This window comes from uncultured Clostridium sp. (assembly GCF_947072515.1).
GTDB lineage: Bacteria > Bacillota > Clostridia > Clostridiales > Clostridiaceae > Clostridium.
In genome coordinates this window covers 1-57,671 of record NZ_CAMTIG010000012.1, presented here as the reverse complement: position 1 = coordinate 57,671, position 57,671 = coordinate 1, and the positions used below count along the sequence as shown (strand labels likewise).

The window sequence follows — 57,671 nt, the reverse complement described above, 5'->3', positions numbered from 1 at the left end:
GCTAAATAGAGAGTTTAAACAGGGTATTCCCGGTAAAGTATTATTAACAGATATAACGTATTTGCCATATTCAAATTCAAATATGGCTTATTTGTCGACTATCAAAGATGCTTCAACGAATGAGATACTAGCTTATAATATTTCAGATAGCCTAGAAATTAGTTTAGTATTAGATACTGTAAAAAAATTAGTTGCTAATAGAAATATAAATTTACATAAAGATGCATTTATTCATTCAGATCAAGGTTCTCACTATACAAGTCCCAAATTTCAAAAGCTATTAAAGAAATATAAAATCGGACAATCAATGTCTAGACGTGGAAATTGTTGGGACAATGCGCCACAAGAGTCCTTCTTTGGTCATATGAAAGATGAGGTTAATTATAAAGAATGTACATCTTTAGAGGAAATTAAATCATCTATTCGTAAGTACATGCATTATTATAATAATTATAGATATCAATGGAATTTAAAAAAGTTGACTCCGGTTCAATACCGAAATCAACTTCTTGTTGCATAGCTCTTTTTTAAAATGTCCTTGACATAGGGTCCACTTTAATATAGCACGGCTTTTTTTATTTCAAATATACTAATTGCAAAAAAATGGATAATAATATAAAATGGATATAACACAATAAAAGTAAAATAAGTATTTAAAAGGGAATGATGAAAAGATGAGAATTGGAGTGATTGATGGTCAAGGAGGAGGTTTTGGTAAGGTAATAGTTGAAAGACTTAGAAAAGAGTTTGATGAAGAGATACAGATTATAGCATTAGGAACTAATTCAGCAGCAACAACTTTAATGTTAAGAGCAGGTGCTAATGAAGGAGCAACAGGGGAGAATGCAATTATATATAATTCAAATAAAGTAGAAATAATATTAGGACCTATTGGAATAATATGTGCTAATTCATTATTAGGTGAATTAACGCCTAGTATAGCAAAAGCAATATCAGAAAGTGGAGCAAAAAAAATATTGCTACCATTAAATAGAAGTAATATTTTTATAGTGGGAATAGAGACAAAGCCATTACCACATTATATTGATGATTTAGTGAAAATAGTAAGAGAGGAGATTGAGAAAAATGTGTGAAGCAAATTTATATATGTTAAATAAAGATGGAGAAGAGGAGCTTTTATTAGAATCTGTGGACAAGCTTATACCAAGAGAAGATGGAATTTTATTAGAAAATATATTTAGTCAAAGAAAAATTATAAAAGGAAAAATAAAAGAGATGAAGCTAGTTGACCATAAGATAATTATAGAAAAGGAATAGTCTTTAAAAATAAGTAGGCATTATAGTGAATAAATGGAAAAAATAAGTCAATACTCTTAATATACGAAACTAAGGGAGGGCTTAAAATAAGAATATTACATTTATTTAATTATAAAGCTAAAGATATAAATATATTGAAAATTAAAGAGCAAGGGTTTGATGGAATTCAAATAGGACCTATTCAGCCATTAAAAAAAGATGGAGAAGTTCCATGGTTTTTAATGTATCAACCAGTAGATTTAAAGATAGGAAATTTTTATTGTAAAAAAGAAGAATTAATAGATTTATGTAGAACAGCTAAAGAAAATAATATAAAAGTCATAGTTGACGTAGTCTTAAATCATGTTGCAGGGTTAGAAAATGGAATGTTATTACCACATGAGAAAGTAAGAATTAGAAATAGTGATTTTTATAAAGAAGCTGTTACAGTAGAAAATTGGAATGATAGAAATGAAAATATAAATAAATGCATAGGATTACCATGTTTAAAATTAGAAAATTTAGAGCTTCAAGATATGATAATAGATTTTTTAAACAGTTTAATAAAATGTGGTGTAGGTGGATTTAGATTCGATGCAGGTAAGCATATAAAATTACCTAATGAAGGAAGCTTGTTTTGGGAAAGAGTATTAAATTCACTAGATGAAAAAGAGTTATTTAACTATGCAGAAGTGATATTTGAATCAACAGAGATAATATTTGAATATTTGAAATATGTAAAAGTACTTACAGAAAAAAGGGATATAGAATCAAATGATATAGTAGCATTTGTAGAAAGTCATGATAGTTACTTGGAGTTCGGATATACAAAAGAACTATCAGATGAAGATATAATAAATAAATATAAAGAGTTATGTGATGGTCATAAAAACACTCTATTTTATGCAAGACCATTTAATAATACTTGGGAAAGTGAAGAAATAAGAAAAATAAATAAAAAAGAAGATATAAAAACATATCATACTTATAGAGAATATGTAAGTTGAAAAAAGCCCTGTGAATTTATCACAAGGGCTTTTTTATTAAGAGTTAATGCATGGCTAATTTCTTTGCATTCATACGTTTTAATTGGAATATAATCAATGAAGCGGCAATGATAATTATAGTACCTATTAAAACGTTCATAGTAATCATTTCACCCATAATTAGTAACATTAATATTGGAACTAATATTGGTTTAATATAAAATACGCTTGTAGCTGTAATTGCAGAAGTTTCTTTCATTGCTCCTAAGAAGAAGAAGAAACCTAAACCTTTTACAACAATACCAACATATAATAATAATGTGAAACTGTGTAAATCAATACCTTTAATGATTGGCACATGGAAGATTAACATGAATATAAACATTACTAAAACACCAAGATAGAAAGAGAAACTGTTAGTGACAGCTTTTCCATACTGTTTGATTTTTTTAGTAGCTAGAACATTAAATAATGCAATTGAAAGAGCTCCAAGAAGTGCTAAAGTAACACCTATTAAATGTTGATGAGCATCTTTTCCACCTGCACTAGCAAATGGATTAAAGATAACAACGATACCAACAGCTGCTAGAGCAATAGCTATCCATGCACGAGGATCAAAACTTTCTTTACAGAAAATTTTAGCTAAAGGAACAGTCATAATGGCGTTAGAACATACTAAAACTGCAACGATTGCTGGAGTTGTATAAACTAATGCTTCTTGCATTAAAGACATTCCTACGGAAACTTGAATTATACCTAAAAGTAAAAAGTAGGCCCAATCTTTACCTGTAAGATGAATTTGCATCTTCTTGATATCCTTGATGGCAACTGGTAAAAGAATTGTTGCACCTATTAAAAAGGCAATAGCATTAATTTGATAGGCGTTAAGGTTGTCCATCGCAAGATACTTACCACTAATTTCCTGTGTACTAAAACATAAAGCTGTTAAAAGAATAAAAATATAACCTTTATACTTTGACATGATTTTTCGCATCCTTCCTCATTAGTTGCTTTGCATATTGCAAAGTTAACCGAATAAAATGATAATATTAAATTTTCAGAAAACTACAAGTGCGACATATATTTGAGAATGCTTATGTAAGCGATAAATAATCTATTCTCGAAAAATGTTTTATAATTTTCAAGGGAGATAACGTTTGCAAATGTTATATAAAATTTTTTAATCCTTGAATTAAGAATAACAAATAAAAATAGCAAAGTCAAAACAAATGTTATTATTTTAATCAAATGTTTAAATAAATATAAAATATAAAAAATTTAAAGTATTCAGAAAATTAAAAGTGAGAAACCTTTGTAAAATATAGAAATGTAAAGGGTTAAGGCAGTTCTACATGATTGAAAATGTATATTTTTTTTAATATAATATAAAAATAGTTGTAAAAATAAATAGATTAGAGGGATTAATGTATGAAAGAATATGAAAAATTGAATCAAATAGAGAAGGTAAGTTTTTTAGCTGAACTTTCGAGTATGTATTATGATCAAGGACTAACACAATCGGAGATAGCTAATAAATTAGAGACTACTAGATTCAAAGTTTCTAAATACCTACAAGATGCAAGGGATAGTGGTGTTGTAGAAATAAATATTAATTACCCAAGAGAAAGACTAAAAAGTTTAGAAAGAGAATTAATAGAAAAATTTAGCTTGAAAAATGCAATAATTATAGACAATAAAACACTTCCATATGATGAAATAATTTATGCATTAGGTAAATTTGGAGCAGAATATATTCAAGGAATAATCGAAGAAAATGATACGGTAGGAGTGCTTTGGGGAAAGACTATATCTAACGTAATAAAACATATGAAACCAATTAATAAAATTCCGATAACTGTTCTTCAATTGGTTGGAGCTGCAGCAAAAGATAATTTACTTATAGATTCACCAGAACTTATAAGAAGATTTGCTAATGCATATAGTGGGAAATATAAATATTTATATGCACCGTTATACGTAGATAATGATTATGCGAGAAAATCATTTTTACAAGAGCCTGTAATAAATGATTTAATATTTTCAGCAAGTAAATCAAAAATAGCATTAACAGGAATAGGAACTTCAAATGCAGTATTTGCTTCATCTTTATGGAAAAATTATTTGAATGATGAAATAAAAAGTAAGAATGCAGTAGGATGTGTGTATGGGCATGTTTATGATATTCAAGGAGAACTTATAGAAGCTCAAATAAATGAAAAAGTAATAGGAGTAAATATAGATACTATAAAAAATATAGAGTATAGAGTTGGAGTTTCATCGGGAAAACTTAAAGCGGAAGCTATTTTAGGAGCGTTAAGAGGAAACTTTATAAATGTTCTTATAACAGATGGAGAAACTGCAACTAAAATATTAAATATAGATTCAGAAAATTAATTAAAAATAAGATCACTAAATATTTAGTGGTCTTTTTTTATTGAAAAAAAATTTATTTCAAGAAATATATTAAACATTTGTTTGATAAAAAGACAAATGTTTTGACATAAATTTTCAATGGTGCTATTATTTAAATATAAATAAACGACAAAAGAAGAGGAAGTGTGATTATGGACGTAAAAAAAGAATCCCTAAGACTACACAAAGAAAAAATGGGCGAAATAGAAATAGTAGGTAAATTAAAGGTTGAAAATAAAGAAGATTTATCTTTAGTTTACACTCCAGGGGTTGCAGCTCCATGTTTAGAAATAGCAGAAGATAAATCAAAAGCATATGATTACACATTAAAGGGAAGAACTGTAGCAGTTGTTACTAATGGGACAGCAGTTTTAGGTTTAGGTGATATTGGACCAGAAGCTGGACTTCCTGTAGTTGAAGCAAAAGCTTTATTACATAAAGAGTTTGCTGGGATAGATGCTTTTCCAATAGCATTAGATGAAAGAGATCCTGATAAAATTGTTGAAATCGTTAAAGCTATTTCACCAGGATTTGGAGGAATTCATTTAGAAGATATTAAAGCACCTGAATGTTTCTATATAGAAAAAAGATTAATAGAAGAATTAGATATTCCCGTATATCATGATGATCAACATGGAACATCAATTGCTGTTTTAGCAGGTCTTTATAATTCATTAAAAATAACAAAAAAAAATATTGAAGATATAAAGATTCTTATAAATGGAGCAGGAGCATCAGGAATTGCAATTGCAAGATTATTAATAGAAGCAGGAGCTAAAAATATAGTTTTAGCTGATATAAATGGAGCTTTAATTGCTGGCGACAACACATTAAATGAAGTTCAAAAAGAAATTGCACTTATTACTAATAAAGAAAAAGAAACAGGAAAATTAGAAGAAATAATAAAAGGTAAAGACGTATTTATAGGAGTATCAGTTGGAAACTTAGTTACTAAAGAAATGATTACAACTATGAATAAAGATAGCATAATATTTGCATTAGCAAATCCAACACCAGAAATATTACCAAGTGAAGCAAAAGCAGGCGGAGCTAGAATAGTATCAACTGGAAGAGGAGATTTTAAAAACCAAGTAAATAATCTTTTAGTTTTCCCAGGAATATTTAAAGGTGCATTACATGGTAAAGTAAATAGATTAACTGATAAAATGAAACTTAATGCAGCAAAAGGAATTGCAGAATTAATTTCGGAAGAAGATTTAAATGAAGATAATATAATACCAAGTGTATTTAATAGAAAAGTAGTAGATGTAGTAGCAAATTCATTAATAAAATAAACAAGAGATAAAAGGTGGAAAGGAGGTTATCATATGAGTTTTGAAACAGTAATTTTAGATAGACCAACAAGAAAAGAACTTGAACCAGTAGAGGAATTTTTAAAACAGGAAGATTTACTTTTAGATAAAAAAGTAGAATATACCGTAGTTATTTTAGATGATGATAAAATAATAGGGACTGGGTCTTTTGAAAAGAATATATTAAAATGCATTGCAGTAGATGATAAATATAGAGGAGAAGGCATTTCAAATATGATAGCTTCAGAATTAATAAGTGAAGAATATAGAAGAGATACTTCGAAATTATTCCTTTTCACTAAACCTAAAAATGAAAAATTGTTTAATCAGTTAGGATTTTATTTATTAGTAAAATCAGAAAAAGCAATATTATTAGAAAATGATAAACATGGAATTGAAAGATATTGTAAGGAGCTTGTAAAAGAAAGTGAAAACTCAAATATTTGTAATGAGAATTATAAAAAAATTGCTGGAATAGTAATGAATTGTAATCCATTTACATTTGGACACAAATATTTAGTCGAACAAGCTTCTAAAGAAAATGAAATTGTACATTTATTTGTTGTAGATGAAGATGAGTCTATTTTTCCTACAGAGGTTAGATATAAATTAGTATTAGAAGGAATAAAGGAATTTAATAATGTAGTAGTACATAGAGCTGTAGATTACATTATATCAAATTCTACATTTCCAACATACTTTCTAAAATCTGTAAGTGAAATAGTACAATCTCAAGCAACTTTAGATGCAAAGATTTTTGCAAAATATATAGCTAAATCATTAAAGATAAATAAAAGATATGTTGGGAATGAGCCTTTCAGTGAAGTTACTAGAATATATAATGAAATTTTAAAAGAAATTTTACCGGCAGAAAATATAGAAGTAGTAGAGATAGAAAGAAAAGAAATAGATGGAGTAAAAATAAGTGCTTCAAGAGTTAGAGAGCTATTAAAGGAAGAAAATTTTGAAGAAATAAAAAAATTAGTTCCAGTTACCACATATAATTTTTTAATATCAGATAAGGCAAAAGAAATTATTAACAAATTAAAACTTATGTAAAACTAAGGAGGAAAAAGTTATGAAAATAGTAAAAGCTGCTTCAGCAGGGACTGTTGAATCAAGTGATATCCTTATAACAGTAAAACCAAATGATACAGGAGTAGAGTTAGAATTAAATAGTACTGTAGAAAAACAATTTGGAGATCAAATCAGAAAGGTTATATTGGAAACATTAGAAGAGTTAAGTGTTTCAAATGTAATAATTCAAGCAACAGATAAAGGGGCTTTAGATTGCGTAATAAAAGCAAGAGTTCAAGCAGCTGTAGTTAGAGGAACAGATGGAGAAAAGTTTAATTTCGGAGGTGTTAAATAATGGCTTACAAGTTAAGAAGAACCATGATGTATGTACCAGGAAGTAACCCTGGAATGATTAGAGATGCACATATATATGGAGCAGACTCAATAATGTTTGACTTAGAAGATTCAGTTTCAATAAATGAAAAAGATACTGCTAGATTATTAGTGTTTAATGCATTAAGAACATTAGATTATGAAGGAACAGAATTAGTAGTAAGAATAAATGGACTTGAAACTCCATATGGATTAGAAGATTTAGAAGCGATGGTTAGAGCTGGAGTTGATATAATAAGACTTCCAAAAACTGAAACAGCTCAAGATATTATAGATGTAGAAAATGAAATTGAAAGAATTGAAAAAGAAGCTGGAATTCCAGTTGGAACTACAGGAATGATGGCAGCTGTAGAAAGTGCATTAGGAGTTATAAATGCATATGCAATAGCAACTGCAAGTAAAAGATTAATGGGGATAGCTATTGGAGCTGAAGATTTTGTAACAGATATGAAAACTACTAGATCTTTAGAAGGTATAGAACTTTTAACTGCAAGAAGCCAAGTACTTTTAGCAGCTAGAGCAGCTGGAATATATGCATTTGATACAGTATTCTCAGATGTTAATAATGAAGAAGGATTTATCCAAGAAACTTCATTAATAAAACAATTAGGATTTGATGGTAAATCAGTAATTAATCCAAGACAAATTGGACCAGTAAATAAAATATATACTCCATCACAAAAAGAAATAGATAAATCAATAAAAATAATAATAGCTGCAGAAGAAGCTAAAAAACGTGGTTCAGGTGTTGTATCATTAAATGGGAAAATGGTAGACAAACCAATCATTGAAAGAGCTAAAAGAGCAATAATGCTTGCTAAAGCAGCTGGAGTACAAGTTGATTTTGGAGGTGACGTTGATGTTAAATAATATAGGAAGAGAAATACCAGGAAATATTAAAGGTATGGATGGAAAAGACGTTTTTAAAGGAGCTTTTGCAGTAGAACCAACTGGAAGATTAAGAGGAAGAGAAATAAGTAAAATCGAACCAGGAGAAAGCAAATTATTAAATAATATAGAAGAAGCTATTAAAAAAGTTGGATTAAAAGATGGAATGACAATTTCTTTTCACCATCACTTTAGAGAAGGAGATTATGTTTTAAATAATGTTATGAATGTAATCGCTAGTATGGGAATTAAGAATTTAACTTTAGCTCCAAGTTCATTGAACGGAATACACAAAGATTTAATAAAACATATTAAAAATGGTGTAGTTACAAAAATTAGTACAAGTGGGATTAGAGGTGAACTTGCTGAAGAGATTTCAAATGGTTTAATGGATGAACCAATTGTTATAAGATCTCATGGTGGAAGAGCTAGAGCTATTGAAAGTGGAGAAGTTAAAATTGATGTTGCATTTTTAGGAGCACCTTGTTGTGATAATTATGGTAATGCTAATGGATATGAAGGAGAATCTTTCTGTGGTTCATTAGGATATGCTAAAGTTGATGCTAAATTTGCAGATAAAGTAGTTTTAATTACAGATAATTTAGTTCCATATCCAAATGTTCCTGCAAGTATAGAACAAGTTGATGTTGATTATGTTGTTACAGTAGATCAAATCGGAAATCCAGCTGGAATAGTTTCAGGAGCTACAAGATATACTAAAGATCCAAGAGAATTATTAATAGCAAAATATGCTTCAGAAGTAATGTTTGCATCAGGATATTTTAATGATGGATTTTCAATGCAGTGTGGAACTGGAGGAGCATCTCTTGCAGTTGCTAGATTCTTAAAGGAAAGAATGATAGCTGATAATATAAAAGCTAGCTTTGCTCTTGGAGGAATTACAGGACAATTTGTAGAAATGCATGAAGAAGGTTTAGTTGGAAAATTATTTGATACACAAAGTTTTGATTTAACAGCAGCTAAATCAATTGGTAAAAATCCATATCATTATGAAATAGATGCATCATTTTATGCAAATCCACATAATAAAGGATGTGCAGTAAATAACCTAGACTTTGTAATATTAAGTGCATTAGAAGTTGATACTAACTTCAATGTTAATGTTATTACTGGTTCAGATGGTGTTTTAAGAGGAGCATCAGGTGGACATTGTGATACTGCTGCTGGAGCAAAACTTTCAATGATTGTTTGTCCTTTAATAAGAGGAAGAATACCAACAATAGTTGATGATGTTATCACTACAATTACACCAGGTGAAAGTATTGATGTAGTCGTAACTGATAGAGGAGTAGCTGTAAATCCTAAGAGAGCTGATTTAATTGAAAAACTATCAAAAACAGGAATACCAATGTTTACAATAGAAGAATTAAAAGAAAAAGCTTATAAATTAACAGGAACTCCAAAAAAAGTTGAATTTGAAGACAAAGTTATAGCTGTTGTTGAATATAGAGATGGTTCAATAATAGATGTAATAAGAAAAGTTAAATAGTAGATATAGATTAAAATAAGAAAAGTGGTGAAAATATGAATACAGAAGAGCTAATGTTTAAAATTTTAGATGGCAAAGAAAGTAGAGTCCTTAGACAGAAGGAGATACTAACTAAATATAATCAAACTTTAATTTCCTTTACGTTAAATATTCCAGGATTATATAAAATATCAGAGGAATATAAAAAAGTTTTTAATAAAGGAATTAGGGAAATTAAAGAAAATTTAGAGAGAAAAAAACTTCTTATTTCCTATGAAGAAGTAAATGAAAGAGAATCAGGATATGAGTTTTTCTGTATTGTATTAGCACCAGCTAACGATGTGAAAATGCTGATGATAGAACTAGAAAGTAGACTATCTATTGGAAGAATATTTGATATAGATGTTTTTGATAAGGAAGGTAGACTATTAAGTAGATCAGATTTTAGCATAAAAAAACGAGAGTGCTTAGTATGTTCAAATGATGCAGTTGTATGTTCTAGATCAAGAGCCCACAGTATAGAAGAAGTATTAGAAGCTATAGATAAATTAGTGAAGGAATTTATCTTAGAGGAGGAACTTTAAAATGATTGATATTTCATTTAAATTATCAGAGTTTGCTACACAGGCAATGTTATATGAAGTTTCTTGTTTTCCATCACCAGGACTAGTTTCACCGGTATCTAATGGTTCTCATAAAGATATGAATTTTTACACATTTATAGATAGCACAGTTGTGCTAAATAAATATATGGGTAAGTTTTCAGAAGCAGGATTTAACAGTGAAAGCTTAGAAGAATTATTTAAAAGCTTAAGGAAAATTGGAATTCAAGCTGAAGAAGAAATGTTTTTGAAAACTAACAATATTAACACTCATAAGGGAATGATATTTCTTATGGGATTAACAGTAGGTAGTGTTGCTTTTTGTATAGAAAATAATTTGGACTTTATCCAAATAAGAGAAAATATTAAGAAGATGTGTAATGACATAACTAGAGAACTTAAAGAAGCAGAGAATAAAGATGAAAAAGATTTATCTCATGGTGAAAAATTATACTTAAATTATGGAGTAACTGGAGTTAGAGGGGAAGCTGAAAATGGAATACCATTAGCCTTTAATTTTGCTTTAAAAGAATATGAAAAAGCAGAAGATTTAGATGAAAATGATCGATTATTGCATACATTATTTTATATTATGAGTGAATGTGAAGACTCTACAATATTGCATAGACATAATTTTGAAGTTTTAGAGCATGTTCAAGAAATCTCAAAAAAAGTTATAAACAATGGAAGTTTATATAATCCTAATATGAAAAAATATATAAGCGAGTTGAATGAAAACTTTATAAAAAAGAATATTAGTCCAGGAGGAAGTGCTGATATCTTAGCAGTAACTGTATTTTTGAGTCTAGTAAAAAATAATTTTTTTAGTAACTTCTCTAACTAGAGGAGTTACTTTTTTAGAAAAAAGTATAGTTTTAATGCATGAAAAATATAAAAAATATATATTAGACTAATGAAATGTGGAGAGATAAAATAAAAGTATAGAATAAATAAACTTAGGAGATGATTTTATGAAAAAGAGTATATCAAGAAAAATTATAGAAAATCATTTAGAAAGCGGAAGTTTAAATATTGGTGATGAAGTAAGAATAAAAATAGATCAAACATTAACACAAGATGCTACAGGAACAATGGCATACTTAGCATTTGAAGCATTAGGAATAGAGAAAGTTAAAACTGAAAAATCAGTAAGCTATATTGATCATAATACATTACAAGTTGGATTTGAGAATGCAGATGATCATAGATATCTTCAATCAGTTGCTGAAAAGCATGGAATATACTGCTCTAAAGCAGGAAATGGAATTTGTCATCAAGTGCATAGAGAAAGATTTGCAATACCAGGAAAAACCCTTTTAGGATCAGATAGTCATACTCCAAGTTCTGGTGGAATGGGAATGCTTGCAATTGGTGCTGGTGGAATGAGTGTAGCAATGGCAATGGCAGGAGATTCTTTTATCATAGTCATGCCTAAGATTGTAAATATTAATCTTACAGGAAAATTAAGAGCTGGAGTTGGAGCAAAGGATATTATTTTAGAGTTACTTAGAATCTTTTCAGTAAAGGGCGGAGTCGGGAAAGTTTTTGAATATACAGGTGAAGGAGTTAAGACATTAACTATTCCAGAAAGATGTACAATAGCAAATATGGGTGCAGAACTAGGGTTAACTACATCAGTATTTCCTAGTGATGAGAAAACTTATGAGTTTATGAAAGCACAAAAAAGAGAGAAAGATTTTATTGATTTAATGCCAGATGAAGATGCAGAATATGATGAAGTAGTAGAGATTAATCTTACAGAGTTAGAACCATTAATAGCAAAGCCACATATGCCTGATAAAGTTGTTACAGTAAAAGAATTAGAAGGACTAAAGGTAAATCAAATATTTGTAGGAAGTTGTACTAATTCATCATACTTAGATTTAGCAAAACTTGCATATATTTTAGATGGAAAAATCATAAATAAAAACGTAAGCTTAGTAGTAGCACCTGGATCAAGACAGGTATTTGAAATGATAGCTAGAGATGGAATACTTCAAAAGCTTATAAGTTCAGGAGCTAGAATATTAGAATGCGCATGTGGACCATGTGTAGGTGTAGGACAAGCACCTAGTACAGATGGAGTTTCATTAAGAACTTCTAATAGAAACTTTTTTGGAAGAAGTGGAACTAAGAGTGCAGAAGTCTATTTAGTAAGTCCAGAAGTTGCTGGTGCTAGTGCATTAGCAGGAGTTTTAGTAAATCCAATGGATATAGAAAATATAGATGGAATATTAGAAATAAAGGAATCAAATAATGTTATAGTAGATGATAGAATGATAGTTACGCCACCAGAAGATGGAGTAGACATTGAAGTTTTAAGAGGACCAAATATAAAACCTTTACCATTAAGAGGAGAATTAGAAGAAACTTTAATGGGTAAAGCAATAATAAAGGTAGTAGATAATATAACAACAGATGATATTATGCCAGCTGGAACAAAAATCATTGGATTACGTTCAAATGTTCCTGAAATATCAAAATATGTTTTTTCGAGAATAGATGATAAATTTTATGAAAATGCAAAGAGAGAAAAGGGTGGATTTATAGTTGCTGGTGAAAATTATGGGCAGGGTTCAAGTAGAGAACATGCGGCTCTTGCACCAATGTACTTAGGAATAAAAGCAGTTATAGCGAAATCTTTTGCAAGAATTCATAAAGATAATTTAATTAATTATGGTATATTGCCATTAATTTTTAAGAATAAAGAAGATTATGATAAGATTGAAAAAAATCATAATTTAGAAATTATAAATGTAATTGAATCACTAGATACAGGAGAATATAAAGTTATAGATAAAAAGACAAATGAAACTTACATCATGATATTAGAAGTTACACAAAGGCAAAAGGAATTGTTAAAAGCAGGTGGACAGTTAAATTATATAAAAAATAAATAAAAAAATAGACTGTTATTCTAGTGAAATAACAGTCTATTTATATATAACTGAAAATTAAAATTTTAGTTTTCTTCACTTCCAAGAGCATATTTTGCTACTAAAGCTGCTATAATTCCACCAATAATAGGTGCAACTAAGAATATCCATAGTTGTGATATTGCAGCACCACCAGCAAATAATGCAGGTCCGATACTTCTTGCAGGGTTAACTGAAGTTCCAGTTAAAGGAATACCTACAAGGTGAACACATAATAATGAAAAACCTATTGTAATTCCTGCAAATTGAGGGTTTCCTTTTTTCCCTGTAACAGCCATAATAGCTAAAACAAATATAAATGTTAAAACTATTTCAACAAGTAATGCCCCTAAAACAGTTAAATGATTTACACCATTTTGACCAAAATTATTTAAAGGCATTTTATCAGATTTTAAGAATAACATTAAAATAAATGAAGCAAAAATACCACCTAAAACTTGAGCGATAATATATCCTACAAGATTTTTAACATCGATTCTTTTATTTACAAACATAGCAATTGAAACAGCTGGATTAATATGACATCCAGAAATACTTCCAATTACATAAACTAAAATAAGCTGAGAAATACCAAAAGCACAAGCAATCCCCAAAATACCAATGCCTTTAATTCCTCCACCTAAAACAGCAGCACCTGTTCCAATTAGAACAAGTATAAAAGTTCCTATAAATTCCGCAAAAAATTTTCTCATTAATAAAACTCCATTCTAAAATAAATTTACTTAACAAAGTATAAATAAAATTGAAAAAAAATACAAATTTCAAAAAAAAACCATTTATCATAAAAATAAAAGAAGATGTTTTCATATTGCTTATAAATGAATAGAATATATGATTATTTGTGAAAAAAATAAAAAATAAATTATAAAAATAACATTACTAAATTTGAATATATAAATAAAAGAGTACAAGGGTTGAAATAAAATGATAAAATATAAAATAAATAAAAAGTTGAGGTATAGGAATGAGATTAGATAAATTTTTGGCTCAAGCTGGGATAGGAAAAAGAAAAGATACTAGAAAATACATAGAAGATGGTTTAGTAAAAGTAAATGGAAAAATTATACATGTACCTGCTATAGAGATAAATGAAAATATGGATGTTATAGAATTAAATGAGGAAAAAGTAATAAAAAAAGAACAAGTATATTATATGTTAAATAAACCAAAAGGATACATAACAGCAACAAAAGATGAAATACATAAAACCGTATTTGATTTATTTGAAGAAGATATGAAAGGAATTTTTCATATTGGAAGGCTAGATAAAGATACAGAAGGATTATTGTTATTTACAAACGATGGAGAATTTGAACATAAAATCATGTATCCAGATAAACATATAGATAAAACTTATTTTTTTATAGCATTAGGAAATATAGATGAAGACAAGAAGCAATCTTTAGAAAAAGGAGTTTATATAAATAAAGGAGAAGTTTTAACAAAGGAAGCAGAAATAAATAATATTAGAAATTTTCAAAATCTTCTTCAGTTAGAAGAAGGGATAAAAGAGAAAATTGATATTAGTGAAATAAGTTATATAAATCAAAATATTGTATGTGGTGAACTTATTATAAAGGAAGGGAAAAAACATCAAGTAAAAAAAATGCTAAAATCAGTTGGATGCAAGGTTATTTTTTTACAAAGAATAGCAATAGGTAATTTAGAATTAGATAAAAAGTTAAAGCTAGGAGAATATAAGAAATTAAGAGAGAAAGAGAAAGAAAAAATATTTAGAGAAACTATTTAATTGCGTAAAAATTATTATCTAGGATATAATTAAAATAAAAAAGGATTTATGGAGGGGGAGCATGAACATTAATGTGGATGAGATAAAAAGAGAATTAGAATGTTATAATCCTAAAGTAATCTATTTGTTTGGATCAGCAGCAAGAAATGAGCTTAGAGAAGATAGTGATATAGATATAGCTTTTTTAGGAAAGTTAAATTTAAATGAATATGATATTTTTATGAAAGCTCAAGAACTTGCTTTTTTATTGAAAAGAGATGTGGATTTAATTGATTTAAGAAAAGCATCTACAGTGTTTAAAAAAGAAGTTGTAGAAAAAGGTAAAGTTATAAGCTGTAATGATAATAATGAGAGAATGTTGTTTGAAATGAGAACATTAAAAGAGTATGCTATGTTAAATGAAGAAAGAAATGAAATTATTAAAAATATAAGAGAGCGTGGTAGTGTTTATGGGAACGGATATAATTCTAAATAAAATAGAAACAATTGAGAGATGTATATATAGAATAAAAGAAGTCTATGCAAATAATAAAGAAAATCTAGAGGATTATACAAAGCAAGATTCAATAATACTTAATATACAAAGAGCTTGTGAAGCATCTATTGATTTAGCAATGCATATAATATCAGAAAAAAAATTAGGCATTCCACAGACTAGTAGAGATGCATTTGAGGTTTTATGTAAAAATGGAATGATTGATAAAGATTTAAATAAAAATCTAGGAGCAATGGTTGGTTTTAGAAATATTGCAGTGCATGACTATAAAAAAATAAATTTAGAAATAGTTAGAATGATAATAGAAAAACATTTAGAAGATTTTAATGAATATGTTTATTATATAAATAAATTACTTTAAGCTATGCTTATTTAGAAATTTGACTGGACACATTTGTGTCCAGTTTTTTTGTAAGCTTAATCAGGGGGATTTTTAATCCTATCAAATAAATATTCCCATGTACCATTTCCTCCAGCAATTGGAGTGCCTACAGCACCACCGAATGTAGGTGTAAGATAGGCAAAAATAATAGCATTAAGCATAGGTTTATCTATACGTAATTTATTATATGAATCACTTATAGAATTTAATGATTCATTAAACTCTATAAGTGATATATCATGGTCTAAATATTTTTTGGTTACAATTTTTAAACCCTCGATTAAGTAATTTATATCAGATAGTAAAATAGTTTTATTATTAATATCAATATTCTCTACTATGGGATATTTTTCATTTGTTATTGATCTTAATAGTTTAAAATAATCAAAAAGTCCTTCAGCTTTTTTGATTGTTTTTTTATGGGTTAAGCTTTTCTTAAACAAGATAATTCATTCCTTTCTATATTAAAATCAGTATTTAGGTAAAGTAGAGGAATAGTTTAAAATATCAGTTAAAGGAAAAACACTATCACCTGTAACAAATGGAGGATTAACTAAAAAACATGCTAAAACTGGAAAATCTGATTTTAAAAGATCAAAAGTTTCTATATGTTTTTCAAGTTCATACTCTAAGTCTGAAAAAGTAAGAGTATTATCTTTATAAGAACAAATATCTTTTTCAAATTTTTTCATTAAATTAGTTAAGTTTTCTAATATTAAATCCTGCTCAGAGGTGTCATTATCTAGTATTGGATATTTAGTTTCAACACAGGTATAAATATATTCTAAGCGATTATAGAAACCATTAATTCTTTGAAAAATATGTTTTTTATGAATTTTGTTGAACATAAAAATCACTTCCTTTTAATAACCAGGTGATAATATAAATATGAGACCACCTATTATTATTATAAATAATAGTATTATATTTTTTAATCTTGTTGATGATATTTTCATAAAAGCATTTTGTAATTCTCTTATTAGAGAATTTCCTCCTAGTATTTTGATATTAAAATTAAAAATTTAATCTTAATATCATAGTATAATAAAAGCTTTAAGTATATCAAATTAACTAATTTAGAGTAATAGAAATCATTGTTTAAAAACACTAATAAACTAATAGAATAATATTATATGGAAGTGATAATTTTATTATTAAATCCATTCGTATATGAAATAACTATATTTTGGTTGATACACAGTATTAAAAATAAAACCAATGATAAATTTGATTTTAGCATTGGTTTTATCATTTTTAGTAATTAGATTATATTTTGAATTCTTTATTTATATAGGTATATAGATAGGAGATTATCTTGGATAAATAAAAGCTGCAGGTATAATTATTTCTATATTTTCTTTACTAATATTAGTTTCATGACTTATTAATTCTAAAAAATCATCTTTGCTTAACGTACAATCTAATCGATATCCATTGTCGGAATATGCTCTCCATGTTCCTATCTTCATAAGATTTGGATATTCACTTATATTAGGTTTAGGAACTTTAAATGAAACAATATAATCGATTTCATCACCACCATTTAAGGATGTGAAAAATTTGAAAAAATCTTTAACACTCATAAAATATCTCCTTTAAATTTTAATTAGAACTTATTATATTATTATAAAATAAATTACAAATAATGTAAATTATATATATTTAATTAGATAAAACCCTTATAGTGGAGGCTATAAGGGCTTTTTAATATATAAAGTTATTTAAATTAAAAATTATTAGCTCACATTCGTGTTTAAAAGTTTGGCAAAATCACCATTTAAGGATTTTAAAGTTTTGAAATCGCCAACTTCTGAAATCTTACCATTTTTCATAAATAGAATACTGTCATACTTACTAAGCATTTCTTTATCTAATTTATGAGTAATAGTTAAGATTGTAAGATCATCTTGAGTAAGTAAAGTTTGTTCAATATCACTTGCAGTTTTTAAGTCTAGAGCAGAAGTTCCTTCATCTAAAATTAAAAGTGGAGTTTTTCTTATTAAAGCTCTAGCAATAGCAATTCTTTGTTTTTGACCACCAGATAGATTAGATCCATTTTCACCAACTGAAGTATTAATACCTTGAGTTAAATTAGATAAAAATTTATTTACACCACTAACATTTAGTGCATGATTTAATTCTTCGTTTGTAAAATCTTTAGATAGGGTAATATTTTCTCGTATATCTTTATTAAACATATAGACATTCTGATGAATTACAGACATAAATTTACCTATACTGTTAGAGTTTATATCTTTAATTTCAGAATTATCAATTTGCACATTACCAGTATAGTTAGGATAATAGCCAAGTAAAATTTTAATTAAAGTAGTTTTTCCACAGCCACTTTCTCCAACTAAAGCATATTTTTTATTCTTTTCAAATTTGAAGTGTAAATTATCTAATATAATTTTATCGTCACTATAAGAAAAGCTTAAATCATTAATAGAGATTTTATCATTAAAGACTTTTAAAGGTTCTCTATTATCTGGAACTTCCCCTTGTTTAATTATAGTTAAAAGTTTTTCATTCACTTCAGACATTCCTTTTATCATAGTAGCTTTTTGAATAATCCACATTATAGGACCAGAAACACCATTTCCTAAATTTAAAATAGCTATTAATGAACCAACAGTTATACTTCCATTTATTAAAAAGAACCCACCAACAATGGTACCAGATATTTGACAACCAATTGCAAGGATTAAAGAAACAGCATTAGCAATAGCTGTTAAATGGAGAGATTTAAATTTAGATTTCGAAAGCTCTAAATTTTTTTGCTTAAATTCAGACGAGCTTTCTTTTTCAATATCATAAGACTTAATTACTTCATATCCAGCAAAAATATCTTTTATATTTTGAGTGAAAAAATTAAGATTTTCTGAAAGGGTATTTTGTCTATGACTTAAAGGTTTACTAAATAACATAGGAACAATAAGCATTAAAGCTCCAGTTATAAAAAGAACTAATGTTACCCATGGATTTATATATAGAAGAACAAAAACAGTACCAATAAAGATAACAATGTCACCAATCATCATTAGATAGGGAATAATATAATTATTTTCAATTAAATTTATATCATTAGTAAGATTAGAAATATAAGAAGCAGTGTCAGAAGAGGTAAAATCACTATGATTTTTATTCATGACACCTTTAAAAATATCTTCTCTTAAATAGTTTAAAGTTTTTCTTAAATAAACGGCTTGACTAGCTCCTGTAAGGTAATCATTTGCACCCATTAAAATAAAATAAACTAAAGAGAAGATAGAGATTTTATAGAAGGCTGAAAGATTTCCAGAAACAGCAGTATCTACAATATTTCTTATAAGCAAGGCAACAAAAACTTGCATTAAAGCACCAATTGACCGGATAGTGACTGTGGTAAAAAGCAGTCCCTTAAATTTGAAAATATATTTATTCATAAATTCTTTTTGAAGATATATCAAGATAAGTTTAAATTCTGATATATCTCATCCTCCTTTTATATAAAATTAAAAATAATACGTTAGAAATAAAGTAGAACATCTTGACCATATAGATGCTCTACAAATTATTGAATAAATCAATCAAGACGAAGTTTATTATTTAGAAGATCTAGAAAAAGCTTTGTATTTTTTTTGTCTAAATAATAATAGCATTTATTATCTTTTTCTTTAAAGTATGCTATATCAATAGTAACAAAGGTTTGTAAATGATGATTTATTGTAGATGCAGCTAAATTAAGCTTTTTTGCTAGTTCATGAGTATAGTAAGGTCTTTCAGATAATAAGAAAAGAATTTTTTGGCGTGTCTTATCACCTAGAAGTTTTAAGAATCTTTCTAGATTATTTTCAATAGTTGTAAATTCAAATACTTCAATATTTTTATAACCTACATATGCGCATGGATTAGGGGAAGATAAATCATCTATCATAACACCAACCAAACTAAAATAAGACATACATACAGTAAGGTTCATATTAGAATCGAGTTTTAAACCTAGCCTATCTAAAAAATTAGAGCAGAAGAACTTTTCTTTATCAGAGTTATATAAATTTATATATACTTCTTCTTCTTTTTCTAAAATAGATAGAATCTCTGGTTCTAAAGGTTTATAAACTTCTGCAAGTTTATTTATAATATATCTTAATCTCATTTTGGTTTCTTCAGGGGAATCATAAAGATCTAATATAATTTCTTTATCCTCATCAGATAATTCTGTAAGGTTTCTAATATAATTTTTCATTAAAACTAAATCATGTTTAACATCATCCCAGCCTTTATTATCATCAATTAGTTTTTCACCGAGAAAGCATCCACCTATATAGTTAAAAAGAGTTTCTATATCACACTCATCGAATACTTTAAAGTAATCATCAATAGTGTATATATCATAATCATGAATAAAGCCCCAAAATATTACGTGAAAGGCATAGATTTCATCAAAAAAAGTGAATTCTTGCTTTTGATAAGATGTAAGTGAAGAATAAAGTATATCAGCGTATTCAATAAGTTTAGTTGGTTTAGAGAAAGTGAAAAGTGATTCAGCCTCTAAAACTTTATTAAGTGGTTTAAAGAGTACCCAACGAGCAAACTCTACTACAGGTTTTTTTATAAAAGTTACAGTCATCATATAAATATCATCTCCTTATTAGATAATCAGCTAATACCAATATATGGTATATGGGATATATTGTCAATATATTTTTGAAAATAAAAAAAGGATTTTCTTATTTTTAGAAAATCCTTTATAAAAATTCTTATATTTGGTTTCTATATTGAATAGGAGATACCCCAGTAAATTTTTTAAATGTTTTAGAAAAATGGCTTGTATCACAGTAATAAAGCAAGTTTGATATTTCTAATATAGGCTTTGTAGAAGTTTTTAATAATAATTTTGCACGTTCTATCTTCATCTTATGAACATAGTTAGTTATAGAGATATTCATCACATCTTTAAAAAGAGAACTTAAATAAGACGGAGAATTATTAAAATCTTTTGCCATTTGATTAAGAGAAAAATTGTCTTCTATATGTAAATGTATGTATTTTATCATGTTGTTGATCAAGAAATTACTTTTATTTTCTTGACCATTTAGAGATTTATGAATATATGAATCAAATATAGAAAGTTCTAAGGCATGAAGAGATTTAATACTTTTGCAAGATAAAATATTTTTATAAATATTTTGATAAAGAATAACTATAGAATCATTATTTACTGCACTTTGAAGTAATCCTTTAGCAAGAAAAGCATTCCAAATAATTAAATGATGCTTTTTAGTTTCAATATCTATTAGGGAATTTTCTTCAAGTGCTTGTCTAGCTTTTATGTTTTCCATAATGGAATTATAGTTGTTATTTTGAACTAACATATAAAAATCAGTATCTAAAAATGGTAGATATGTATCTAATGAAATATCAGTAATCATAAAAATCCTCCATGAAATTAATTTATAGATATTATACAAAAAATATACAAAAAATACAAATAATATAAAAGGGGAAAAATGCTGAAATGATATAATTTAAAATACATATTTGGGAATAATAGGGGGATGAAATGGATTTAGAATTGAAAAACAAATTAAAGAAGATAACATGGCCGATATTAGTAGAAATGATTTTAATGTCTCTTTTAGGAAGTATGGATATTTTTATGCTTGGAAAATATTCAGATAATGCTGTAGCAGTTGTGGGGATAATTAATCAATTGGTGTGGATGATTAATTTAGCTTTTTGTATAACAACAGCAGGTACATCAGTTTTATTAACTCAATATTTAGGTGCAAAAAAATCTGGGGATGATATAGTTCAAATTTGTGGAATATCTATTGGACTTAATGGAATTTTGGGGATAATTCTTAGTGTTCTTGTTGTAGGAACAGGAAAAGGATTATTTCATTTATTAAATACACCATTAGAATTAATAGAACTAGGAAATGGGTATATGCAAATAATTGTAGGATGTTCTTTTGTTATAGCTATAATGATGACTTTCACAGCTATTTTAAGGGCTCATGGATTAACAAAAATTTGTATGAAAATAACTTTAATAATGAATGGGATAAATATTATAGGAAACTATTGTCTTATATTTGGTAAGTTTGGATTTCCAGAGCTTGGAGTTAGCGGAGCTGCAATAGCAACAACTTTTAGTAGAATAGTAGCATTAATAATTTTAGGTTATCAAGTATATAAATTAGTACTGCATAAGCTAACTATAAAGATAGTGAAGAATTTTTCTAAAGAGCATTTTAGTAATATAGTGAAGATTGGAATTCCAACAGTAGGAGAACAATTTTCTTATAATATAACTCAATTAATAATAACTAGCTTCATTAATACAATGGCTATAAGCAGTATAGCAACTAAAGGATATATAAATAATATAATATTTTTATCATTTATGTTTTCAGCGGCAGTAGGACAAGGAGCTAGTATAGTAATTGGACAGTTAATAGGAGAAGGTGAAGGGGATAAAGCCTATGAATTATATAGATACAGTATAAAAATATCTATGATTATTACTGTTGTAGAAAGTTTTGTATTAGTATTTTTAGGGCGAGTTATATTAGGGTTCTTTACTGATAATGAAGCTATTATTACATTAGGAGTAATAATATTAGTAATCGATGTTTTATTAGAACCAGGACGTGCAATGAATTTAGTTGGAATAAATGGAATAAGAGCAACTGGAGATGTTAAATATCCTGTATATATAGCTATATTTTCTATGTGGATATTTGCAGTTGGACTAGCCTATTTTTTAGGAATAGTCTTAAAACTTGGATTACCTGGAATATGGATTGCATTTGCAGTAGATGAATGGGTTAGAGGAATTTTAATTTATAAGAGATGGAAGTCTAGAAAATGGGTAACTAAACTGTTACAACAAATTTAAATAAAACTATACAACTATGTATAGAAGTATAGATTTAAAAACAGAAAGCCCTCTGTATCTAGTGATAGGTGCAGACTCGGAGTTAATTGCTTTTAATCCCTAAAGCCTTACTACCAAAGCAGAGTTAGAAATGACAAGTGTAACGGTGCGAAAGCAGAAAAAAGTGTAAGGATAACCTAAGTTGAAATAAAATCTAATTAGGTTCTATGAATGGATAATCGTGGCACATAGAATACGTTAGGCACTAAGGGTTTTAATAATGGGTGTTTAGCAGGGAATGTCCTAAGTCTTTTAAGATATGGATAACCTTCAACGACTATCTCCTTGAGGGAGAGTAAAACCACAAGCTAAGGGTGGAGGAAAAATACCGTATCTCTGTAGAGATAAAGATATAGTCTACGCTTATGTGAAAGCATAAGAGGTCTACCAGTAATGGAAAGACTGCTATAATGTTGCGAATTATAGTGAATGAGAAAAATATATATAAATCTAGTAAATGTGGATATTTAATCTCTTAATATAGGAATACTATAATTAAGAGATGGTACAGAAAATAATTTGCAAAATCTTGTATCATCATTAGGAGGTGATATAAGTGTTAACAGGAATTAAAATAAAATTAAATCCTACAGAAGAACAAGAAATTTTATTTTGGAAATCTGCTGGAGTAGCTAGATGGTCTTATAATTATTTCTTAGCAGAAAGTAATAATTACTATAATGAAAATAAGAAAAGTCTTAAAGAAAGTGATGTTAGAAAACATATAAATAATGTTTTGAAGAAAACAACACATACTTGGCTTAAAGAAGTTGGTAGTAATGTTATGAAGCAAGGAGTAAAAGATGCAAATTTAGCTAGAGATAGGTGGTTTAAAGGATTAGGCAATAAACCTAAATTTAAAAGCAGAAGAAAAAATAAAATTAGTTTTTATGTAAATTATGAAAATTTAAAGAAAGTTAAAGGCGGTTTTAGAGGTGAAAAGATTGGTTTTGTGAAAACTTATGGAGCATTACCAAAATTAAAAGTAGGTGAAAAATATTCTAATCCTAGAATATCATTTGATGGTAGAAGCTGGTTTCTATCAGTTGGATATGATAGAAAATTCGAACCTGTTAAGTTAACAGGAAAGAGTTTAGGAATTGACGTTGGAATAAAAAAACTTGCAGTTTGTTCAGAGGGTAAAGTTAAAAAGAACATTAACAAAACTAAAAGAGTTAAGTTCTTGAAAAAGAAGCTAAAAAGAGAACAACGTAAGTTAAGCCGAAAGATAGAAAATAATATTTCAAGTTATACTAAAACTAGAAAGCCCATTTATAAAAAGCCTTTAAAGGATATAAAAAACATCCAAAAACAAAATAATATTATTCGTAATTTATATAAAAAACTTAACGATATAAGAACTAACCATTTACATCAAACAACAAATGCTATTGTGAAAACCAAGCCTAGCAGAATTGTAATGGAGACTCTTAATATCAAAAATATGATGAAGAATAAACACTTAGCAAAAGCTATTGCAGAACAAAGTTTATATGAATTTAAAAGACAAATTAAATATAAATGTAAAAAGTATGGAATAGAGTTTGTAGAAGCTGATAAATGGTATCCTTCATCAAAAAAATGTTCTTGTTGTGGAAATATCAAGAAAGACCTAAAACTTAAAGATAGAATATATAAATGTTCTTGCGGTCTTAAAATTGATAGAGATTTAAATGCAAGTATAAATTTAGCAAATTATCCAATTCAGAACATCTAACCTAAAATAGATTCTGAATATGTACCTAGCGATACTGGGGAATTTAAGCCTTTGGACTATCATACAGAACCAAAGTAGTATGTGGTGTATCATTACAAAATGGGATAGATGAAGAAGGAAGATACAATACGAAAGTCTTAGGATATAAGTTGTATCACAGTATAAATATTTATATTTAAATAGAAATGTATATATTTTTCGTATCGGAAAGTAAAGCTTTTGTGCAATTTGCATAAAAGCTTTAAAAATAAATAAAAAGGGTGAGAGGTATGAGAAAAAAGTTAAATAAACTAATGGGGGTATTACTAACAACTATTTTGTTAATTGGAATAGTTGGCTGTGGAAGCGAGAATGGAAAAGTTTCTAAGGAAGACTACAATGGAAGAGTATTTTATGAAATATTTGTAAGAGCATTTAATGATAGTAATGGTGATGGAATTGGTGATATTAATGGTGTAACAGAAAAGTTAGATTATCTACAAGATTTAGGAATAGGAGGCATTTGGTTAATGCCTATAAATTCATCACCAAGCTATCATGGATATGATGTAATTGATTATAAAGAAATAAATAAAGAATATGGAACAATGGATGATTTTAAAAATCTTTTAGAGGAAGCACATAAGAGGGATATAAAAATTTATATAGATATGGTGATAAATCATTCTTCTAGTGAAAATATGTGGTTCAAAGAAGCTAGTGAAGGAAAAGAAAATAGATATAGAGATTATTATATATGGACAGATGATAAGAAAGAAGCATCAATGATGTCTCCAATGGGAACTATGCCTTGGGCAAAAGTAAATAAAAATGATGATGAATTTTATTATGGAATTTTTTGGAGTGGAATGCCAGATTTAAATTTAGATAATGAAAAGGTAAAAACTGAATTAAAAGATATCGCAAAATTCTATATTGATATGGGTGTAGATGGATTTAGAATGGATGCTGTAAAGTGGTTTCATAATGAAGCAGAAGAAAATAATAGATTTATAGAGGAATATTCAGAATACTGTAAGAGTTTAAATGAAGACTTTAAATTAGTAGGAGAGGTTTGGGATAGTGCATTTTCTATGGCACAATATCAAAATTCGCTGGATAGTTTTTTTGATTTCTCATTAGGAGAGAAGATAACAAAAGGGTTGTTAGGAGAGAATATAGAGAAACTACCGGAATCTATAAAATATAATTATGAATTATATACAGAGGAAAATCCAGAGTTTATAGTAGCTCCTTTTTTAAGTAATCATGATCAAAATAGAATAATGAATACTTTAGGAAGTTCAGAGAAAAAAATGAAAATGGCAGCAAGTATTTATTTAACATTGCCAGGAACTCCATATATTTATTATGGAGAAGAAGTTGGTATGAAGGGAATAAAACCTGATGAAGATATAAGAGAACCTTTTATTTGGGATAATAAAGATTTATCAAAAAATACTAAATGGAGAAAATCCACTAATGATTTAGATAAAATTGCTTTAAATGCTCAAAAAGAAGATGAGGATTCATTATACAATTTCTATAAAGAAATTATAAATGTAAGAAATAATAATAGTTCACTTCAGTTTGGGGATATAGAAAAAATAGAATCAGGAAAGTCAGAAATTATGATAATGAAAAGATCATATGAAAAAGAAACATCATATGTAATTATAAATAGTAAAGACAAGGATACAGAAGTAAAGTTAGAGAAAGGAAAATATAAAGTACTATTTAGTAGTGAGAGAGATGAAGATGAGATTAAAGTGAAAGAGGAAATAAACTTAAAGGGTGGAGAAATTATAATTTTAAAAAAATAAAGCTAATGGATATCATAAATATAGTGTTTATGATATCCGTTAGAAATACATAAAAAAAATGTTAAAAATTTTTTAACATTTTTAACAAAAAGTATTGTTTTTGTAAATAAATGGTGATAGAATGATAAATGTAGAAAACGTTTCCTCGAGAGGGAGGAAGAAAGAAATTTTTAGTATAGAAAATTAAGTAAATATAAAACTTAAATTAAAAGGGAATATTAAAGAAAAAACTGGAAAGGTTTCCGAATTTTTAAAGAGGAGGAGATTTATTATTTAAGCTTCTTTGGAAAGGGTTCCAGAAATGAGAAAATATTAGGGGGATTAAGATGGCAGGATTAGTTTTTAAAAATCTTTATAAAATTTATGAGAATGGGTTTGAAGCTGTAAAAGACTTTAATTTAGAAATAGAGGATAGGGAGTTTATAGTATTTGTAGGACCTTCAGGATGTGGGAAATCAACTACACTTAGAATGGTAGCTGGATTAGAAGAAATTAGTGAAGGTGAATTATATATAGGAGATAATATTGTAAATGATAAAGCACCTAAAGATAGGGATATTGCAATGGTATTCCAAAACTATGCTTTATATCCACATATGACTGTATATGATAATATGGCTTTTGGTCTTAAGTTAAGAAAGCTTCCTAAAGCAGAAATAGAAACGAAAGTTAGAAATGCTGCAAAGATTCTAGATATTGAATATCTTTTAGATAGAAAGCCGAAAGCACTTTCAGGAGGACAAAGACAAAGGGTTGCAATGGGAAGAGCGATAGTTAGAAATCCACAAGTTTTCTTGATGGACGAGCCTCTATCAAATCTTGATGCAAAGCTAAGAGTTCAAATGAGAATTGAGATTTCAAAATTATATAAAGAACTTAATACAACATTTATTTATGTTACACATGATCAAACTGAGGCAATGACTTTAGGAACAAGGATTGTAGTAATGAAAGATGGTGTAGTTCAACAAGTTGATACACCAAATGAAATATATAATAATCCAGTAAATATGTTTGTAGCAGGATTTATAGGAAGTCCACAAATGAACTTCTTATATGGAAAAGTAACTACAGAAAGTGAAAAAGCCTATGTAGAAGTTAACGGTAATAAAATTGAGTTAAATGAAGAGAAAAAAGAAAAATTAGAAAATGCAAATTGTTTAAATAAAGAAATTATTTTAGGAATTAGACCAGAAAAAATAATTTTTGAAACTGGGGAAGAAAGAAAAGGGGATATTAGATTTGAAAGTGAAATAGAGTTATTAGAAAACTTAGGATCAGAAACTTATATTCATACAAAGCTAGGAGATAAAACTTTAGTTATAAAAACAAAAAGTGGATTTACAAAAAAAATAGGAGAAAAATTCACATTTATTATAAATTCAAATGATTTTCATGTGTTTGATGAAGAAACTCAAAACACAGTTATATAAAAAGGGTATTAAAAGGGTTAGTTTAAATTAAAAATTTAAATATATAAAGTTTATGGAGGGGAATTATATGATAAAGAAAAGATTATTAGCATGTATTATGGCTACAGTAGTAGCAGGATCGATTTTCACAGGATGTGGAGGCGCATCAAAATCTGGGGGAAAAGATGGACAAGAAATAACTGTTTGGACAAAAGTTAAAGATGGAGAAATGAAGACAATTGAGGAAGAAGCAAAAGCTTGGGGAGAAAAGACAGGAAACACTGTAAAAGTTGTTAATGATGAAGGTGGATATCAAGAATTCTTACAAGCAGCAAACTCAAGTAAGGGGCCAGATGTGTATATCGGAATGCCACATGATAACTTAGCATCATTTTATGAGTCAGGATTATTAGAAGAAATTCCAGAAGGAAAATTTGATAAAACTAAATATGCAACAGATAGTGTTTGGGGAGCAACAGCATTTGAAGGTAAAAACTATGCAGTTCCAATGGCACAAGAAACTGTAGCATTATTCTATAATAAAGATAAAGTAAAAGAAGTGCCAAAAACTATGGAAGCATTAGTTGATATGGCTAAAAAAGATAAATTAGGATTCCAAATAGACTTAGGAAACTTCTATATTACAGGAGGAATCGTACAAACTTTAGGTGGATACATCTTTGGTGGTGAGCAAGGAGATTTAAAAGCAGATGATATCGGACTTGCTAATGATGGAGCAGTAAAAGGATATAAATTCTTAGGAGATTTAGTTAGAACTGATAAATTAATGCCAGTTGATATAACTGGAGATATAGCTTCAACTAACTTTAAAGAAGGAGAATCAGCATTCTATATTTCAGGACCATGGGATGTAGAGCAATTTGAAGAAGCTGGATTAAACTTTGGTGTAGCTCCAGTTCCAACAATTGGTGGGAATAAATATAAGTCTTTCTTAGGTGTTCAAACAGCATTTGTAAGTGCTAAATCAAACAACAAAGACTTAGCATTTGATTTCTTATCAGATTTAGTAAATAACAGAAGTGAAGAGTTATTTAAAGTTGGAAATAGAATTCCTGTATTAAATGATGTTTTAGAAAGTGATGCTATAAAAGAAAACAAATATTTACAAGGTTTTGTAGATCAATCTAAAGTAGCAGTTCCAATGCCAAACATTTTAGAAATGCAAGCAGTATGGAATGCAACTTCACAAATTACAAGAGTTTATAAAGGTGAAGATGCTAAAAAGGTAGCTGATGACATCGTTAGCGCAGTTAAAAAGGGTATAGAAACACAACAATAATAATAAAAGGATAGAGAAACTATTCTCTATCCTTTAATAATAATTAAATTCTTTAGCAAAATGGGAGAGGGGTATTATGAGTAAGAAAAAAGTAACCATAAAAGATAATTTTAGAGCTGTTAAGTTTTTGTCACCTGCAATAATAAGTATGATAATACTAACAGTTATTCCTATAATATATACGATTATAATAGCATTTACGAATTATAATATAAAAACATTAAATAAAGGGTGGAATTTTGTTGGATTAAAAAATTTCAAAGACGTTTTATTTGGACCATTAAAGGAAGTTTTTTTACCGGTGTTTGGTTGGACAATAGTTTCAGCAACAATTATTACATTAGGTGGTTTTGCAGTAGGACTAATATATGCTTTAGTTTTATCTAATAAAAATATGAAAGAATCTGCAATATATAAAGGTTTTTTAGTTATTCCATGGGCATTACCAGCAGCAATAATTACAATATCTTTTACAGGATTATTAAATAGTCAATATGGAGCAATAAATGGAATATTAATGAACTTAAATTTAATATCTGAACCAATAATGTGGCTTACAGAAGCAGGACCTGCAAGATTTGCAGTATTAGTAATAAGTATTTGGCTTGGATTCCCATATATGATGAATGTTTGTATAGGAGCATTATCAGCTATTCCAGAAACATATTATGAAGCAGCAAGCATAGATGGAGCTTCAACATTACAAAAATTCTTTAAGATTACATTACCATCACTTGCAAATACAGCATTCCCATTATTAATAGGGTCATGGTCATTTAATTTTGGTAGCTTTACAGCAGCATTCCTTTTATTAGGAGGAGGGCCTGTAAGACCTGATTCACCTTTTGCAGGATATACAGATGTATTAGGGTCAGCAGCTTATAAAATGACAACTCAATTTGGTAGATTTGATTTAGGAGCAGCTCTTTCAATTATATTATTCTTAATTGTAGGAACAATAGCCTTCTTCCAAATGAGAGCATCAGGACAATTTAAGGGGGAATAGAAGATGGAAGTAAAAATAAAAAAGACCGATTCTATAGAACCAAAAAATATAGAATCTAAAGTAAAAAAGAAAAAATATAAACATAAACATAAAATGACTAAACCTGAAAAGGTTACATTATGGATTAGTAGAATTTTTATATGGACAAGTATTCTTATAATACTATTTCCGGTAGTAGCAATAGTGACAGCATCACTTTCAACAGGATCAAGTTTTATACAAAAAGAACTTATTCCATCAGAAATAACATTTAAAAATTATTTGTATGTTTTACAAGAGACAGACTTCTTATTGTGGATATGGAACTCATTTAAGGTATGTTTATCTGTAGCAACAATACAAGTATTAATGACATTACCAGCTGCTTATACTTTTAGTAGATTAAGATTTAGCGGTAAGAAATATGGACTTATGTCTTTATTAATTCTTCAAATGTTTCCGGCATCAATGGCATTACCAGCTATCTTATCAGTAGCATATAAATTAAATGGAATGGATAATCACTTATTCTTAATTTTAATTATGTGTGGTGCAAGTGCTTATAACATTTGGTTAATGAAAGGATTTATTGATGGTCTTCCAAAAGAACTTGATGAATCAGCTTTAGTAGATGGAGCTACACATGCTCAAATATTTAGAAAAATAATTTTCCCATTATGTAAACCAATGCTTGTTGTAATTTTCTTCTTCTCATTTATAGGAACGTTTGGAGAATTTGTAATGTCAGCAGCATTAATTAAAGATCCAGCACTTAAAACTTTAGTTATGGGATTAAAATCATTTATGGATAGTGGAGTATCTACAAACTGGACAGCATATGCGGCAGCATCAGTAATGGCTACAATTCCACTTGCAATATTATTTGTATCAATTCAAAAATTCGTATCAAAAGGATTAGTTGCAGGAGCTGTTAAAGAATAAGAATAATATGTAAAAAATTAAATACCCTTTCTAAAAAATAGAGATAACAATAGAAAAGTAATCGTTTTAATGGTAAAATTGTAAATAAAAAGATAAAAATGGAATAAGGGGAATGGGAGATGAATATAAAGGATATAGCAGAATTAGCTGGAGTTGGAGTAGGAACAGTTTCTAGAGTTATAAATAATCATCCAGATGTTAAAGATGAGACTAGAGAAAAGATAAAAAAAATAATAGAAGAAAGTAACTACATTCCAAACAATAGTGCTAGAAATTTAAAAATGATGAATTCTAATACTATAGGGGTTCTGACTAGAGGTGTATTTAACCCATTCTTCTCTGAAATAGTAGATATAATAGAAAAAAGAATTAATCAAAATGGATATACAATGCTTTTAAGACATACAGATTACTCAGCTAGAGAAATTGATGAAGTTAGAAATTTAATTGAATTTCAAAATGAAGTAAAACTACAAGGAATTATATATTTAGGATGTGATATTAAAGATGTGAAAGAAGACACATTTAAAGATATTAAAATTCCTTTAGTTTTAGCTTCAACAAATAGTACCTATGATATAAACTTTAAAACTTTTTCATATGTAGGAATACAACAAGTACAATCTGCATTTAATGCAACAGAGTATTTGATAAAAAATGGAGGCAAAAAAATTGGAATTGTTTTAGGAATAAAAGAAGATATTGGATTAGGATTAGAAAGGTTACAAGGTTATTTAGAAGCTTTAAGAAAATATAAAATAGAAATAAAAGATGGATATATAAAATATGGTGGTTATACAATGCAAGAAGCATACAAGGTAACTAAGGAACTTATTTTAAACAATGAAGAGATAGATTCAATTTTTTGTATATCAGATATTATGGCTGTAGGAGTAGCAAAAGCTATAAATGATTTAGGTAAGAAAATTGGAGAAGAAATATCTTTAATTGGATTTGATGGTATGGAAATAACAGAATTTTATAATCCAGCAATAACTACAATAATGCAACCTAGAGATGAAATAGCAGAAAAAAGTATAGAAATTCTTTTAGATAATATAAGGGGTAGTAAAGAAAATAAGCATGTAGTTTTAGATACTAAACTTATAGAAAGAAGTTCAGTAAGAAATTTTAGAGTACATAAATAAATAGAGGAGAGTGATATTGTGAGTATTAAAAAATTTAGAGTTGGAGAAATTATAGACTGTAACTCAGTAGTAAAAAATATAACAGAGGAAAAGGGCGAAATACCTTATTTTAAAAGAGAAGAAAATAAATTAATATATGGTTTAGACAAAAAAGACTTAGTATATGGATTAGGTGAAAATGTTAGAGGAATAAACAAAAGAGGTTGGATTTTTGAAAGCTATTGTACAGATGATCCAAATCATGCGCAAGATAAAAGGTCACTTTATGGGGCACATAATTTTATAGTTATATATGGAGTAAATAAAAGTATCGGGATATTTATTGATACACCAGCTAAAGTAAAATTTGATATTGGATATACAGATAAAGATGTACTAGAAATTGAAATAGAAAAAAATAATTATGATTTATATATAATTGAAGAAAATGATATAAATAATATTGTGAAAGAGTTTAGAAAACTTATAGGAATGAATTATGTTCCACCTAAATGGGCCTTTGGATATCAACAAAGTCGTTGGAGTTATGGGACAGCAGATGAAGTAAGAGAAATTGGAAAAACTTTTAGAGAAAAGAATATACCAATAGATTGTATTTATTTAGATATAGATTATATGAAAGATTTTAAAAATTTTAGCATTAATAATGAAACGTTTCCGAAATTTGAAGAACTAGTTGAAGAAATGAAAAATGAAGGAATAAGACTTATTCCAATAATAGATGCAGGATGTAAAATAGAAGAAGGATACGATATCTATGAAGAAGGCATTGAAAAAGGACATTATTGCTTAGATAAGGAAGGAAACCCTTTTGTAGCAGCAGTATGGCCAGGAAAAGTTCATTTCCCAGATTTCCTTAATAAAGATGCAAGATTATGGTTTGGAAAAAAATATAAGTTTTTAACTGATAAAGGAATAGAAGGTTTCTGGAATGATATGAATGAACCGGCTATATTCTACTCAGAAGAAGGATTGAAAAAGGCATTTGAGTTTGTAGAAGAAAGTAAAAATAAAAATTTAGATATATATAGCTTTTTTGAATTAAAAGATAAAATGCTAGGTTTAAGTAATAGTAATGAAGATTATAATAGTTTTTATCATAATGTAGATGGGCAAAAAATCAAACATAATGATATACACAATCTATACGGTCACAATATGACAAGAGCAGCAGCAGAAGGTTTAGATAGTATAGATGAAAATAAAAGATTTTTATTATTCTCTAGAGCATCATCAATTGGAATGCACAGATATGGAGGAATATGGACAGGTGATAATACATCATTATGGGAACATTTGGAAATGAATGTAAAAATGATGCCAAACTTAAATATGTGTGGATATCTTTATACAGGAGCAGACACAGGTGGATTTGGTGGAAACTGTACAGCAGACTTATTAATAAGATGGTTCCAATTTAGTATATTTACACCTTTATTTAGAAATCATTCTGCAATGGGAACAAGAAAGCAAGAACCTTTTGCATTTGGTTTAGAAAATGAAAAAACATTAAAAAATATTATAGATATTAGATATGCTCTTATTCCATATATTTATAGCGAATATATGAAAGCAACAAATTCTTATGATTCAATGTTCAAACCTTTAAGTTTTGAATATAAGGATTTAATGGTTCGTGAAATAGAGGATCAAATTTTAATGGGTGATTCATTAATGCTTACACCTATAGTTAAACAAAATGCAAATGGAAGATATGTATATTTACCAGAGGAAATGCTTTTAGTAAAAGGAAAATCTTTGGAAAACTTAGAATATAAAGTTATGGAAAAGGGACATCATTATATAGAAGCAGAATTAGATGAAGTTATTTTCTTTATAAGAAAAGACAAAATGCTTGTTTTAGGTGAAGTAGCAGAGAGTGTTCAAGCGATAGATGAAAAGACTATAAAAGTTAAAGCATTTATAGAAACAGAGGGTTCTTACACATTATATAATGATGATGGAATATCAAAAGATTATATTAATGGGATAAAAGATGAAATAAAAGTAGTCATAAAAAATAAAGATAAGAATATTGATATAAAAATAGAAACTACATTAAAAAATAAAGTAATAGAAGTAGAAGTATATACAAAAGATTCAAAAATAATAGAAAGATATGAATTATAAAGGGAGATAATTTTATGAAAAAGAGAAGCAGTGGGATACTAATGCATATATCATCATTACCAGGGAGGTTTGGAATCGGTTCCGTAGGGAAAGAAGCATATGACTTCGTAGATTTTCTAGTAAAGGCAGGTCAAAAGTATTGGCAAATACTACCTTTAGGACATACTAGCTATGGAGATTCACCTTATCAATGTTTTTCAGCATTTGCAGGAAATCCACATTTTATTGATTTAGATATATTAAAAGCAGAAGGATTACTTGAAGAAGATGATTATATAAAAGAAAATTTTGGAGAAGATTTAGAAAAGATTGATTATGGATTAATCTTTGAAAAAAGAAATGAAATTTTAAATTTAGCATATTTAAATTTTAAGAAAAGAAATTTAAATAGACATGAAGATTTTCTATATAAAAAATTTAAAAAAGAAAATAGTTTTTGGCTAGAAGATTATAGTGAGTATATGGCTATAAAGGATAAATTTAATTTAAAATCATGGCTTGAATGGGACGAGGATATAAAAAATAGAGAGCAAAGAGCTATGGATAGATATAGAAAAGAGCTTAAAGAAGAAATGGAATATTATAAATTTATTCAATTTATATTTTTTAAGCAATGGAATGAGCTAAAAGAATATGCAAACTACAATGGAGTAGAAATCATTGGAGATTTACCTATATATGTTGCAGCAGATAGTGCAGATATGTGGAGTAATAAGAAAATGTTTAAAATAGATGAAAATGATATGCCAAAAGTAGTAGCAGGATGTCCACCAGATGCATTTGCAGTAACAGGTCAACTGTGGGGCAATCCAATATATGATTGGGATGAAATGGACAAAGAAGGTTATACTTGGTGGATTTCAAGAATAAAAGAAAGTTTAAAAATATATGACATGGTTAGAATAGATCACTTTAGAGGATTTGAATCTTATTGGGAAATTCCATATGGTGATACAACAGCTGAAAATGGAGAATGGGTTAAAGGGCCTGGAATCAAATTGTTTAATGCAATTAAAGAGGCACTTGGAGAAGTTAATATTATAGCAGAAGACTTAGGATTCATGACAGATGAAGTTATAGAATTTAGAAAAGAAACAGGTTTCCCAGGAATGAAAGTTCTTCAATTTGGATTTGGAGGAGAAGATAGTGGAGATTTACCTCATAATTATGAGCAAAATACAATAGCTTATTTAGGAACTCACGACAATGACACTATTATGGGATGGACAGAAAATTTAGCTACTAAAAAAGAAATTGAAAAGGCAAAAGACTATTTAAATGTAAAAGACTTAAATAGTGAAGATTACTTGAGAGAGATTTGGAAATCAGTAAGTTTTTTAGCAGTAGTAACAATGCAAGATTTATTAGGACTTGGTAGTGAAGCTAGAATGAATACTCCGTCAGTGTTAGGTGGAAACTGGCAATGGAGAGTAAAAAAAGAATATCTTACAGATGAAGTAGCAGAGGAATTAAAAGATTTAACAGTACTATATGGAAGAATTTAAGTAGAAGTGTGAGAAGATTTTAGTAAATATTATTGGAGGAATTTTAAATGAAAAATGAATTAAGAGAATCTATGGAACGTCAGCTAAAAATAAAGTATGGTGTAAGCTTAGAAGAAGCATCGAAAGGTGAAATATTCTGGAGCCTTTCATCAGCATTAATGGAAACTATAATTGATAATTGGAACAACACTAATAAGGTTTATGGAGAAGGAAAGCAAGCTTATTACTTATCAGCAGAATATTTAATGGGACGAGCACTTGGAAATAATTTAATTAACTTAGGATTATATGAAGAAGTTTCAAATCTTTTAAAAGAGTTAAATATAGACATTAATGAAATTGAAGAATCAGAAGAAGATGCAGCTCTTGGTAATGGAGGTCTTGGAAGACTTGCGGCATGCTTTATGGATTCAGCGGCAGCTATGGAAGTACCTTTACGAGGATACGGAATTAGATATTCAAATGGATTATTCAAACAATATTTCAAAAATGGATTCCAAGAAGAGTGTGCAGATAATTGGTTAACTTATGGAGATCCTTGGAGTATAAGAAGAGAAAGAGAATCTGTCATTGTTACATTTAAAGATATGGAAGTTAAAGGGGTTCCATATGATACTCCAATAATAGGATACGATAGCAAAAATATAAATACTTTAAGATTATGGAAATGTGAGGCTTTAGAAAGTTTTGATTTTCATGCATTTAATGAAGGTAAATATGCAAAAGCAGTAGAACTTAAAAATAAAGCAGATGATATATCAAGAGTTTTATATCCAAATGATGACATGAAAGCAGGTAAATTATTAAGACTTAGACAGCAATATTTCTTAGTAAGTGCATCAGTTCAAGATATTATAAGAAGCCATGTAAAAAGATTTGGGAAAAACTTTAATAACTTTTCAGAGTATCATGCAATTCAATTAAATGATACTCATCCAGTATTAGCAATACCAGAGTTTATAAGAATTTTAGTAGATGATTATAAAGTAACCTTTGATAAAGCATTAAAGATAGCAAAAGGTGTGTTTGCATATACAAATCATACTATATTAGCAGAAGCTTTAGAAAAATGGGATAACAAACTTATAGTAGCATTATTCCCAAGAATATTAGCAATAATCAAAATGATAGATACTAGATTTATAAATGAATTAAAGAAAAAAAGTTATTCAGAAGAAGCTATTGAAGAGTTTAGAATAGTTAAAGATGGTATAACTAGAATGGCTAATTTAGCTATTGCAGTGGGATTTGCAGTTAATGGAGTTGCTAAATTACACACAGATATATTAAAAGAAACTGAACTTAATAATTGGTATAATTTATATCCAGAAAAATTCCAAAATAAAACTAATGGAATTACGCCAAGAAGATGGCTTAGACTTTGTAATAGAGAATTATCAGAATTCATTACTGAACTTGTAGGAGATGAAAGTTGGGTTAAGGATTTAAGTAAACTTAAAGAACTTGAAAAGTTTGCTGATGATGAAAAAGTATTAGAAAGATTTATGGATATAAAACATTCTAAAAAAGAGCAACTTACTAAATATATAAGAGAGTGTGAAGGCATACAGTTAGATCCAAATTCAATTTTTGATATTCAAATTAAGAGGTTACATGAATATAAGAGACAATTATTAAATACTTTATATGTATTAGATTTATATTATAGATTAAAAGAAAATAAGGATATGGATATTCCGAAAACTACATTTATTTATGGAGCAAAAGCCTTCCCAGGATATAGAAGGGCAAAAGCTATAGTTAAGTTTACAAATGAAGTAGCGAATATGATAAATAATGATGAAGAAATAGAAGGAAAAATTAAAGTTGTATTTGTTGAAAACTATAGAGTTTCATATGCAGAAAAATTATTCCCAGCAGCAGATTTATCAAAACAAATTTCAACTGCAGGAAAAGAAGCATCAGGGACTGGAAATATGAAGTTCATGTTAAATGGAGCACCTACTTTTGGAACTATGGATGGAGCAAATGTTGAGATAGTAAGAGAAAGTGGAGAAGAAAATAATTTTATATTTGGACTTACTGTTAAAGAGATTGAAGAGTTAAGAGATCATTATAATAGCAGAGAATATTATGATAATAACGGGTCTATAAAAAGAGCGGTAGATTCATTAATAAATGGAACATTTAATGATGGAAATACAGGATTGTTTGAAGATTTATATAATTCATTAGTAAACGAAGGTGATGGATATTTATTACTAGCAGATTTTGAAAGCTTTAAAGCTGCTGAAGATAGAGTTTTTGAAGCATACAAAGATAAGAATAGATGGGCTAAAATGGCATTTTATAATATGTGTAATGCAGGAATATTCTCATCAGATAGAACAATTTTAGAGTATAGTAAGGATATTTGGAATATTAATCCTACAAAAAATAAACTATAAAAGAGATAAATAGGAGAGTATGTTATGAGGTTTGGAAAAAGTGATTTTATAAATTATGAAAGAGGAATAGAAAAAGAATGGATGATAGCAAATGGAAGAAGTGCATTTGCAGGATCTACAATTATAGGAGCTAATAGTAGAAAATATCATGCTGTATTAATTGCAGCATTAAAATCTCCAGATGAAAGATATATGATACTTCCAAAGGTAGAAGAAAAATTTATATCTAATAAAATAGAGTATCCTCTAACAACTACAAAATATGAAGATGAAGTTATTGAAGGTTTTAAAAACCTTCAAAGCTTTTCTTATAACGGAATACCAGAATATAAGTATTTTATAAATGGGACAGTTATAAAGAAAAGAGTATTTTTACAAAAAGATAAAAATACAGCAATCTTAGAATATTCTATAAAAGGAAATAAAGATGGAGGAGAAATTAAACTTGCTCCATATATGGCATTTAGAGTACCAGGAGAAGTTTCTTTACCAGAAAATTTATTATTTAAAAAAGAGAATATTAAAGATGGATTTAAGCTTAATCCTAAAATAAAGGAAGAGTTAGGTATAAAGATAATTATAGAAAATGGAAGAGTATCTTCTAAAAATGAGAGCATAACAAAAGAAGCTTTCTATGATGTAGATAAATCTACTGGAGATGATTATTTAGATAGATATTATGTTCCAGGAAAATTAACTATAGATGTGAAGCCTTATGAAGAAAAGAAAGCTTACTTAATTTGTACTTTGGAAAAAGAAAATATTAATTCAGAGAAAATTGTTAGTAGTGAAGAAAAAAGAATAAGAGCATTAAGAAATACTTTTAAAGGTGATAATAGACCAATAGCAAAACTTTTACCAATAGCAGCAGATAATTTTATAGTTGATAGAGATTCTATAGATAGTAAAACTATTTTAGCGGGATATCCTTGGTTTTTAGATTGGGGAAGAGATACAATGATTGCATTAACAGGTGTAGGAATGTGTACTGGTAGATTAGAAGATACAAAGAAAATATTAAAAAGTTTTAGTGTATATGAAAAGAATGGGATTATTCCAAATATGTTTCCTGATTTTGGACAAGAACCACTATATAACACTGTAGATGCTTCATTATGGTATGTACATGCAATATATACTTACCTTTTATATAAAGGTCAAAAAGAAGAACTGAAATTTGTTAAAGAAGAGCTTTATGGAACTATAAAAAATATTATTAAAGCTTATAGTAATGGAACAGACTTTTCAATAGGAATGGATACGGATTATTTAATTAATGCAGGAGACGGAAAAGACCAAGTTACTTGGATGGATGTTAGAGCCAATGGAATAGTTGTAACACCAAGACATGGAAAACCAGTAGAAATAAATGCATTATGGTATAACGCTTTAAAAATAGCTGCATTATTAGGAAAAGAATTTGAAGATAAGGAATATTTAGAGTATGAAAATTTAGCTCAAAAAGTTAAAGAGTCTTTTAATAAAAAATTCTGGAATGAAAAGAAAGAATGTTTATATGATGTAGTAAATGAAGAAGGAAATGATGGTGCTATAAGACCAAATCAAGTTTATGCAATATCTCTTCCATTCACTATGCTTCCAAAGGAAAAAGAAGAAAAAGTAATAGAGAAAATATATAACGAATTATATACCTCATTTGGACTAAGAAGTTTAGATAGGGAAGATGAAGATTATAAAGGGAAATATAAAGGAGAACTTACAGATAGGGATATGGCATATCATCAAGGAACAGTATGGTCTTTCCCATTAGGTGCTTTTTTAAGTGGATATTATAAAGTAAATAATTATTCAGAAGAAGCAAGAGTATTTGTAAGTGAGGCTTTAAGTGAAATGGAAACTCATATTTGTGATTCTTGCTTAGGTGGAATAGCAGAAATTTTTGATGGTGATGCACCATATTCTCCAAGAGGTTGTTATAACCAAGCTTGGGGTGTAGGAGAAATACTTAGAGTTTATTTTGAATGCGTAAGAGAAAAAATTAAAGAATTAGATAGAGCTCATATTAATATATTTAATTAGAGGCACAGCTATTGTAGAATTTTTAGTTCTGCAATAGCTTTAGTTTGATTTAAAGTGAGGGAAAGACTATGGATATAAAAAAGATTTACAAAAATAAAAAAGAAATAAGTGGAATATTTAATTCAAAGGAATTTGAGGAAAAGTATACTTCAAATTTAGAATTAGGAGCAATATATGATAAGGAAAAAACTATATTTAGATTATGGAGCCCTGTAGCCAAAAGAGTGATATTAAATTTATACTCAAAAATAGAGAATGAATTTTATAAAATAGAAGATAAAGACATGGAAGAAAAGGCTAACGGTGTATGGGAAGTTACTAAAACAGGAGATTTACATGGAGTCTATTACAGATATGAAGTTGAAATAGATAGAAAAATAAATAATACTATTGATCCAAATTCTAAAGCTGTAACTGCTAATGGAGAATATAGCATGGTAGTTAATTTAGATAAGACAAATCCTGAAAATTGGGAAAAGGATAGAAAACCAAAGTTTAAAGATACAACAGATGCAATTATATATGAAATGCATATAAGAGATTTTTCTATAGATGAAGATTCAGGAATAGAAAATAAAGGGAAGTATGCAGGAGTAACAGAGCAAAATACGAAAACTTCAAAAGGAGTAAGTTCGGGATTAACTCATTTAAAAGAACTTGGAATTACTCATGTACATTTATTACCTAGTTTTGACTATAAATCAGTAGATGAGAAAAATTTAGATATACCACAATATAATTGGGGATACGATCCTGAAAATTATAATTGTCCAGAAGGTTCCTATTCTACAAATCCATTTGATGGAGATGTAAGAATAAAAGAATTTAAGGAAATGGTGCACAACTTACATGAAGCGGGGCTAAGAGTAGTAATGGATGTTGTTTATAATCATACTTATCAAGGAGAAGATTCTTTATTTAATAAAGTAGTTCCAGGATACTATTATAGACAAGATGAAAATGGAGATTTTTCAAATGCATCAGCATGTGGTAATGAAACAGCTTCGGATAGAAGTATGTTTAGAAAATTTATGATAGACTCATTAGTTTATTGGGCAAAAGAATATCATATTGATGGATTTAGATTTGATCTTATGGGAGTCCATGATGTTAAAACTATGAAAATAATAAGAGAAGAATTAGATAAAATAGATCCATCTATAATTATTTATGGAGAAGGATGGACAGGTGGAGATAGTCCATTAAAAGAAAAGGATAGAGCAATAAAGAAAAATACAGTTCAATATGAGAAAGCTCAAATTGCAGCATTTAGTGACGATATTAGAGATGCTGTAAAAGGAGATGTATTTGAAGAAGAGGAATGTGGATTTGTTAATGGAGGAGAAGGTTTTGAAGAAACTATAAAATGTGGAATTGTAGGGGCTACAAATCATCATGGAATAGATTATGAGAAAGTTCTTTATTCAGATGAGTTTTGGGCAAATGAACCATATCAAACAGTAACATATGCTTCAGCTCATGATAATTATACTTTATGGGATAAGCTTCAAATAACTGCTAAGGATTATTCAGAAAAAGAAAAAATAAGAATGAATAAGCTTATAGCTACAATAATATTAACATCACAAGGAATTTCTTTCATTCATGCAGGAGAAGAATTCTTAAGAACAAAATGCGATGAAAATGGAAAACTTATAGAAAATAGCTATAAATCAAGTGATTTAGTAAATAAACTAGATTGGAATAGAAAAGAAAAATATAAAGATGTATTTGAATACTATAGAGATTTAATAGCATTTAGAAAAACTCATAAAATATTTAGAATGAATTCAGCTAAAGAAATTGATGAAAGAATAGAGTTTTTAGAGCTAGAAGAAGAAGGAATAGTAGCATATACAATAGATGGAGAAAATCTAAATAAATATAAAAAAGTATTAGTGATATTCAATGGTAATAAAGAAGAAAAAGAAGTCCAAATTCCAAAGGATAAATGGAACTATGTGATAAAAGACTTGAAGTTTGAAAATAGTGTATTAGAAAAAGAGAAAATAAAAGTAAAAGGAATATCAGCTAATATTTTAGTTGTGGAATAAAATTAATTAAGAAATAGAAAATAAAAGCCTTAAATTTAGAACTGATTTAAGGCTTTTTATGTGGAAAAAATAGTTTGCTTTACAAAGGAGGAAGAGGAATGAAGATTATATTTTTAGATGTAGATGGAGTTCTTAATTCAGAGAAATTAATTGAGGAGAAAAAATGTGACATTATAGATAAAGGAAGAGTAGAAATATTAAAAAATATAATAGAAAAAACAGGAGCTAAAGTAGTTCTTTCATCTGGATGGAGACTATGGTTTAATGATGAATTATTACCTGAGGATGGTTACTCACAGTTGTTATATGATACTTTAAATTTATTTGATATAAAAATATTTGATAAGACACCGGATTTTAGTACAGAAGAAATTAGAAGGAGAAAAACTTTTAGCCATGTTAAAGGAAAAGAAATTATAGAATGGTTAAAAAATCATGGGGAAGTTAAAAAATATATAGTGATAGACGATTTATTATTAAAAGAAGAGGAAATAAACCGTAATTTAATTAGAATAAATGCTGAAATTGGACTTACTGTAAAAGATGGAAGAAGAGCAATTGAAAAATTAAAAGAATTATAGGGAAGATGAAAGAGTTAAAAAATTGAGGAAATTTTATTTTGTATATGAGAGAGTATAAATAGTTAAAAAGCTTATAATAATGAGAAAAAATTAAATGAAAAATAGAATAATAATGGGAAATATGTAGAATATATAGGGAAATATATTACAAAAGATTACAAAAAAGTATTAAGAATATTACGAAAATATATGAAAAATGTTAAAATTGTATCCTAATTTTAATCGAATTTGTACGAAATTTGAATATAATTAATGTATAGAGTAGATTTGAAGAGGAGATGAACAAAATGAAACTAAAGAAGACACTTATTATTTCAGCTATTACAGTAATGGTGGGAGGCGCTTTAGCAACAACATATTTTTTTAGTAGTAAAGTAAAATCAGAGGAATTATACAGCGGAATAAATACAGATATAAAAAAAGATATAGATGATTCAAAAAATAATATAAATTCAGCAAAAGATGATGAAAATAAAAAGCAAGAAGAAATGAAGAAGCAACAAGAAGAACAAATGAAAATAGAGGAAGAGAAGAAGCAAGCAGAAGAACAAAGACAAGCAGAAATAAAAAAACAACAAGAGGAAGAGAAAAGAGCGGAAGAAATAAAGAAACAGCAGGAAGAGCAGAAGAAGCAACAAGAGGAAGCAAAAAAACAACAAGAAGCACAGAAGAAACAGCAAGAAGAACAAAAGAAACAAGAAGAGCAAAAGAAGCAAACTGCGAATAAGGAAGAAGTTCAACAAAATGTACAACCTATATCAGGATCTAATATAATTCAAAGTGCAAAAAGTTATGCTGTTCCAGTAAGACAAGTAAATGCAATGTTAAATGGACAAAAAAATGGACAAAAAGAAGTATTTTTAACATTTGATGATGGTCCAAGCAGTAATACTCCTAAGGTTCTAGAAATTCTTAAAAAGTATGGAGTACATGGAACATTCTTTGTATTAGGATCAAATGTGGAAAGTTCAAGTGCAAATAAACAATATCTTAAAGATGTATATAATAGTGGAAACGCTATAGCAAATCACACATATTCTCATAATTTTAAAACATTATATCCAGGAAATACTGTTAGTGTAAATGCTTTTATGAATGAGTTAAATAAAACTAATGGGATATTAAAAAGTGTATTAGGAAATAGTTTTAGTACTGGAGTTATGAGAATGCCAGGTGGGTATATGTCAAGACAATACTATAAAGATGGAAATTTAGGGGCTTTAAACAATGCATTAAATAAAGCTGGAATAGTATCTTTAGATTGGAATGTTGATTCATCTGATGCAAGTGGAGTAAATGTAGCATCTAGTAAAATTCTTTCTAACACTATAAAAGAAGCTGGAAATTCAGAAGATGTAGTTGTTTTAATGCATGACGCAAACGGAAAAGGAACAACTGTACAAGCTCTACCACAAATAATAGAGTACTTTAAAAATAAAGGATATGCTTTTAAAGTAATATCAAATTAGATGGAATATTTAAAATAAAATTAGTGAACTAGTAAAAAGAACTTTTTAGATGAAAAAGTTCTTTTTATTTTATTCCAAAATATATAGAAAATATACAAGAAATATAAAAAATATACAATAGATATTTTTTGTAGGTGCTATAATCTATTTAAATAAAATAAAGAGTAATTAAGTAAAAATATTACTAAAAAAAGAGGAGTTGAATAGTAAATGGAAAGGATTCAAAAAGTTTTGAATGAAACTATAACTAAAGAAGCAATATACCATAGTCCTCAAAGTAATTATGCATATGGGTATGATAAAGATACATTACATTTAAGAGTAAGAACTAAAAAAAATGATATAGAAAAAGCAAGTTTGAGAATAGGAGATCCATATATTTGGGATGAAGGTGGATGTGATGGTGGAAATTTAAATGCATCAGGTGGACATTGGAGTGGTGTAACTATAGAAATGAAAAAAGAGGTTCAAACAGAATACTTTGATTATTGGTTAGCAGAATTTAAACCACCTAAAAAAAGATCAAGATATGCCTTTATTTTAGAAGGTAAAAATGAAAAAATTTTATTTACAGAAAAAAGAATATTAGAGTTAAATGGAGAAAATGATGAAGAGAAATTAAGTAGAATAAGTGATTTTTATTGTTTTCCATATTTAAATAATATTGATGTGCCTAAGGTTCCACAATGGGTAAGAGAAACAATATGGTATCAAATATTTCCAGATAGATTTAATAATGGAGATAAAAGTATAGATCCAACATATGTGATGCCATGGGGAACAGAACCTACAGGGAAAAATTTTATGGGTGGAGATTTAAGAGGTATAATAGAGAAACTTGATTATTTTGTTGATTTAGGAATAAATGGACTATACTTATGTCCAATATTTAATGCTACTCAAAATCATAGATATGACACAATTGATTACATGGAGATTGATCCAAGGCTTGGAACAAAAGAAGATTTTAAAGAGTTAGTAGAGGAAGCACACAAGCGTGGAATAAAAATTATGTTAGATGCTGTTTTTAATCACTTAGGATATTATTCTAAAGAGTGGCAAGATGTAATTAAAAATGGAGAAAAGTCTAAGTATAAAGATTGGTTCCATATAAATAAATTTCCTGTAACGGACAAGCCTTTAGAAGAGTTAGATGGAAGAAATCTAAATTACGAAACTTTTGGAAGAACGGCGTTAATGCCAAAGCTTAATACAGAAAATGAAGATGTAATAAAACATCTTTTAGAGGTTGCTGAATATTGGAGTGGAGAAATGAACATTGATGCGTGGAGATTAGATGTAAGCAATGAAGTTGATCATGCTTTTTGGAGAAAGTTTAGGGAAAAAGTTTTAAAAGTAAATCCTGATACCTATATACTAGGAGAAGTTTGGCACAATGCATTACCATGGCTTATGGGAGACCAGTTTGATTCAGTAATGAATTATCCATTAGGAGATGCTATAAGAGATTATTTTATTACAAATATTATGGATGGAGAAAGCTTTAAATATATGGTTAATGATATATCAGTAAGCTATCCAATGCAGATAATGGAAGTCATATTTAATCTTTTAGATAGTCATGATACTCCTAGAATTTTAAGTTTAGCAAAGGGAAATAAGAAAAAAGTAAAATTAGCTTTAGCATTTATGTTTACACAACTTGGAACCCCATGTATATATTATGGAACAGAAATAAGCATGAGAGGAAATCAAGGTGCAGGACAAGAACATCATAGAAGATGTATGGTGTGGGATGAGGAAAATAGAGATGAAAAAATGTATAAGTTTATGCAAAAACTTATACAAATAAGAAAGAAATATAAAAGTTTAAATACTATAAAAATAGATTGGATTAAAGGCGAAAAAGATAGTAATATCTTAATTTATAAGAAAGAAGATATTACTATTATAATAAATAATTCAGAGGAAGAAAAAAATGAAGAATTACCAAAGTATCTACAAAATAAGAGAGTTACAGATTTATTAGAAGAAAAAGAAATAAATTTAGAAGAGTATATAGAATTAAAACCATATGATATAAAGATAATTCCTTAAATAAATTTTTATTAATAATGATGAGAGGGCTAGTAAGAGATTACTAACCCTCTTTTTGTACATTAATCACTATCAAAAATTAAAATATGTCCAAATATTAAGAAAAAAATGACATAAAAGTAAAAATAAGATACTATAATAACTATATTATTAAACAAATAGCTTAAAAACAAAGTAATTATTAAATAAGAACTAAATAAAATACTAAAATCGAAACGAAATAGACTATTTGTTTTAAAAGTGATAATTGAAAAGGGGGAGAATTTATGGAGAATAAAGAACAATGGGGGTCAAAGGTTGGGTTTATTTTAGCAGCAGTAGGATCAGCAGTAGGATTAGGAAACATATGGAGATTTCCTTATGTAGCTTATGAAAATGGTGGTGGTGCATTTTTAATACCATACTTTTTTGCAATATTTACTGCGGGAATACCATTACTTATTTTAGAATATTCTATGGGGCATAAATATAGAGGGACTACACCTTTAGCAGTAGCTAGGGCAAAGAAAAAATGGGAGTGGATAGGATGGTGGCCAACCATAACATCTGCATTTATAGTTGCTTATTATAGTGTAATTATAAGTTGGGCAATAAATTATTTTGTACTTAGTATAAAAGGTGGATGGGGAAATGATTCAAATGCTTTTTTTCATAATGAATTTCTTAAGCTAAGTTCATCACCTTTTGATATTGGTGGAGTTGTTTGGTATGTACTTTTAGGAGTTGCAGTAATATGGGGGATAAATTGGTTTGTTTGTTTTAGAGGTGTTAAAAAGGGAATAGAAAAAGTAAATAAAATATTATTGCCAACTTTAGTGATAATAATGATAATTATTGCAATAAGAGCAGTTACATTAGAAGGGGCAGCAAAAGGGCTAAATACTTTATTGACTCCAGATTGGGATATGGTGTTAAAACCAAAGGTTTGGATAGCAGCCTATGGACAAGTGTTTTATTCATTAAGTTTAGCAAGTGGAATAATGATGACATATGCAAGTTATTTACCTAAAAAAACAGATATAAATAATAGTGCATTTGTGACAGCATTTGCAAACTGTGGATTTGAATTTTTATCTGCAATAGCAGTATTTGCAATATTAGGATATATGGCAACAGCACAAGGTGTTGGGATTTCAGAGGTTGTATCTAGTGGAGTAGGATTGGCTTTTGTGGCATTTCCACAAATATTTAGTGCAATGGGGCCAATAGGAAGTTTTTTAGGTCCATTATTTTTCCTATGTTTAATTTTTGCAGGAATAACATCATCAGTTTCATTAACAGAGGCAGTATCAGCACCATTTAAAGAAAAGTTTGGATGGAAAAGAAAAAAAGTAGTTTCTATAATGTGTATTACTGGATTTATTATGAGTTCTTTATTTGCAACCAATGCTGGATTATATATTTTAGATATAATGGATGCATTTATAAATAATTATGGAATAGTAGTAGTTGGACTATTAGAAGTAGTATTTATAGGTTGGATAGTAAAACCAAAAGAGCTAAGAGAGCATTCTAATAAAATGTCTTATATTAAAATAGGTAGTTGGTGGGATATTGCAGTTAAATTTATAACACCGGGAATTTTAATATATATGATACTACAAAATATATTAATGGAAATTAAAGTTCCTTATGGAGGCTATGAAATACTTAATCTTTTAGTATATGGTTGGAGTGTTATAGGAGCAGGTATAGTAGTGGCATTATTGTTATCTAAAAAGCCATGGAAAACAGTGAAAATTGAAAACTATAATGAAAACTTAAATATAGAGGAATTAGCAATAGAGAAAGATAGAGAAGAGAATAATAAAGAATTTATAGGGAGGAAAACAAAATGACAGAAACATCAATTATATTTTTCCTAATAGGAGCAGGAGTTTTATGGGGTGGATTTGGAGTTTCATTAAAAATATTGTTAAAGAATGAAAAGGAAGAAGTAGTAAGAGAAAAAGATAGAAAAGTAGCATAGATAGTAAAATAAAATAAATAGGAAAGATAAAGCTAAGATTATTATTAAAATACTCTTAGCTTTAAATTTCAAAAGCTATAGTTTAGTGGAATTAAAATGTTTACAAAAAAATATGTAAAACTATGTATGGAGATGTTATTATAGAATAGACAAGATAAATTATGTTTTAAAAATAATAGGATAAATATGTTTAAGACATAAAATAATATAAATATTTATAACTAAGGAGATAAAACCATGAAGATAGGAATTTTAACAAGTGGTGGAGATGCACCGGGAATGAATGCTGTTATTAGAGCTGTAGTAAAGGTTTCTAGCAAATATGGAATAGAATGTTTTGGAATTAAGAGAGGATATACAGGACTTCTAAATGATGAAATTAAAAAAATATCAGAAGAAGATGTAGATTATATCTCTGAAATGGGGGGAACTATTTTAAAGACATCTAGATGTCCAGAATTTACAACAGTAGAAGGAAGACAAATAGGACTTGAAAATCTTGAAAAGCATGGTATTGATGCTGTTATCGTAATTGGTGGGGATGGATCATTTCAAGGAGCAAACAAGTTACATGAAATGGGAGTTAAAGTTGTAGGAATTCCAGGTACTATAGACAATGATTTAGAATATACAGATTATTGTATAGGTTTTGATACAACGTTAAATACTGTACTAGATTGCATAAGAAAAATTAAAGATACAGATGCATCTCATGAAAAAGCAACTATAGTTGAAGTAATGGGAAGATACTGTGGAGATTTAGCACTTTATTCAGCAATAGCTGGAGGTGGAGATATAATCTCAACGCCAGAAAGAAAATTAAGTTTAGAAGAAATGGCATTAAAACTTAAAAGAAATATGGATAAAGGTAAAAAAGATAGTATTATAATCATTACTGAAAGAATGTATGATATTGAAAAAGTTCAATGTTATTTAGAAGAAAGATTAAATACTGGAGTGAGAAATACTGTTCTTGGATTTATACAAAGAGGTGGTAATCCATCATCTTTAGATAGAATGCTTGCTGGAAAAATGGGACTGCATGCAGTACAACTTTTAAAAGAAGGAATTTCAGGTAAGGCAGTTGGCATAAGAGATAATCAAATGATAAGTGTTGATATAAATGATGTTAATATAAAAAGAGGAAATAAAGAAGACCAATATGACCTTATGGAATTATTATTATAGAAGATAAAAAAGCTTAGCCTTTTGAAAATAAAGGCTAAGCTTTTTTGTTATAAATATTTTAATAAGGGTTAAAAATTTACTTTACCTAAATATAAGAACTAAAACAATTGGATTAATTTTAATTTAAAGTTAATATATAGTATATAGACTATCTTTAAACAAAAGAATAAAACAATTGTATAGGGGGAAAAAATGTTTAAAACAAAAATTAAAAAAGTGATAATATCACTGATAATGAATCCAATACTATTAATTATTTATTGGATTTTCTTTTATGCTTTAGCTTCACTTTGCCAATATGGAAGATATAACAATAATATTTATATCTTAGTTGGAGCTTTAATAGGGATTTTATTAATAACTATTTTTACAATAATTAGAATGAAAAAAAGAGAAAAAGATGAGTTAAAGAAAAAAGAAAAATTAAATGTATGGAAGTATATTTCCATTGTAATTATTATATTAATAACAGCGTTTTATGGATTTAATATTTATAAAAGTGGGATAAAATATAATGGTAAACTTTCTTGGGTAATAGAAAGAATGGTGAATCATAAATCTGTAAAATTTGAAAATAATAATATTTATAAAGATGGTGTACAAGGTATTTTTAAAGATATAAATAAGAAAATTGCGTTACCAAGTAAATTATTTATATCTACTAATTTTACGTTAAATTATAATGCTGATGGAACAATAACATCTTTTGATACCTTTGTTTATGGAAAAAATAGAAATGGGAAAGAACAATCCTATTTGATAAGTTATGATTCAAAAAAGTCTAAAGATATTACAGTAATATTAAATGGATATGCAAATCCAACTTATAATGAGGATAAACTTTTAGAACCATTAATAGAAACAGTTAGTGCCATACCTTTTGATAAAGTAGAGTATAAATTTAATACTGAAAATTATGGACTAGTCTATTATGGGAAAAGAGATTGGGGAAATAACACAACAGGGATGGTTTTTATTACAAGGGGAACAAAAGAAGAAAATTTAGAGGCAGTACAAACACCTATAATAGGTTATACAGTATCAATATTTGTACCAGGAGAAGAAGAAGATATTAATCCAATGCGATTTAATTTAATTAATAATAAAGAATGGAGTAAATCCAAAACACCTCCTACAAATAGTGTGAATAATGCTCAAAATAATAATGAAGACAATACAAATAATGCAGAGAATTCAAAAGAACAATCATATAGGACAAAAGAAATTGGATATAGATTAGATGTTACAGCTGCAGCCTTAGGAAGTAGATCATATTCTTTAAGTAAAACTACAGATAGTGGAAAGAGTTGGAGTATTATAAATGAAAATCCTTTTGGAGATATGCTTGGAGTAGCAAATGGGGTAAAGTTTATAAATGAACAAATAGGATTTATAGGCTTATCTAAAAATGGTGGAACAAATGCATATTTATATAGAACAGATGATGGTGGAAAAACTTTTAAACAAGTAAATTATCCAACGCATAAAATTGTTCAAGATGGAAAAGAAGTAAGTGAATTTGACTTTCCAAACATGCCCTATGAAAAAGATGGAGTATTAGAAATGATTGTAGGTCAAGGTTCAGATGGAGATTATCTTGACGGTGGAACAGGATTATATGAATCCAAAAATCAAGGCCAGACATGGAGCTATGTAAAAGAAGTTAAGGATAATAATGAATCTAACTAATTTAAAAATAATAAAAATTAGTATATAAAAAAAATTAGTATATAAAAAAAAGAAGTTCTCTAATTTCAATAATTAAAGAGCTTCTTTTTATTTAAAATATTAATATATAAGGCGTATTTTATTTAAAATATATAAGAATATTTACAAAGAACAAAGCTTTAAATTCCTTTATCCTTTGTAAATATAAATTTAGCTTAATCACTATAATTAACAAGTTCATTTAATATAGTAATAATAAACATTAATTTCTATTTTCCGGCTTTGGGATATGCAGGGTTGGCATCATCAAATTCATAATGACTGATATGGCCATCTTGCATCCATTTGCGTAGACGATCTATTTCTTCTGCATGGTCTGGATCTAGTAATTGAGGAAATTGTCCTCTAATAGTATTGTCATAGTTTGCCATATTAATATCTTTTGGTTTTACATCTTGAACAAAATCATATGCACGACCAAAAATAATATTATTAAGGTTCCATTCATCACCAGAAACAAAACTAATTTTTAGCTTACCGTTAGGTACTCCTTTTGAAGCACATGCAGATTCTACTGAATCTTTAGTAATACTAGTAACTACATTAGAATGAATCTTATAAACCTTATGAATAGAGGTAATATACATAGTTAAACTATTATTTTCTTCGTTAATAACGATTTGTGATAACTTCTCATCAAGGTTAGAAATTTGAGATTCAAATAATTTTTGATAAGATTCATCTGGAACACGTTGTACAAATCGTTGACTATTTATTTTTGAGACTTCTTCCATGCAACTATACCTCCGTTATCTATTAGTATTTAATCTTTCCGTCAATAGTAAGAGATTTATATCCCATTTTATCTAGCCATTCTGGCATAGTAAGAGTTTCCATTATTTCCATATCTCTATCTAGAGTTAGGATAGATCCACCAGGGATAGAATCTACTGGTAATGAAACATAAGGTGCAACTGTAATAGCATTACCGATTTGACCAGGTTTCATCATTACATGAGCAAAACCAATCCAAGATTCTTTAAATGATGTATTAGCATCTTCACCACATTCAGCAATAGATTTTGCAATTGCTTTACGACGAGTATCTAAAAATTCAATAAGTTCATCTTCGTTAGGAGTTTCCCAAACACCAGCATCTTCAATAAACATACTAGAGTCTTTAGATGGATCTTTAGCAAATGAAATTGCAATAGCAGACCAAACTCCGTAACCTTGACCAGGTTTCATATCAGCATCATTTTTTGGTCTTTCTGCAGTAACACCTTTGTTAGCACAAACAATAAATGATCCTGGAGCTGGATAATGACGACGGTCATTACTTGTACCAAAATATTCAACAAGAGCATCTTGTAAAGGCTTTGCATCAAAAATTGGTAAATCACTACCATCCCATTGTTTAACAGTAAAAAGTGGTTTAGCAGAATCAACTTCTGGATTTCTTAACATATCATAACCAATAACATGTCCTTGTGGTCCAGTAAAACTTGAAGCAGTTGTCATATTGATTTGTCCAATATAAGCATTTTTTGTTTCAGCACGGTCATATGAAACTATACCATCTAAAACATCGTCATCAGTTTTATCTCTAACACCAGCATCAACTTTTAAACCAGTAACATAACCATTACCAAGATTTCCAGGTTCCATATATCCACGTGTCCATTGTTTATATGGGCTAATAGCTATACGGTCAACTCCTAATTTGTTTAATTTAATATCTAATTCAGTCATATCAAATACCTCCATTAATTTTAATAATATACATTAAGAAGGCGCCATCTATTTCTTACGGTTACAGTGTACTCCTCTAATATTTTTTATGCAAACGGTTTGGGGGTGGAATAAATGATACAATAAAGAAAAAAGTGGGAAAACTTTAACACTTTAAACAGTGTTAGTGAAATTTCACTGTTAAATGTTATCTTAAAATTAGAAAGCTTTGAAAATTATCTAAAAATGATTTTATTTTTTAATAATTAATCAAAAAATATATAGATATAATAAGAATGTGTGATTTAAATAAGAAAAAAAGGCTCAATAGAAAAAAATGGATTTCTATTAAGCCTTTTATTATGTATGTAAATACTATACTTTTTTTCTTGAAAAGGTATAGTATTTACAGTATTAATAATAGAATTTTATCCTGCAATCAGAACATAAACTCCATAAAGTGCAACTAATACAATTACAATTGCAAATATAGCTTCGCCTTTACTAAATAATTTCTTACCATGTTGTTTTCTAGCTAGCATATAAAGTGGAATACCAACTGCATAGAAAATAAATGAAATAAGTGTATATTTAATTTGGGCTGAATATGCCATAAATATAATATATACAAATGCAAGAATACCAATAATCAGTGCTGTATTTTTACTATGTTTTTTACTTGTAGCAAAATCATTATTCTCTTTCTGTCTACTAATCTTAATTAAATACATAGCAGAGAATAGATAAGGTGGAATTGTCATAACACCAACAATAGTTAAAAGCATTTGATATGCACTGCTATCAAAATGAGCAATTAAAATAACAACTTCAATTACAATAGTTGCTACGATAATTGAGAATGCAGGAACTCCTTTTTTAGAGATTTTTGCAAAAGCTCTAGGGAATGATCCTTCATCTGCAGCAGCACGTTGTGGTAGTTCGGCTAACATTTGAATCCATGAAATCCAGCTTGAAAAAACTGCAAATAATAATGCAACAGTTATAACATCACGACCCAGAGTACTATGCCATAAATTTGTTAAAATATAAGCAGTTGATGGTGAAGTCATATTAGCTAATTCACCGTATGAATATACTCCAAGTGAAAGCATACCTACAGCAGCAAACATAACTAAACAAACTATAAATCCGATAATTGTTGCTTTAGATACTTGTCTTACATCCTTTGCTTTACCAGACATAACAACAGCACCTTCAATACCTCCAAATAGCCATAATGTGACCATCATAGTATTCATTACCTGATGCATAATACTGCCCATAGGTTTATCCTGTAAGGCGGGAATAGCCCTAGATGCAGCGGCATTAGCAGTAAAAGTGTGTATATTAAAATGCATTACAACAGTTGCTAAAAATACAAAGACAACTGCAAGCATAAAAGCTGTAGCTACTTTTTGTATTCCGCTTGAAATTTGCACACCTTGTAGAACTAATGCGGTAATTAGCCAAGTAATTATGGAAGCCCCAATAACTGAAGCCCAGTTATTACCTCCGGTGAAAACACCAGGGAAAAAATAATCTAATGTACTCATAACTAAAACTGCATATGCAGCATTAGCAGCACATTCACAAATAAAGTAAGCCCATGCAGTAAAGAAACCACTAAATGGTCCAAAACCAACTTCGGCATATTTATATAATCCTGCGGTTAAATCAGATTTAACATCACTAAGTATTACAAACATTTCAGCAATAAACCAAATACCAATACCAGTAATAATCCAAGAAATAAGTTGAGCAGTAACCCCAGCTTCCACAGACATGTTTTTAGGTAAATCAAAGACACCTGATCCAACCATGGCACTAATACAAAGCGCAATAAGACCAAATAGTCCAAGTTTGCCAGCTTTTGCTTTTTCTTCGTCCATATTAAATCTTCCTCTCAATATAATTTTGTAAGAATTAAGATGACTGCCTTTGATTAATATTCTATACCTTGATTTTGAGCAAGTCCACATTGAATTCATTTACATAAATTAATAAAGGGTTACTTATATTTTTAGATTTTAATGAAATTTATAAAAAAACAGAATAAAACATAGTAATTAGAAAGAAACTGATGATTAATATAGAAAAAATAGAATTAATAACCAAATATATAAATATGAGCCTGGAGAAAGCAAATATATTACTTTTAATCAAAGAAAAATATTTACAATTTATTTAAAAAAATAAAGAAATTTAATAAATTTCTTTATAAAAAAAACTCTACTTTAAGTTCTAGCATTTTAAAGTAGAGTTTTGAATTTATTATTTAATTTAAACTTCTTAAACTGTTAATTCAGGATTGTGTGGTTTTATTTTTCCGATTCCAATTATTAAACAAGCTATAACTAAAGCTCCAATTGAAAGTGGGAATAATAATGAACCATGATCGTTTGTTATTAAGTATCCACCTACAAGGTTACCAATAATTTGAGGGATACATAAGAATACGTTGTTTATTCCCATATATTCACCAAGTTTTTCTTTTGGTGCAACAACTGGTATTAATGCATAGAATACAACGTTCATTATAGCGAATCCGATACCATAAACTATTGTGAATCCCCATAATCCAGTTAACGAATGAACTGTCCATCCTAAGAAGAATGAAGCTCCAAATATAATACATCCGATTAAGAAGATTATTTGTTTATTAAATCTATCACACCACATACCTATAAATATTGAAAGGATTAATCCAATTATAGTAAATCCACATAAAGCAAAACTGATTTCAGTACTTGTGAAGTGATTTACTTTTGTATAATAAGGAATCCAGAATGGCATTATTAAACCATATCCAATATAGAAGAAGAATGCAGTCATAAATACTTTCATTGCACTTCCATTTTTTAGTACGTCTAAACTAAGTTTAGCAGGTTTATTAAACTTAGTAGTATCTTCTTTAACTGTAAAAGTAGCTAGAAGAATTGGAGCAATAACAACTATTGCAACGATTAGGAAAGGTAATGGTTTTGAGATGTTAAATAATAAAACACCTGTAAAGAAAACAATAACTCCTCCTAATGAGAAGAATAATTTTCCAAGACCAGTAACTAGTCCTATTTGATTATCTTCAACTGCTTCTGGCATCCAAGAATAGTATGCACCTTGATAAAAGTTAAGTGCTGCGTAAACTATAAATGCTAGAATAAACATAACGATATAGCTGCTTGAGAAACCAAGTAAGAATAGAGCAACGGCTCCGATTATTCCACCGATTAAAACCCAAGGTTTTCTTTTCCCTAACTTCATGTTTGTTCTATCACTTATAACTCCAGCTAAGTAAGGGAATATAATTCCAGTAACTGGCGCCATAGTAACTAATATTGAAAGTTTAAATGCTGATGAAGTAGCACCCTTAACAAGTAAAGGAACTAATGTGCTATTCATGTTCCAAGCAAGACCTAAGCCAATACTTGGTAGTGCTATAAGAAAAGGTATTAAAGCACTTTTTTTCTTAGTATTACTCATAATAAATTTCCTCCATTAATGTATAAAAATAAATCGATTACAGATGTAGCGTGATACACAAAATTACTATTGTAATGGTTTTTATGAAAGTGTATCAATACACTACCTTGTACAGTATATAACAAATGAAAATGCTTTCACATGGAAAGTTATCATATTTAATTAAAAGTTCACTAAGTTTAAAGAAAATACTTAAAATAAATTAAAAAAAATTAAAAATTACATAAAAAATATTAAAAAAATGTGTAAAATGTGCTAAAATGTTAATATAAGAAGTATAAAAAAAACAATATGTAAAGAAAAAACTAAAATTTACTATAAATAGAAAAAAGTTTAAAAAATAGCTTATTTTCTAAGTTTAAGGGGAAACTGGAAATTCAAAGTTAGGGGGCAAAAAATGATTATTAATAATGAGCAATTCAAAAGGGCATACCAATCAGCAGGAGTTGGATTTATTTGTAAATACATCGCATATTTTTTAGAAAATAAAAAACGATTAGAAGATAGAGAAGAAAAAAGAAAAATAATAGAAGAGATATATGAAGAAAGTAATGATAAGTATATAACAGCAACAAGAACGAGAGTTAATGCTCTATTAAAAATAATACAGGCTAATAGAGTTAAAGAAAGTTTAGAAGTAGTTATTAATTCAAAACAAACTAGACAGAGATATCCAAAGGATATATTACGAGTAGAAAGATTGTTAGAAACTTTAGAATAAAATATTATTGGAGTTGTTAGATTGCAACTCCTTTTTAATAAAAGAAAATCTTTATCCTATATTTATAAGTAGCAAAACAAGGAAAATTTTCATATTTTGAATATGAGAAAAATAAAAGGAGCTTAAAAATGGATAAAGAAAAAGGAAATAAAAATAAAATAATAACTCTTCCCAAAATAGATGTTAAAACAGAGCCAAAGAAGATAGTAAAACAAGCAGGAAAAGGATTATCAAAAATGGGTAAACCAATTTTATATTCTTCTATGGGAATGGTTGGAGTAGCTAGTGGATTAACAGCTGGGGTGAGTACTGCTATATGTATAGCAACAACTTTAGGAGTAGTTAGTATTATTTCGGGCATTGAAATTGTTTTAGAACATAATAAATGCAAAAACATTAATAAGATAAAAAAATAATGTGTATTAATGAAGAAATTATTTAAAAAGCTCCTAACACTAGGAGCTTTCAGCTTGTAGACAAAGGACTTTTTCAAAATTGAAAAAGTCCTTTATTTTAT

At 28.2% G+C, this 57,671-nt stretch carries 50 protein-coding genes (1 of these 50 running past the window's edge); 38 read left to right on the top strand and 12 right to left on the bottom strand.

The genetic code is table 11. From position 1 onward, the window contains the following. The 4 genes from Q0W06_RS06595 to Q0W06_RS06580 form a co-directional block, all read left to right on the top strand. Positions 1-520: the final stretch of an IS3 family transposase gene (locus Q0W06_RS06595; RefSeq protein ID WP_297633071.1), read on the top strand. It extends 794 nt beyond the left edge of the window; the window shows 520 of its 1,314 coding nt (coding positions 795-1,314); the start codon falls outside the window, past its left edge; the stop codon is at positions 518-520. A 154-nt stretch (positions 521-674) separates the two neighbouring features. Then, the gene (locus Q0W06_RS06590; RefSeq protein WP_297633068.1) at positions 675-1,094 is read left to right on the top strand and encodes a DUF3842 family protein; all 420 of its coding nucleotides are present in this window, start codon (positions 675-677) and stop codon (positions 1,092-1,094) included. Further along, on the top strand, positions 1,087-1,278 hold the full coding sequence (locus Q0W06_RS06585) for a CooT family nickel-binding protein (RefSeq protein ID WP_297633065.1): 192 nt from the start codon (positions 1,087-1,089) through the stop codon (positions 1,276-1,278). Before Q0W06_RS06590 ends, Q0W06_RS06585 begins: the two co-directional genes overlap by 8 nt. Positions 1,279-1,412: 134 nt before the next feature. Continuing rightward, positions 1,413-2,264 (top strand): alpha-amylase family glycosyl hydrolase, encoded by an 852-nt coding sequence (locus Q0W06_RS06580; protein ID WP_297633062.1) that lies wholly within the window; start codon positions 1,413-1,415, stop codon positions 2,262-2,264. 43 nt (positions 2,265-2,307) lie between these two features. On the opposite strand, the gene Q0W06_RS06575 is transcribed toward Q0W06_RS06580, so the two are convergent. Then, the gene (locus tag Q0W06_RS06575; RefSeq protein WP_297633059.1) at positions 2,308-3,225 is read right to left on the bottom strand and encodes a DMT family transporter; all 918 of its coding nucleotides are present in this window, start codon (positions 3,223-3,225) and stop codon (positions 2,308-2,310) included. Positions 3,226-3,671: 446 nt separating this feature from the next. Between Q0W06_RS06575 and Q0W06_RS06570 the strand changes: the two genes are divergently transcribed. The 9 genes from Q0W06_RS06570 to Q0W06_RS06530 all read left to right on the top strand — a co-directional run bounded on the left by Q0W06_RS06570 (position 3,672) and on the right by Q0W06_RS06530 (position 13,257). Next, a complete protein-coding gene (locus Q0W06_RS06570) occupies positions 3,672-4,637 on the top strand; it encodes a sugar-binding transcriptional regulator (RefSeq protein WP_297633056.1) in 966 nt (321 codons plus the stop codon). Positions 4,638-4,807: 170 nt separating this feature from the next. Then, positions 4,808-5,950: an NADP-dependent malic enzyme gene (locus tag Q0W06_RS06565; protein ID WP_297633053.1), complete on the top strand. Its 1,143-nt coding sequence runs from the start codon at positions 4,808-4,810 to the stop codon at positions 5,948-5,950. A gap of 33 nt (positions 5,951-5,983) precedes the next feature. Beyond that, on the top strand, positions 5,984-7,027 hold the full coding sequence (gene citC / locus Q0W06_RS06560) for a [citrate (pro-3S)-lyase] ligase (RefSeq protein WP_297633050.1): 1,044 nt from the start codon (positions 5,984-5,986) through the stop codon (positions 7,025-7,027). Between the two features lie 19 nt (positions 7,028-7,046). Beyond that, a complete protein-coding gene (citD, locus tag Q0W06_RS06555) occupies positions 7,047-7,340 on the top strand; it encodes a citrate lyase acyl carrier protein (RefSeq protein WP_297633047.1) in 294 nt (97 codons plus the stop codon). Then, positions 7,340-8,248, top strand: coding sequence for a citrate (pro-3S)-lyase subunit beta (citE, locus tag Q0W06_RS06550; RefSeq protein ID WP_297633045.1), 909 nt, complete (start codon positions 7,340-7,342; stop codon positions 8,246-8,248). The genes citD and citE overlap by 1 nt, the downstream gene beginning before the upstream one ends. After that, the gene (gene citF, locus Q0W06_RS06545; protein WP_297633042.1) at positions 8,235-9,776 is read left to right on the top strand and encodes a citrate lyase subunit alpha; all 1,542 of its coding nucleotides are present in this window, start codon (positions 8,235-8,237) and stop codon (positions 9,774-9,776) included. The genes citE and citF overlap by 14 nt, the downstream gene beginning before the upstream one ends. A 35-nt stretch (positions 9,777-9,811) precedes the next feature. Then, entirely contained in the window at positions 9,812-10,339 is a 528-nt protein-coding gene (gene citX / locus Q0W06_RS06540) for a citrate lyase holo-[acyl-carrier protein] synthase (protein ID WP_297633039.1), read from the top strand. Between the two features lies 1 nt (position 10,340). Next, positions 10,341-11,201, top strand: coding sequence for a triphosphoribosyl-dephospho-CoA synthase CitG (gene citG, locus Q0W06_RS06535; RefSeq protein WP_297633036.1), 861 nt, complete (start codon positions 10,341-10,343; stop codon positions 11,199-11,201). Between the two features lie 127 nt (positions 11,202-11,328). Further along, a complete protein-coding gene (locus tag Q0W06_RS06530; protein ID WP_297633033.1) occupies positions 11,329-13,257 on the top strand; it encodes an aconitate hydratase in 1,929 nt (642 codons plus the stop codon). Between the two features lie 62 nt (positions 13,258-13,319). On the opposite strand, the gene Q0W06_RS06525 is transcribed toward Q0W06_RS06530, so the two are convergent. After that, positions 13,320-13,985, bottom strand: a complete 666-nt coding sequence (locus Q0W06_RS06525) for an MIP family channel protein (protein ID WP_297633030.1) — start codon at positions 13,983-13,985, stop codon at positions 13,320-13,322. A gap of 272 nt (positions 13,986-14,257) precedes the next feature. On the opposite strand from Q0W06_RS06525, the gene Q0W06_RS06520 reads away from it, so the two are divergent. The 3 genes from Q0W06_RS06520 to Q0W06_RS06510 all read left to right on the top strand — a co-directional run bounded on the left by Q0W06_RS06520 (position 14,258) and on the right by Q0W06_RS06510 (position 15,900). Beyond that, on the top strand, positions 14,258-15,043 hold the full coding sequence (locus Q0W06_RS06520; RefSeq protein WP_297633028.1) for a pseudouridine synthase: 786 nt from the start codon (positions 14,258-14,260) through the stop codon (positions 15,041-15,043). Positions 15,044-15,104: 61 nt separating this feature from the next. Beyond that, positions 15,105-15,518: a nucleotidyltransferase domain-containing protein gene (locus Q0W06_RS06515; RefSeq protein WP_297633026.1), complete on the top strand. Its 414-nt coding sequence runs from the start codon at positions 15,105-15,107 to the stop codon at positions 15,516-15,518. After that, positions 15,493-15,900: a DUF86 domain-containing protein gene (locus tag Q0W06_RS06510; protein WP_297633024.1), complete on the top strand. Its 408-nt coding sequence runs from the start codon at positions 15,493-15,495 to the stop codon at positions 15,898-15,900. The genes Q0W06_RS06515 and Q0W06_RS06510 overlap by 26 nt, the downstream gene beginning before the upstream one ends. A 56-nt stretch (positions 15,901-15,956) precedes the next feature. On the opposite strand, the gene Q0W06_RS06505 is transcribed toward Q0W06_RS06510, so the two are convergent. The 6 genes from Q0W06_RS06505 to Q0W06_RS06480 form a co-directional block, all read right to left on the bottom strand. Then, positions 15,957-16,364 carry a hypothetical protein gene (locus Q0W06_RS06505; RefSeq protein ID WP_297633022.1) on the bottom strand — a complete coding sequence of 136 codons (408 nt, stop codon included), beginning with the start codon at positions 16,362-16,364 and terminating at the stop codon, positions 15,957-15,959. 27 nt (positions 16,365-16,391) lie between these two features. Next, positions 16,392-16,769: a hypothetical protein gene (locus tag Q0W06_RS06500; RefSeq protein WP_297633020.1), complete on the bottom strand. Its 378-nt coding sequence runs from the start codon at positions 16,767-16,769 to the stop codon at positions 16,392-16,394. A 462-nt stretch (positions 16,770-17,231) separates the two neighbouring features. Then, positions 17,232-17,504, bottom strand: a complete 273-nt coding sequence (locus Q0W06_RS06495) for a hypothetical protein (RefSeq protein ID WP_297633018.1) — start codon at positions 17,502-17,504, stop codon at positions 17,232-17,234. 153 nt (positions 17,505-17,657) lie between these two features. Beyond that, positions 17,658-19,346, bottom strand: a complete 1,689-nt coding sequence (locus tag Q0W06_RS06490) for an ABC transporter ATP-binding protein (protein WP_297633016.1) — start codon at positions 19,344-19,346, stop codon at positions 17,658-17,660. A gap of 140 nt (positions 19,347-19,486) precedes the next feature. Next, positions 19,487-20,536 (bottom strand): winged helix-turn-helix domain-containing protein, encoded by a 1,050-nt coding sequence (locus Q0W06_RS06485; RefSeq protein WP_297633014.1) that lies wholly within the window; start codon positions 20,534-20,536, stop codon positions 19,487-19,489. 127 nt (positions 20,537-20,663) lie between these two features. Then, positions 20,664-21,335 carry an AraC family transcriptional regulator gene (locus Q0W06_RS06480; protein WP_297633012.1) on the bottom strand — a complete coding sequence of 224 codons (672 nt, stop codon included), beginning with the start codon at positions 21,333-21,335 and terminating at the stop codon, positions 20,664-20,666. 131 nt (positions 21,336-21,466) lie between these two features. Here Q0W06_RS06480 and Q0W06_RS06475 point away from each other — a divergent pair, with 131 nt between their 5' ends. The 20 genes from Q0W06_RS06475 (at position 21,467) to Q0W06_RS06380 (ending at position 51,243) form a co-directional block, all read left to right on the top strand. Then, positions 21,467-22,807: an MATE family efflux transporter gene (locus tag Q0W06_RS06475; RefSeq protein WP_297633010.1), complete on the top strand. Its 1,341-nt coding sequence runs from the start codon at positions 21,467-21,469 to the stop codon at positions 22,805-22,807. A gap of 595 nt (positions 22,808-23,402) precedes the next feature. Beyond that, a complete protein-coding gene (locus tag Q0W06_RS06470) occupies positions 23,403-24,563 on the top strand; it encodes a transposase (protein WP_297633008.1) in 1,161 nt (386 codons plus the stop codon). A 269-nt stretch (positions 24,564-24,832) separates the two neighbouring features. Then, positions 24,833-26,365, top strand: a complete 1,533-nt coding sequence (locus tag Q0W06_RS06465) for an alpha-amylase family glycosyl hydrolase (RefSeq protein ID WP_297633006.1) — start codon at positions 24,833-24,835, stop codon at positions 26,363-26,365. Between the two features lie 326 nt (positions 26,366-26,691). Further along, positions 26,692-27,798 (top strand): sn-glycerol-3-phosphate ABC transporter ATP-binding protein UgpC, encoded by a 1,107-nt coding sequence (gene ugpC / locus Q0W06_RS06460; protein ID WP_297633003.1) that lies wholly within the window; start codon positions 26,692-26,694, stop codon positions 27,796-27,798. A gap of 67 nt (positions 27,799-27,865) precedes the next feature. Next, positions 27,866-29,077 (top strand): maltose ABC transporter substrate-binding protein, encoded by a 1,212-nt coding sequence (locus tag Q0W06_RS06455; RefSeq protein ID WP_297633000.1) that lies wholly within the window; start codon positions 27,866-27,868, stop codon positions 29,075-29,077. Between the two features lie 76 nt (positions 29,078-29,153). After that, positions 29,154-30,083 (top strand): sugar ABC transporter permease, encoded by a 930-nt coding sequence (locus Q0W06_RS06450; RefSeq protein WP_297632997.1) that lies wholly within the window; start codon positions 29,154-29,156, stop codon positions 30,081-30,083. A gap of 3 nt (positions 30,084-30,086) precedes the next feature. Further along, entirely contained in the window at positions 30,087-31,004 is a 918-nt protein-coding gene (locus Q0W06_RS06445; RefSeq protein WP_297632994.1) for a sugar ABC transporter permease, read from the top strand. Positions 31,005-31,123: 119 nt separating this feature from the next. After that, positions 31,124-32,152, top strand: a complete 1,029-nt coding sequence (locus tag Q0W06_RS06440) for a LacI family DNA-binding transcriptional regulator (RefSeq protein ID WP_297632991.1) — start codon at positions 31,124-31,126, stop codon at positions 32,150-32,152. Between the two features lie 18 nt (positions 32,153-32,170). Then, a complete protein-coding gene (locus Q0W06_RS06435; RefSeq protein WP_297632988.1) occupies positions 32,171-34,282 on the top strand; it encodes a TIM-barrel domain-containing protein in 2,112 nt (703 codons plus the stop codon). A gap of 14 nt (positions 34,283-34,296) precedes the next feature. After that, entirely contained in the window at positions 34,297-35,787 is a 1,491-nt protein-coding gene (gene malQ, locus Q0W06_RS06430) for a 4-alpha-glucanotransferase (protein WP_297632985.1), read from the top strand. Between the two features lie 47 nt (positions 35,788-35,834). Further along, entirely contained in the window at positions 35,835-38,195 is a 2,361-nt protein-coding gene (locus tag Q0W06_RS06425) for a glycogen/starch/alpha-glucan phosphorylase (RefSeq protein ID WP_297632982.1), read from the top strand. A 24-nt stretch (positions 38,196-38,219) separates the two neighbouring features. Beyond that, a complete protein-coding gene (locus tag Q0W06_RS06420; RefSeq protein WP_297632979.1) occupies positions 38,220-40,235 on the top strand; it encodes an amylo-alpha-1,6-glucosidase in 2,016 nt (671 codons plus the stop codon). 68 nt (positions 40,236-40,303) lie between these two features. Then, on the top strand, positions 40,304-42,289 hold the full coding sequence (gene pulA / locus Q0W06_RS06415; protein ID WP_297632976.1) for a type I pullulanase: 1,986 nt from the start codon (positions 40,304-40,306) through the stop codon (positions 42,287-42,289). Positions 42,290-42,387: 98 nt separating this feature from the next. Then, the gene (locus tag Q0W06_RS06410) at positions 42,388-42,870 is read left to right on the top strand and encodes an HAD domain-containing protein (protein WP_297632973.1); all 483 of its coding nucleotides are present in this window, start codon (positions 42,388-42,390) and stop codon (positions 42,868-42,870) included. A 287-nt stretch (positions 42,871-43,157) separates the two neighbouring features. After that, positions 43,158-44,339 carry a polysaccharide deacetylase family protein gene (locus Q0W06_RS06405; protein ID WP_297632970.1) on the top strand — a complete coding sequence of 394 codons (1,182 nt, stop codon included), beginning with the start codon at positions 43,158-43,160 and terminating at the stop codon, positions 44,337-44,339. A 210-nt stretch (positions 44,340-44,549) separates the two neighbouring features. Then, the gene (locus Q0W06_RS06400) at positions 44,550-46,397 is read left to right on the top strand and encodes a glycoside hydrolase family 13 protein (protein ID WP_297632967.1); all 1,848 of its coding nucleotides are present in this window, start codon (positions 44,550-44,552) and stop codon (positions 46,395-46,397) included. 266 nt (positions 46,398-46,663) lie between these two features. Then, positions 46,664-48,235, top strand: a complete 1,572-nt coding sequence (locus Q0W06_RS06395) for a sodium-dependent transporter (RefSeq protein ID WP_297632964.1) — start codon at positions 46,664-46,666, stop codon at positions 48,233-48,235. Next, positions 48,232-48,366, top strand: a complete 135-nt coding sequence (locus tag Q0W06_RS06390; RefSeq protein WP_297632962.1) for a MetS family NSS transporter small subunit — start codon at positions 48,232-48,234, stop codon at positions 48,364-48,366. The genes Q0W06_RS06395 and Q0W06_RS06390 overlap by 4 nt, the downstream gene beginning before the upstream one ends. A 237-nt stretch (positions 48,367-48,603) precedes the next feature. Further along, positions 48,604-49,554 carry a 6-phosphofructokinase gene (pfkA, locus tag Q0W06_RS06385; protein ID WP_297632959.1) on the top strand — a complete coding sequence of 317 codons (951 nt, stop codon included), beginning with the start codon at positions 48,604-48,606 and terminating at the stop codon, positions 49,552-49,554. Positions 49,555-49,746: 192 nt separating this feature from the next. After that, the gene (locus tag Q0W06_RS06380) at positions 49,747-51,243 is read left to right on the top strand and encodes a hypothetical protein (RefSeq protein WP_297632956.1); all 1,497 of its coding nucleotides are present in this window, start codon (positions 49,747-49,749) and stop codon (positions 51,241-51,243) included. 248 nt (positions 51,244-51,491) lie between these two features. Here the strand turns inward: Q0W06_RS06380 and hdcB are convergent, their stop codons facing one another. The 4 genes from hdcB to Q0W06_RS06360 form a co-directional block, all read right to left on the bottom strand. After that, positions 51,492-52,016, bottom strand: coding sequence for a histidine decarboxylase maturation protein HdcB (gene hdcB / locus Q0W06_RS06375; RefSeq protein ID WP_297632954.1), 525 nt, complete (start codon positions 52,014-52,016; stop codon positions 51,492-51,494). A gap of 22 nt (positions 52,017-52,038) precedes the next feature. Next, complete coding sequence (hdcA, locus tag Q0W06_RS06370) at positions 52,039-52,974, bottom strand: histidine decarboxylase, pyruvoyl type (RefSeq protein WP_297632951.1); 936 nt, start codon at positions 52,972-52,974, stop codon at positions 52,039-52,041. 407 nt (positions 52,975-53,381) lie between these two features. Further along, the gene (gene hdcC / locus Q0W06_RS06365; protein WP_297632948.1) at positions 53,382-54,842 is read right to left on the bottom strand and encodes a histidine-histamine antiporter; all 1,461 of its coding nucleotides are present in this window, start codon (positions 54,840-54,842) and stop codon (positions 53,382-53,384) included. Between the two features lie 400 nt (positions 54,843-55,242). Continuing rightward, complete coding sequence (locus Q0W06_RS06360; RefSeq protein WP_297632945.1) at positions 55,243-56,433, bottom strand: MFS transporter; 1,191 nt, start codon at positions 56,431-56,433, stop codon at positions 55,243-55,245. A 397-nt stretch (positions 56,434-56,830) separates the two neighbouring features. Between Q0W06_RS06360 and Q0W06_RS06355 the strand changes: the two genes are divergently transcribed. Further along, on the top strand, positions 56,831-57,154 hold the full coding sequence (locus tag Q0W06_RS06355; protein WP_297632943.1) for a hypothetical protein: 324 nt from the start codon (positions 56,831-56,833) through the stop codon (positions 57,152-57,154). A gap of 128 nt (positions 57,155-57,282) precedes the next feature. Continuing rightward, positions 57,283-57,570, top strand: coding sequence for a hypothetical protein (locus tag Q0W06_RS06350; protein WP_297632940.1), 288 nt, complete (start codon positions 57,283-57,285; stop codon positions 57,568-57,570). Positions 57,571-57,671: the final 101 nt, after the last annotated feature.

What these genes read in the sequence shown, in the direction of transcription:
- Q0W06_RS06590 (WP_297633068.1), top strand. Translation starts at nt 675, where the DNA reads ATGAGAATTGGAGTGATTGATGGTCAAGGAGGAGGTTTTGGTAAGGTA.
- Q0W06_RS06585 (WP_297633065.1), top strand. Translation starts at nt 1,087, where the DNA reads ATGTGTGAAGCAAATTTATATATGTTAAATAAAGATGGAGAAGAGGAG.
- Q0W06_RS06575 (WP_297633059.1), bottom strand. Translation starts at nt 3,225, where the DNA reads ATGTCAAAGTATAAAGGTTATATTTTTATTCTTTTAACAGCTTTATGT.
- Q0W06_RS06570 (WP_297633056.1), top strand. Translation starts at nt 3,672, where the DNA reads ATGAAAGAATATGAAAAATTGAATCAAATAGAGAAGGTAAGTTTTTTA.
- Q0W06_RS06565 (WP_297633053.1), top strand. Translation starts at nt 4,808, where the DNA reads ATGGACGTAAAAAAAGAATCCCTAAGACTACACAAAGAAAAAATGGGC.
- citC (WP_297633050.1), top strand. Translation starts at nt 5,984, where the DNA reads ATGAGTTTTGAAACAGTAATTTTAGATAGACCAACAAGAAAAGAACTT.
- citD (WP_297633047.1), top strand. Translation starts at nt 7,047, where the DNA reads ATGAAAATAGTAAAAGCTGCTTCAGCAGGGACTGTTGAATCAAGTGAT.
- citE (WP_297633045.1), top strand. Translation starts at nt 7,340, where the DNA reads ATGGCTTACAAGTTAAGAAGAACCATGATGTATGTACCAGGAAGTAAC.
- citX (WP_297633039.1), top strand. Translation starts at nt 9,812, where the DNA reads ATGAATACAGAAGAGCTAATGTTTAAAATTTTAGATGGCAAAGAAAGT.
- citG (WP_297633036.1), top strand. Translation starts at nt 10,341, where the DNA reads ATGATTGATATTTCATTTAAATTATCAGAGTTTGCTACACAGGCAATG.
- Q0W06_RS06530 (WP_297633033.1), top strand. Translation starts at nt 11,329, where the DNA reads ATGAAAAAGAGTATATCAAGAAAAATTATAGAAAATCATTTAGAAAGC.
- Q0W06_RS06525 (WP_297633030.1), bottom strand. Translation starts at nt 13,985, where the DNA reads ATGAGAAAATTTTTTGCGGAATTTATAGGAACTTTTATACTTGTTCTA.
- Q0W06_RS06520 (WP_297633028.1), top strand. Translation starts at nt 14,258, where the DNA reads ATGAGATTAGATAAATTTTTGGCTCAAGCTGGGATAGGAAAAAGAAAA.
- Q0W06_RS06515 (WP_297633026.1), top strand. Translation starts at nt 15,105, where the DNA reads ATGAACATTAATGTGGATGAGATAAAAAGAGAATTAGAATGTTATAAT.
- Q0W06_RS06510 (WP_297633024.1), top strand. Translation starts at nt 15,493, where the DNA reads ATGGGAACGGATATAATTCTAAATAAAATAGAAACAATTGAGAGATGT.
- Q0W06_RS06500 (WP_297633020.1), bottom strand. Translation starts at nt 16,769, where the DNA reads ATGTTCAACAAAATTCATAAAAAACATATTTTTCAAAGAATTAATGGT.
- Q0W06_RS06495 (WP_297633018.1), bottom strand. Translation starts at nt 17,504, where the DNA reads ATGAGTGTTAAAGATTTTTTCAAATTTTTCACATCCTTAAATGGTGGT.
- Q0W06_RS06490 (WP_297633016.1), bottom strand. Translation starts at nt 19,346, where the DNA reads ATGAATAAATATATTTTCAAATTTAAGGGACTGCTTTTTACCACAGTC.
- Q0W06_RS06485 (WP_297633014.1), bottom strand. Translation starts at nt 20,536, where the DNA reads ATGATGACTGTAACTTTTATAAAAAAACCTGTAGTAGAGTTTGCTCGT.
- Q0W06_RS06480 (WP_297633012.1), bottom strand. Translation starts at nt 21,335, where the DNA reads ATGATTACTGATATTTCATTAGATACATATCTACCATTTTTAGATACT.
- Q0W06_RS06475 (WP_297633010.1), top strand. Translation starts at nt 21,467, where the DNA reads ATGGATTTAGAATTGAAAAACAAATTAAAGAAGATAACATGGCCGATA.
- Q0W06_RS06465 (WP_297633006.1), top strand. Translation starts at nt 24,833, where the DNA reads ATGAGAAAAAAGTTAAATAAACTAATGGGGGTATTACTAACAACTATT.
- ugpC (WP_297633003.1), top strand. Translation starts at nt 26,692, where the DNA reads ATGGCAGGATTAGTTTTTAAAAATCTTTATAAAATTTATGAGAATGGG.
- Q0W06_RS06455 (WP_297633000.1), top strand. Translation starts at nt 27,866, where the DNA reads ATGATAAAGAAAAGATTATTAGCATGTATTATGGCTACAGTAGTAGCA.
- Q0W06_RS06450 (WP_297632997.1), top strand. Translation starts at nt 29,154, where the DNA reads ATGAGTAAGAAAAAAGTAACCATAAAAGATAATTTTAGAGCTGTTAAG.
- Q0W06_RS06445 (WP_297632994.1), top strand. Translation starts at nt 30,087, where the DNA reads ATGGAAGTAAAAATAAAAAAGACCGATTCTATAGAACCAAAAAATATA.
- Q0W06_RS06440 (WP_297632991.1), top strand. Translation starts at nt 31,124, where the DNA reads ATGAATATAAAGGATATAGCAGAATTAGCTGGAGTTGGAGTAGGAACA.
- malQ (WP_297632985.1), top strand. Translation starts at nt 34,297, where the DNA reads ATGAAAAAGAGAAGCAGTGGGATACTAATGCATATATCATCATTACCA.
- Q0W06_RS06425 (WP_297632982.1), top strand. Translation starts at nt 35,835, where the DNA reads ATGAAAAATGAATTAAGAGAATCTATGGAACGTCAGCTAAAAATAAAG.
- Q0W06_RS06420 (WP_297632979.1), top strand. Translation starts at nt 38,220, where the DNA reads ATGAGGTTTGGAAAAAGTGATTTTATAAATTATGAAAGAGGAATAGAA.
- pulA (WP_297632976.1), top strand. Translation starts at nt 40,304, where the DNA reads ATGGATATAAAAAAGATTTACAAAAATAAAAAAGAAATAAGTGGAATA.
- Q0W06_RS06410 (WP_297632973.1), top strand. Translation starts at nt 42,388, where the DNA reads ATGAAGATTATATTTTTAGATGTAGATGGAGTTCTTAATTCAGAGAAA.
- Q0W06_RS06405 (WP_297632970.1), top strand. Translation starts at nt 43,158, where the DNA reads ATGAAACTAAAGAAGACACTTATTATTTCAGCTATTACAGTAATGGTG.
- Q0W06_RS06400 (WP_297632967.1), top strand. Translation starts at nt 44,550, where the DNA reads ATGGAAAGGATTCAAAAAGTTTTGAATGAAACTATAACTAAAGAAGCA.
- Q0W06_RS06395 (WP_297632964.1), top strand. Translation starts at nt 46,664, where the DNA reads ATGGAGAATAAAGAACAATGGGGGTCAAAGGTTGGGTTTATTTTAGCA.
- Q0W06_RS06390 (WP_297632962.1), top strand. Translation starts at nt 48,232, where the DNA reads ATGACAGAAACATCAATTATATTTTTCCTAATAGGAGCAGGAGTTTTA.
- pfkA (WP_297632959.1), top strand. Translation starts at nt 48,604, where the DNA reads ATGAAGATAGGAATTTTAACAAGTGGTGGAGATGCACCGGGAATGAAT.
- Q0W06_RS06380 (WP_297632956.1), top strand. Translation starts at nt 49,747, where the DNA reads ATGTTTAAAACAAAAATTAAAAAAGTGATAATATCACTGATAATGAAT.
- hdcB (WP_297632954.1), bottom strand. Translation starts at nt 52,016, where the DNA reads ATGGAAGAAGTCTCAAAAATAAATAGTCAACGATTTGTACAACGTGTT.
- hdcA (WP_297632951.1), bottom strand. Translation starts at nt 52,974, where the DNA reads ATGACTGAATTAGATATTAAATTAAACAAATTAGGAGTTGACCGTATA.
- hdcC (WP_297632948.1), bottom strand. Translation starts at nt 54,842, where the DNA reads ATGGACGAAGAAAAAGCAAAAGCTGGCAAACTTGGACTATTTGGTCTT.
- Q0W06_RS06360 (WP_297632945.1), bottom strand. Translation starts at nt 56,433, where the DNA reads ATGAGTAATACTAAGAAAAAAAGTGCTTTAATACCTTTTCTTATAGCA.
- Q0W06_RS06355 (WP_297632943.1), top strand. Translation starts at nt 56,831, where the DNA reads ATGATTATTAATAATGAGCAATTCAAAAGGGCATACCAATCAGCAGGA.
- Q0W06_RS06350 (WP_297632940.1), top strand. Translation starts at nt 57,283, where the DNA reads ATGGATAAAGAAAAAGGAAATAAAAATAAAATAATAACTCTTCCCAAA.